Origin of the sequence: Flavobacterium sp. (genome assembly GCF_031422135.1) — a bacterium.
In the GTDB taxonomy this organism is placed as follows: domain Bacteria; phylum Bacteroidota; class Bacteroidia; order Flavobacteriales; family Flavobacteriaceae; genus Flavobacterium.
This window is the reverse complement of record NZ_JANOQD010000039.1, coordinates 1-44,402: the sequence shown is the minus strand read 5'-3', so window position 1 is coordinate 44,402 and position 44,402 is coordinate 1. Positions and strand designations below refer to the sequence as shown.

Genomic DNA, 44,402 nt, shown 5'->3' with positions numbered 1-44,402 from the left:
TACTGGCGCTATTTTGAGTCAAGATCGTTACGCTATTGAAGAAGCTACCGTTGCTTTACAAAATGCAGCCGGAAACTTTTATATTAACGACAAACCAACTGGAGCTGTAGTAGGAATGCAACCTTTTGGAGGCGCTAGAGCTTCTGGAACAAACGATAAAGCGGGTTCAGCACAAAATTTACTACGTTGGGTTTCACCACGAACAATCAAAGAAACTTTTGTAACACCAGAACATTACGCCTATCCTTTTTTGGGATAGATTAAACAATAAATACAAAGCCACGAATTGACAAATAATTGCTAATTCGTGGCTTTTTTATGGCTTAAACTTCAAGGGCAAATGCACGACTTTCTTAGTTTCAAAAAACGCAGCTTCAAAAAATTCTGAAATATTATATTCTGTGGCTTTAGGAAAATCTTTTAATTCTTCAGTCAAGTCTCCACCTTTTAAGTAAAGAATTCCATTTTGAAGTTCGTGCTTGTTGGTTTTCTTGATTTTATCTTTTATCCAAGATACAAAATCAGGCATATTGGTCACGGCTCGACTTACAATAAAATCAAAATCGCCTTTTACATTTTCGGCACGAAGCTGTTCCGCTTTTACATTTTTGAGTTCTAAAGCTTCTGCAACAGCCTTCACAACATTTATCTTTTTTAAAATAACATCAATCAAATAAAAACGAGTTTCAGGAAATAAAATCGCTAACGGAATTCCAGGAAAACCTCCACCAGTTCCCACATCAAGCACATAAGTCCCTGGTTCAAAGGCTTGAATTTTAGCGATGGCTAACGAGTGTAAAACGTGTTTGATATATAATTCATCAATATCTTTTCTAGAAATCACATTGATTTTGGCATTCCAATCTTGATATAAAGCTTCCAATTTTTGAAACTGATCGCGTTGAACGTCTGTTAAATTAGGAAAATTCTTTAAAATTTGTTCCATTTATACTATTTTTACACAAAAGTACATATTTATATACTAGATTTAAAAATGTGTTAATGTTTACTTTTCAAATCATTTAATATTTATCTTTGCAAATTATATCATATATTATGAATACAAACATCCCTACTTTCTCACGGAACGATTCTATGAAGTTTTTTAGAACTTTAAATTCTCGTGTAAACACCTACTTTAAAGACAACCGATTAGAAAAAACTGGAAACTGGAAATTGCACCTTAAAACTGCTGTTATGTTTGGTCTATTTTTCATCCCATTTTTTGCTATATTATTTGTGAATATGCCTTTCTGGGTTCACTTCCTATCATCAATTGTAATTGGAATTGGAATGGCTGGAGTTGGCATGAATGTTATGCATGATGGAAACCACGGTTCCTATTCTTCAAAACCTTGGCTGAACAAGATTATGGGCGGAAGCATTTATATTCTTGCTGGAAATGTATACAACTGGCAAGTACAACACAACGTGTTGCACCATACATATACCAATATCCCTGGACACGACGAAGATCTTGATGCAGGAAGAGTAATTCGTTTTACTAAGGAAGCTAAATGGGAGAAATTTCACGCATTTCAACATTATTATTCCATTTTCCTTTACGGATTATTAACTATAAACTGGTGTTTAACAACCGATTTTAAACAAATGGGGGGGTATTTAAAAAGAAAATTATCCTATGGAGACGCGCCAAATCCAACAAATTTATGGACAGGATTGGTTATTTCTAAAATAGTATATTTCAGTTTTTGGTTGGTTTTACCATTACTTATAGGAGTAACGTGGTGGAAAGTGCTTATTGGTTTCTTCGCAATGCATTATACAGCGGGTTTAATATTAAGCGTTGTTTTTCAATTAGCACATATTATTGATGACACAACAAACCCAAATCCAAACGAGGAAGGCGAAATAGAAAATACTTGGGCCATTCATCAATTGTTTACTACCGTTAACTTTGCACCAAAAAACTGGATCGTAAACTGGTATACTGGCGGATTAAACCACCAGGTAGAACATCATTTGTTTCCACACATAAGCCATATCCATTATGGAAAAATTGCTGAAATCGTAAAACAAACTGCTTCAGAATGTAATTTACCATATTACGAATACAAAACAATGCGAAGTGCAGTTATTGCTCACTTTCGTCACTTGAAAGATTTAGGGCAAAAGCCTCTAATTGCCGCTTAAAAAATTACAAAGACGTACCAAGTGTGCGTCTTTTTTTTTAATATATTTGTAATCTAACTATACTAAACCACCACAATTTAATGGACAATCTTCTTTCAGACAGAATTAATGCACTTTCTACATCACAAACCTTGGCAATGGCAGCATTAGCAAGAGAATTAAAATTACAAGGCAAAGATATTATCAGTTTAAGTTTAGGCGAACCAGATTTCAATACCCCAGATTTCATCAAAGAAGCAGCCAAAAAAGCCATCGACGAAAATTACTCGCAATACACACCTGTAGAAGGTTATTTGGAATTGAAAGAAGCCATTTGTAGAAAATTTAAAAGAGACAACAATCTCGATTACAAACCGTCACAAATTGTAGTTTCCACAGGCGCAAAACAGTCGCTTTACAATATTGCACAATGCATGATAAACGATGGTGACGAAATAATTCTTCCAGCACCATACTGGGTTTCGTATTATGAAATTGTCAAGATGGCTGGCGGAATTCCTATTGAAGTTCCAACAACTGTTGAAAGCGATTTCAAAATCACACCAGAACAATTAGAAAAAGCCATCACGCCAAAAACTAAAATGATTTGGTACAGCTCCCCTTGTAATCCGAGTGGATCCGTTTACAACCGTGAAGAGCTAACAGCACTAGCAAAAGTAATCAAAAAATACCCAAATATTTTTGTTGTTGCAGACGAAATTTACGAACACATCAACTTTTCAGGCACATTTTGCAGCATTGCCTCCATTCCAGAAATGTTCGACAGAACCATCACTGTCAACGGAGTTGCCAAAGCATTTGCAATGACAGGTTGGAGAATTGGATACATTGGCGCACCAGAATTCATTGCCAAAGCCTGTACCAAAATGCAAGGACAAGTAACCTCAGGAGCAAATTCCATAGCACAACGAGCCACAATTGCTGCTGTTGATGCAGATCCATCGGTTTTGAATGATATGGTCAAAGCATTTCACTCTCGCAGAGATTTAGTCGTAGCTTTAACCAAACAAATTCCAGGCGTAAAACTCAATGTTCCTGAAGGCGCATTCTATGTTTTTCCAGATGTTTCCTCCTATTTTGGAAAAACATTAAGAGGCAAAACCATCAACAATGCCGACGATTTTTCAATGTATTTGTTAGGCGAAGCCAACGTAGCTACCGTGACTGGCGATGCTTTCGGAAATCCAAATTGCATCCGAATTTCGTATGCCACAAGCGAAGAAATCCTAACTGAAGCACTCAAAAGAATCAAAGAAGCTTTAGCATAAACCGAATTCAGAATAATTAAAATTTGGGCGTGACCCGAAGAAAAATCGGGTCGGGCTTTCGGCTATATCTTTTTTTATTTTGTCATACTGAGCCTGTCGAAGTACAAAATAAAAAAAGGATACCGCCTCTATCCCTCACGCTAGAAAAAAAAGAAACCATTCCCCTTAAAAATTTATAATTATAAACTTTCTCCAATGAAAATATTACTTCTCGGTTCAGGCGAATTAGGCAAAGAATTTGCAATTGCCGCACAAAGAATCGGTCAAACCATCATTGCTGTTGACAGTTATGAAAACGCTCCAGCAATGCAAGTTGCTCACGGTTTTGAAGTGATTAATATGCTTGATGGTTCAGAATTAGACCGAATTGTTGCCAAACACCAACCTGATTTTATTGTTCCAGAGATTGAAGCCATTCGTACCGAACGTTTTTACGATTATGAAAAACAAGGAATAACAGTAGTCCCATCAGCAAAAGCAGCAAATTTCACAATGAATCGAAAGGCGATTCGTGATTTGGCTGCCAAAGAGTTGGGTCTGAAAACTGCAAATTATCGTTATGCAACCTCATCCGATGAATTGCAAAAAGCAGTTTTAGAAATCGGCATTCCGTGCGTTGTGAAACCATTGATGAGTTCATCTGGGAAAGGGCAATCGACCATAAAAACCGAATCTGACATTGAAAAAGCGTGGAATTATGCTGTGGAAGGTTCTCGTGGTGATGTCATAGAAGTCATTGTCGAGGCTTTTGTAAAATTCAATTCCGAAATAACTTTATTGACCGTTGTTCAAAATAATAATCCAACTTTATTTTGCGCACCAATTGGTCACCGTCAAGAGCGTGGCGATTACCAAGAAAGTTGGCAACCCGCTAGAATTTCCGACAAAGATTTGCACGAAGCACAAGATATGGCGAGAAAAGTTACTCAAGCGCTGGGTGGTGCAGGCTTATTTGGTGTCGAATTTTTCTTGACTGATGATGGCGTTTACTTTTCTGAATTATCTCCTCGCCCACACGATACAGGAATGGTGACTTTGGCAGGAACACAAAATTTTAACGAATTCGAATTGCATTTACGAGCAATCTTGAGTTTGCCTATTTTTGAAATCACATTAGAAAAAGCAGGAGCAAGTGCAGTAATTTTAGCTTCAGAACATTCTGAAAACCCAACCTATTCTGGTATCGAAAAAGTGGCAGCATTGCCAAAAACCGATTTTAGAATTTTCAACAAACCCACTTCACGACCTTATCGAAGAATGGGTGTGATTTTGACTAATGACACTCTAGACAAACCAATTGAAGAAATTGTAGAACGAGCCAAAAAAATTGCTACTTTAGTAATAGTAAATTCTTAATATGAAAAAAATTTGTTTAGGACTCATAATCGTTTCAATACTAATCTCATGCGGACCTCACAGAATGAAATGTGGCCCGAAAAGACGGTGTGTAGAGAATTATAAAAACATCAATTTAGTCCCTATTCATAAAAGCACATTAACTTCTTAATCTAAAAAAAATGAAAAATTTTATTCTTATTTTATTCTTATTTACAGCATTATTAAGCAATGCACAAGATAAAAAACAAACAGAGAAAACTAAAATTGTAGAAGCTTCTTGCGGACAATGCAAATTTGGAATGAAAGCAAGCGGTTGTGACCTAGCCGTTAGAATTGATGGAAAAGCCTATTTTGTAGAAGGTACAAAATTAGACGATCACGGTGATGCCCACGCTCACGATGGATTTTGTTCTACGATCAGAAAAGCAGAAATTGCTGGAGAAATTGTTGGAGATAGATTTAAAGCTACTTCGTTTAAATTATTGCCAACTACAAAGTAGAATATGTCGCTAATTTTAGATAATCTATCCAAATATGTTTCTTTAACTCCTCAGGAAAAAGAACTTTTTTTATCTAAAACCGAAACACATCATTACAAAGCAAAGACAATATTGCTAAATGCTGGTGAAGTTTGTAAGTATTCTTATTTTGTAAGTTCAGGAATTCTAAGAAGCTTTAGTATCAACGACAACATTGTGGAGTATGTGTTGCATTTTGCTTGCGAAGGATGGTGGATTGGCGATATGTATAGTTTACTTTCTCAAAAACAAGGTAATCTATTTATAGAGGTACTTGAAGATGCCGAAGTGGTTTTGCTATCAAAAGAAAATCAGGAAAAATTGTATTTCGAAATTCCAAAACTAGAACGCTTTTTTAGAATTTTGACTGAAAATTCTTTGGTCTCATATCAAGAACGGTTAATGGATAACTTAAGCTTACCCGCTGAAGAACGTTTTGAAAAATTCTGTAAAAAATATCCTTCTTTAATTCAAAAAATTTCTCAAAAAAATATTGCTTCTTATATTGGTGTTACTCCAGAGTTTTTTAGTAAAATGAAAAGTAGGTTATTGAGAGAAAAAGGAAATCGCCATTAATAGACGATTCCCTTTCGTATTTAATTAATTATTTGGTCGAACACATTGCGTCCCACGTAGTCCAAAACTTCGCATTAATACTTCCAATTGGAGGAGTAGTGCTATCTGCAACTATACCAACCATTGATGCACAATTAGAGTTGCACCCGATCTGATTGGTACTGCCTTGAACAGGTAGTAAACTTTGCCACATTCCGGTAGAACCACTTAAAACCTCAACATTTAAATTGAAATTGCCAGACAATCCGTTAGTTTGGATTTGTTTACTTGGGTTTTCGTTTGAAATCGAATCCGACCAATTTCCTTGAGAGATTGTTACTCTCCAACTTCTAATCATTTTTGAAGTTTCATTCTCCGGTGATAAATAAGCCCAAAATTGAGCTCCATTTCCTAGTTCTACAGTAGAACCAAAATTTGCAGTGCCTAAATTACTCATAAACTAAATGTTTTTTATTTTTTCTTACTCGTAAGGTTTTTCAGAATCCACCTTCACATTTTCTGTGCGAAACAGTTTATTTGACAAAATTTAAAAAGAGACGCTATTCGGAAACTTAACCCGTGACCTAGCATTAGAGTAATTAAGACTTTCGACTAAACTAGTTCCTTTTATAGTTTTTGACAACGGTGCTATTTTAGCAAAAATATGGCTTATGCTACTTGGTCGTAAACTTTTAGCATCGCTATGGCAACTAAAACAAGAACCATAAGGATTGTACTTTTCGCCGTTTTGCGCATACGTTTCCATTGTTGAGTTAGCCAGTTGACTAGTACCAATTGCTACACCAGATACTTTAAGAGAATCTATACTAGAATTGTAGCTATATCCATTAGGTGCTGAGCCATTTTCTGTCCAAGTTGCTCCAATAAAAACATAGTTTTTACGAATATCATTCCCTTTGAGCTTAGTGATTACAGAGTTATTAATAGAAATAATTTCACTATTCGAATCTGCTGGTGAAGTATTCTCTGCATTTGGTTTCACATCAGTACTACTTCCCCAAGGTTTTGTTCTTACTGTACAACTAGGTGAAATTGTAAAGTTTTTATTTGCTATAATAGAATCATTTTTAAAAGTCATATGTGAAACATTTGATGAATCATTTATGTTATTATTCAATAACCATTCATTGCCTTTATCTGATTGTACGGTTATTGTTTTTCCTTTATCATTTACATATTGATAACCTGCATTTGGAGTATTTTGTTTGTGTTCAAAAGTTGCCCAAATCATTTCAGGATGCCCATTTGCACTTCCTACAATATGCATTCCAATCAAAGCCAATTTTGCATTTCTCTCCCCAGTAATTACCCAGACTCCTTCACTACTTTTAGTATATACAGGTATTAAAGCATCAATAGTGATATATTCTTTATCGTTTTTAATTTTAGAAACCTCAGCCCAAGACGTTTTTATTTCAATTGCAAGCGTATTACTGTTTTTCAATTCAATACCATTTTCGTTTGCATAATTAAAAATACTATCTCTTTCTTCTTTTGTTGTCGGAAAAGTTTTTCCACTCATTTTTTTATTTTTAACAGCTGTTAAAAATTCCGCGTAGACGTCATTAACCATAGTAATATAATAAATTAAATTACCATTGGCATCCATTAAAACATCATCCGTTGCTTGCCCTTCTTCGCTAACAATTTTACCTGTTTTATCAACATTAGCCATTGCTCTTAATGTTTTTCCTGGTTGGTTTTTAATTAATACTCTTTGGTTGTTTACTAAAGGCATAACAGAGTAGAATTCTGGCGACTCAAAAACAGTTTCATTGTAACTTCCATTCGAAGTCATCCATAAAAACATTCGTTGTGACCATTTATAAAAATCACAGTTGGTTTTGTGAACAAAATTGACACTATTTGCAGGTGTTACAAAACCATTTTCTGTTACTTTCTCGTTTTTAAACCACGATGCAAATTCGGATTCAGAGACTTCACAAGATTTTTTTACATCTAGTGGTAGATAATTATTTTTATTGCACGCTATTAATATAGATCCCAATAAAAACAATTGAGCAATTAGTTTAAGGTTAAATTTTTTCATAATTTATACTTTTAATTTATTCTATTCTTTCTAGATTAATAAAAATGAGTTAATATATTATTTGATATAAAATTACCACAAGAAATAAGTTAAAAAACAGCTATTGACACCAAGAGCTTAATTTATGTCATAAGATGAGAAAATCCACTTACGAGAATTTAAAGCAAAAAAAATCTCCCAATAAAATTGGAAGATTTTAAGTTTATTTAATTAAAAATTAGTTTAATATTTTTATATCTATATATTAGAAGTCGTTTAACTTTTTTTCAATTGGCTGCAAAATTATCTATTTGCGCCCTATTTCTCCTTTTTGTTACACCTTAGTGGTGTTATGAAGTTCAAAAAAGTAAAAATCTGAAACAAAAATCTTAATTTTTCGCTTCAATCAAAAAAATTTAAACTACATCTATATATGCTCTTTAATATACTTGATTATTTCTTCTATTACAAATACTTTAGCATTAAAATAAGATCCATCAAAATATCGAGCTTTAGTTCCTTCTCCTGTTGGAGAACCGTGATGGGCATCTATGGAGTCTCTCCACTTTTTCGCATGATCTTTCCATTCTGGAATAGAAACTAATGTGGGTTCTACAAACCATAAATTCCATGACAATACATTCCCTTTTTGCAACATATTACCTGAACCTGTGTTAAAAACATCTAAAATAAATTGATTAAACTTATCTATTTTTGAATTATTTATAAGTCTTATACCTCCAATTTCAACATCTATATTGCCTTCAGTAAATGCTTCATTGTCATGCTTTGCAAAATCTGGATTGGTAAATCTTGGGGTAAGTCCTTTATTTACCTGAAAAATAGGTTGATTAGGATCATTCGGTAAATGCGTTAATACCCTTATTGCGTTTTCTTTATTTATAGGATAACCTTTAGGTAATAAGGGCAAAAGTCCTCTCAATTTTAAACCTTGGTGTTCTGCTGGAGTAAACCATATTTTACCTTCTACAGTCATATCTGCCGCAAGTTCTTTTGTGCTTTCATTCACCCAGCCTCTTTGCCCAGTTACAGTAATTTCAACATTTAAGCAAATTTCATCTTCTAACCAAATACCTTGTTGAGGACAAATTATAGAATATATTCTTCCTTCGTTGGTGTAACCTATCCTAGAAATATATGGCGAAAATTGCTGAAAACATCTTTTAGGGTCTTTTGCTCCTTTTTCAGTTTCCCAGCTAAATTCTGGCCATTTAACGCCTAATTGTCTTTGCAAAAAATTGATGTTATCCATATTGCCTAGCATTGGTAATGATGAAAGGTCTCTTTTAGGATATACCATATTAGGCATATTTGCGGGCGGAAATCCACCAACCCATCCAGCTGGAATGTTTAAATTAGTTTTTGACATAATTTTGTTTGCGTTTTTAGTATTAAGTATTCTATTTCAGATTATAAGTATAATATCAAAATTATGTAATGCAATTGTTCGCCTAGAGAATAGTTTTTTTAAAGTATATTCTATTAATTTAAAAACAAATTCATTTGGATATAATTGAAGATATTTTCTATTGATTTTAAGATAATTTCCTAAAAAATCTTCTTTGCAATACTGATATTAAATATACCCTTCATCAAATTCAATCATTACTTCTAAAGTATACCTAGATCTCTAATTATCATTACTTTTCCCAAGTTATGTATCATAGCAAAAAAGGGTTCTTATTGTTTTTTTTCAAATTAATCAAAGCAAGTTTAAACTTTGCTTTTTAGTTATACTTCGTAAAGAAATTCTACCAATACTTTTTTTATTTATAACTCTATTTGCTTAAAATCCAAAAAAACACTTTTTAACCACCATGTACATTCAACATCTATTTTATTTCTCTTTGTTATTTAAAGTACAATCTAAAAGCTTTTTGACTTTCAAAATTTGGACTAAAATTAAATAAGTTCATATCTTAAATTTTAACAAAATAAGAAACTATTATAGATGTTGAGTGCTTTGGGGCAATCGGAAATTTAATACAATTTTTATCAGAAAAATGTAATTTATTTATACACAAGGCTGAAAGCCATATGCCTGATCTGGAGCAATTAATTGCCAATAAACTGTATCACCACTATTGAGAGGATAATCTCTAAAACTCATTCCTTCTATGCCATTTTTCCCTTCATGGTTTGGCAAACCATTTATTGAATAAAACCAAAATGCGGCATCAGCTTTTGGATTTTTTGATAAATTATAACAAGGATTGCTTAAATCGGCAATTATTGAATTTCCGTCAATATCAATTTCAGAAACGTATGGTGATCCGTTAGCTCCGTTAACTGTTTGGTACGAAATGTTATTTGGAAAAGCTTGAGAAGCTCCTAAAAGTAATCTTTCAACTGTGGTAGCTCCTTCGCCAAAAACTATTTGAAAATAGCGATAGTTGGAATAAGGACCTCCATAATTATTAACATCTGAATTAGCTTTACAGGTAAAATCATTACTACCTCCATTAGGATAATACACGTACATGAAAAATGTGCCCCCATTTTGACTTACTGCACTAGGTACTAAAGCAGCTTCCACATTAGAGATTGCGCTTAATACATTCGCATGCACAGTTGTTGAAGAATTATGCAGTACATTTTGAATAAGACGAAGTGATCTGCGAAAAGATGCATAAGATCTCGCACCTGAAAACCCACTTTTTGCTGTTGCTGGAAGATGTATAAGAACTCTTCTTAATACAGACCTTTCAGCTTTTGTTAGTCCATAGGCGGACTCTGAAACCAAAGGATTTTGAATAAATTGTGATAAAGTTTCATCATCAATTAATAATTTCTGAATGTAGGAATCTAAATTTGACATAGTTATATAATTTAAAGGATTTAAAAGCTTGTTAATTAATGGGTTAAATATTTGATTCTTGATAAAATAATAAGCTATTTACAAAATTTATCTTGAGTCTATTTTATACTACAAGTCTACGAAAAAGATCTAAAACATCATTTTTTTTTGATACAAGAAGCAATATTTACGTCACGAAAGAAGAAATATAATTGCAAATCACTATTAAATATAAAAATTTGTGATTTTTTAATATTTTTATCGTTTTCATAGTTTTTAGAAAAAGCAAGGCTACTCTGTTTTCACAAATCAACACAAATTCTAATTTAATCACTAATATTTGTTGATTACTCACCAATGAGTTTTGTAATTTAGCTTCTGATATAAGGTAACAATTTAACCTTAATTTTAACTTATAGAACTACAATAAGAAATAAGGTAAAATTTATTTTTTTGCATAATCAGAAGAATTTCTGTTATGAGAAAAGAGAATCATCTTAACAGGATTTAAAGCAAAAAAAATCTCCCAATAAAATTGGAAGATTTTAAATATCTTTTTACTTAAAAATTATTTCAATATTTTAAACTTGCGTATAAAATCTTTGTATTTGTCGCTTAAATTTATTTTATGATTTCCTTCTAATATTATTAAGTTGTCAGCAAGTATTATCTCAGTAATTCTATTAGTATTTACAATATAATTACGATGTGTTCTTGCAAACTTATCAGCATCTAAAAGAGAAATGATTTTAGTTAAAGAAAGAGCTACTAGAAATTTTTCTTTTTGTGTAATTATATTGCAATATCTTTCTTCAACTTCAATATAAATAATGTCTTCAATTGCCACTTTCTTTAAAGCAGTGTTCTTTTTTATAAATAAATAATTGTTACCAATAACAGTATCTTCATCTTCACCTACAAATACATTAGTTTGCTCATAAAACTTTTCGACAGCCATTTCAATGGCATACAAAACTTCTAATTCGTTAAAAGGTTTAAGTAGAAAGCTAAATGGCTTGGTAAGTTTAGCTCTTTCAAAAATTTGACGGTCTTTAGAGCTGGTTAAGAAAACGAATGGTTTCGCTGCATTAGGAGTTATTGTTATAGTTTCTGCAAAAGTAATTCCTTCAGGCTGACCGTTTAAGAAAACATCAATAATCACTAAATCGACTTTATTCTGATAAAACAAGGTCAATGCTTCAGTGTAATTAGTAGCTATTCCCACAATATTATAGTCACTATTGATAAGCACATTTGCCAATTCATCACTCTCCACTTTTGTGTCTTCTATTATGAGAATATTTATCTTATCCATTCGCCTTATCTTTTGGTAAAAATAATATAATTTTTGTTCCAAGACCTTCTTTACTTTCAATATCTAGTTTTCCTTCGTTTTTGGCAATCATAGATTTACAAAGTTGCATTCCAAGTCCAGTTCCAATAATTTCTTTGTTATTTTTTTTAGATAATTGCATATTTTTTTGCAGTAATTCTTGTATCACATTAGCACTCATTCCAATACCAGAATCTTCAATAACTAATTGTATAAAATCAGTTTCAGAATTTTGAGTATAAATAGAGATCGTTCCTTTTTCTTTTGAAAATTTTAATGCATTGTCTAGAATATTTCGCATTATTATTTTCAAAGAATCTAAATCCATAAAGACAAAAACATTTTTTTCAACTTTATTTATGAGCTCAATATTTTTATTGGATGCTAATGGTTTGTAGTTGTATTCTACTTGTTGTACAATAGAGTGCAAGTGCAAAGATTCTTTCTGGAAAAACAATTGGTTTGTTTGTTGTTGCGCCCAGTTGAGTAAATTATCTAACAGATTATAAGAACTGTTAGCAATTGCATTATTTTTGTGTAACAGCACATCTAATTCTGCATAATTTTTGGTTTCTAAATTACTTAATAGTTTGGTATTACTAGTTTTTAAAGCATTCACAGAGGAACGTAAATCGTGACTAACTATTGAAAATAGTTTATCTTTCGTGGCATTTAATTCGTCAAGATTATCTTTTTGTGCAAGAATAATTTTGTTGGTTTTAATTTTTTGTCTGTAAAAATAAAACCCAATGCCAAACATACTCAATAATAAAAGAGCGACAAGAAACAGTCCATTTCGTTGCGTGTTTTTAATCTCATTCTCCACTTCAAGAACTCGAATTTCCTTTTCTTTTTGGGTAATAGCAAATTTCTTTTCCACATCTGCAACTGCCCAAATTTTATTTTGATCCGTTAATGAATCATTCCACTTCTCCGCTTCTTTTCTAAAAATAAGTGCTTTTTCAAAGTTTTTTCTGTTTTCTTCAACTACAGCCATATTATTAGCCGCCGATTTTTTTTTTGAATAATTTTTAGACTCTTTTGAAATTAAATAGGCTTTTTCAAAATAAAAAATAGCTTCTTTGTCTTTATATTGTTCGTAATATAAATTAGCAAGGTTGGTAGAGTTGTAATATAATTTGTCCTCCTCTTTTTCTAAATTCAAAATTTCAGAAGACTTAAGCAAATACTTTTCAGAATCGTTATAATTCTTTAAATGAAGATAACATACTCCAATATTTTCATTTAAATCTGCTAGATCAAGAAGGTTTTGCGACTGGCTTTTTTCAACCTTTAAAAAATAACTTAATGCTTTTTTAAATTGGTACAATTCTAAATACAGTTGACCTATAGCTATCTGAAGATCATTATAATATTTAAATTTTTCTGAAACAATATTGGATTCTTTTAATGCTTCCTTATACAGTTTTTTATTCTTAAAGCTTTTCATTCTAAAATAATGACAATAATCATTTACTTCAGGAATTTTATTATTCTCTACAAGTTGTCTATTGCAATAGATTAGTGTTGAATCATTATTTTTTTCAATAAAATATTTTATTGCTTTATTAAAATTGATTTGATTTTGATATTTTGATTTCGCTAATTCTTCTATGCTAGTATAAAATAATTGCTCGTTCTCCTTTTGTTGACCAAAAGAAGAAGGAGTAATTATTGATAATAGAAGATAAAATATATATTTTACTCTAAACATTAATTTACAATGAAATTACAGTGGTGGAACTTCAGTTGTTGTTCCTCTACTCGTTTTAGGATCTTCGTTATTTAAGAATGTTATAACCGATGTAATTTGTCCTGGTGTTGCTGGGTAACCTAATTCTATATAAAAACAAGAAAAAGTTGAAGGCGTTTCTTCCTCAAAAGTATAATCTAATGTTAATGTAAGAACACCTTTGTTTTCTGAAGAAACAAAACTAAGCTCCTCTGGATTAATTCCTGCTGCGCTATCCACAAAAACTACCGTTTTGATAATAAGCATATTTGAATCAGATACATAGTAAACTGATGTCATTGGCGCCATTGGATATTCTAAATTGACGGTGTTGTCAATTGTAAAAGGAGACGAATTAATAATTGAACATTGCAAAGGCTTTAAATTTTGTGACATAGTTTTTTGTTTTTGTTAGTTTTTTTTTTGGTTAATAAATCAAGAATAAAAGTACTACAATTATTTGTAGCAAAACTATTTTTTTTTATAAAAAATAGCATCTTGCTCTTTGGAGATAGTTCAAATTAATTCAATATACTTTTCTTAATCTACATTAAGTACAAGTCACTTTTCCTTATTGTAAATTTGTATCATAAAAATCATTAAATTTATAGCTATGGAAAATATTTTTCTACACAAAGCCAACACAAGAGGAAACGCCAATCACGGTTGGTTGAATGCCTATCATAGTTTTAGTTTTGCAAGTTATTTTAATCCTGATAGAGTTCAGTTTGGCGTTCTTCGTGTTTTGAACGATGACACTATTGCGGCTGGAATGGGTTTTGGCACTCATCCGCACGATAATATGGAAATTATTACGATTCCTCTTGAAGGTGATTTAGCTCATAAAGATAGTATGGGAAATACCGAAGTAATCAAAAATGGCGACATTCAAGTAATGAGTGCAGGAACTGGAATTCAACATAGTGAATTCAATCCAAACGAAGACAAACAAACTAAATTACTTCAAATTTGGCTATTCCCAAACAAAAGAAATGTAGAACCGCGTTACCAACAAATTACTCTAAATCCAGAAGACAGAAATAATAAGTTACAACAAATTCTATCCCCAAATCCTGATGATGCTGGGGTTTGGATACATCAAGATGCGTGGTTCCATTTAGGAAAATTTGAAGCAGGAAAAACTACACGTTATGAATTAAAAAAAGAAGGTAATGGCTTGTACTTTTTTAATCTAAATGGAGAAGTAACAGTGAATGGTCAAGAATTAGCTACTCGTGATGCTTTGGGAATTACTGATTTTAAATCATTAGAAATTAAAGCTAATACTGATGCTGAGTTTTTGTTAATGGAAATTCCAATGGAATAATATATATTGATAAAAGATGAACGAAGAAGCGCAATTAAAAATCGATGGAGAAAAAGGCTTTTTTTACATTGATGTAAATGGAAAACATGAAGCAATGATGACCTTTGTTTTTGCAGGAAAAGACAAAATCATCATTGATCATACCGAAGTAAATTCCGCATTTAACGGAAAAGGTTTTGGTAAAAAAATGGTAACCAAAGCCGTTGAATATGCTAGAGAGGAAAACATAAAAATCATTCCGCTCTGTCCTTTTGCAAAAAGTGTTTTTAATAAAGTACCTGAATTTCAAGACGTTTTATAATGAAAGATCTATTTGAAAAAGACATAACAGGAAGTATTGGTTTACAAAAATACTTGTGCACCATCACTTGGCGAAACGGTCAAATTTTGATGGATGAACCAGAAAATGTAGGTGGAAAAGATTTAGGTCCCGATCCATTTACTGCTTTGTTAGCATCGTTAGCGAGTTGCACGCTTTCTACTTTGCGAATGTATATTGATAGAAAACAATGGATCATTCCTGAAATATATATCTCATTAAATTTACAGCAAGAAACTGGAGGCGAATTATCAACAACTATCAAACGAAATATTTCTTTTTCGTCTGAAATAACATTGGAACAAAAAGAAAGATTATTGGTAATTGCAGAAAAATGCCCCATTTCTAAATTATTAAAAGGGAAAATAAGTATTAACACAACACTATAATTATGGATCCAAAAGACACTAAAAAAGAATATACTAATGGCGAAATCACTGTAGTATGGCAATCGGGCAAATGTATTCATTCAGGAAATTGTGTTCGGGCGAATCCTGATGTTTTTCAACCCAAAGACAAACCTTGGATAAAAATAGATGCTTCCACTTCCGAAAAAATTATGGAAGCAGTAAACAAATGTCCTTCTGGAGCTTTGAGTTTTTATAAAAACGAATAGTTTTTCAATTTATTTTTCTAATCACTTTAGCAGGATTTCCAACAGCCAGCGAATGGTCTGGAATGTCTTTGGTCACAACCGAACCAGCTCCAATCACACAATCATTCCCTATCGAAATACCAGGAAGAATAATTGAATTTCCACCTATCCAACAATCGTTCCCAATAGAAACTGGCTTAGAACTTTCAACAGTTCTTCTTTCTATAGTATTTAGGGGGTGTGTAGCGGTATAAATATGAGTATTTGGACCAAAAAACACATTGTTTCCAATGGTTACTTTCATTGTATCTAGTACCACACAATTCACATTGAAATACACATTTTCGCCAGAATGAATATTATAACCATAATCGCAATGAAAAGGAGGTTCGATATACAAACGCTTGTGTGCATTTGGCAGTAATTGTTTTAGAATACCTCTTGCATTACCATTCATTAAATATTCGGTTACATTCAATTTGTGAAGTAGTTTTTTAGCGTTTTGCCTTTCAATAGTTAATTCTTTGTCATTACTGAAATAAGTTTCGCCAGCCAGCATTTTTTCTTTTTCGGATTTCATTGTACCATTTTCAATATTTCAAATATACCGATTCTAAAAATCAACTATATCTTAAAAAACAGTATTTTTGTTTGAAATTTAAAATTAATTTTTAATCGTTTTAATTAAATTTATGAAAGCATATATATTTCCAGGTCAAGGCGCTCAATTTTCAGGAATGGGAAAAGAATTGTACGAAACCTCAGCATTAGCCAAAGAATTATTCGAAAAAGCCAACGAAATTTTGGGCTTTAAAATTACAGATATTATGTTCGAAGGCACTGCCGAAGAACTCAAAGAAACCAAAGTAACCCAACCCGCCGTTTTTTTGCATTCTGTAATATTAGCCAAAACATTAGAAAATTTTAAACCAGAAATGGTTGCTGGACATTCGTTAGGTGAGTTTTCAGCACTCGTTGCCAATGGCACTTTATCCTTTGAAGACGGATTAAAACTGGTTTCCAAAAGAGCTTTGGCAATGCAAAAAGCCTGTGAAATAAAACCATCCACTATGGCAGCAGTTTTGAATTTGGAAGATAAAATTGTAGAAGACATTTGCGCTTCTATTGATGGCGTTGTGGTGGCTGCCAATTATAATTGTCCAGGTCAATTGGTTATCTCAGGGGAATATAAAGCAGTAGAAGAAGCATGCGAAAAAATGAAAGAAGCTGGAGCAAAACGTGCTTTGATTTTGCCTGTTGGTGGAGCATTTCATTCCCCAATGATGGAGCCAGCTCGTGAGGAATTAGCAGCAGCTATTGAAGCAACAACATTCTCTACTCCTATTTGTCCTGTATATCAAAATGTAACTGCGAGTGCCGTTTCTGATTCAAACGAAATCAAGAAAAATTTAATTACCCAATTGACAGCTCCTGTAAAATGGACACAATCCATACAACAAATGATTAAAGACGGTGCGACTTCATTTACTGAAGTTGGTCCAGGGAAAGTATTGGTTGGACTGGTTGGAAAAATTGATAATAGTGTGGAGACGATTTCGGGATAATTTAAAAATAAATCATTATGAAAAAAATAATTCTAATTCTAAGTGTTGCTTTACTAATGGCATCCTGCAAAGACGATACTACAAACAAGGTAAAAGAAGCTACCAAAGCCGTTTCTGCCGATATGAAGCTGGCTTTAGATTCTGCTAAAGTGAAAGCTAAAAAAGCAATGGATTCTGCCAAAGTCAAAGAGAAAGTAAAATTAGCCATTGAAAAAGGTGCTGAAAAAGTAGAAGAAGGTGCTAAAAAATTGAAAGAATCGGTTAAGAAATAATAGCAAAAATCATCTAGCTTTTACGGCCGTATCGGTAAAGTCTGAAAATAATCCATCAATCCCTAATTTGTAAAATGCTTGATATTCTAGAATTGGGTTGTTTTTGTATGTTTTTAATAATCTTCGGCTTTCATTTCTAAAAGTATAACAATGCACTTGCAATCCTCGTTTATGCGCCTCAGCAATTAAATGAGTTGGCTGCAGTGCTTCTTTGTCTGCATCATTGACTTTTCCATCTTTGCTTACATCATCAGCAACACCATCATTGTTTGTATCTGTTGCTTTGTACGGAATTATAAATGGTTTCCAAACTGCAATTCAAGTTGCATACGTTTTTACAAAATCTAATCCTTTCGAAGTTCTAAAAAAACTAAAATCTCTAGTATCGCCTTTTAAATACCAATCGTACGGTTTTCCTTCAGAGACTGTTTCGCCTTTTGGAACATTAAAAATCAAATCCCCATTTAAAGCCACATCATAACATCCTAACAACTGTATGATTTTAACAGAAGACTTACTTCTGATGTATTGCAAATTTGAAACTTCAAACGATTGTATAAAAACTGGTGCAGAAACAGTATTCCAATTGGCAATTTCTAACTCTTCCAATAATTTATCTGTGATTTTCAAATTCAAATTCTCGTGAAAAGAGGGATGTTTTGTTTCTGGATAAATCCCAATTGTACGACCTAGCTGTTTTGATTTTTGTTTTGCCAAAGCAATAACTTCCGCAAAAGTAGGAATCGAATATAAGTTATTGAAGTCTTGAGATCTTTCTTCAAATGCTTGTTTGGCTTTTAATTGTTTCATTTCCGTTAAAGTAAAATCTGAAACAAACCAATCTGTTAGCACTGCGCCATCTATGTTTTTTGTTGTTTTTTTATGTGCAAATTCTAAAATTTCAGCCACATTTGTTGTTCCAGAAAGCATTGGTTCGTGGCGCACAACGAGTTGCCCGTCTTTTGTCATTACTAAATCTGGCTCAATATAATCAGCTCCCATTTCAATGGCTTTGGCATAGCTTTCTATCGTGTGTTCTGGCAAATAACCCGAAGCACCACGATGGGCAACAACTATAGGTTTTTTTCCATTTAAAGTAGTGTGTTTTTGAGCTATCCCAAATTGATTCTTAGTGCTTCCACAAGCCATAAAAAGAAGAACACTTGCTATAAAAACTACTTTTTGCATCAATTTTACAATCTAACTTTCTGTTCCCATTTCCAAGCACTTTCTAGCGCTTCTTCTAAACTTGAATTGGCTTTCCAACCCAAAACCCTATTGGCTTTATCGGTATTGGCATAGGCAGAGACCACATCTCCTTCACGACGAGCTACTATTTTATAAGGCAGTTTTTGATGAGAAACTTTTTCGAAAGCAGTAATCACTTCTAGAACGGAACTTCCTGTTCCTGTGCCTAGATTGAATGTCTCTACTTTTTCTACATTTTTTTTCTGCAACAAGCGTTGCAAAGCGATAACGTGAGCTTTCGCCAAATCAACAACGTGAATGTAATCGCGAATACAAGTGCCATCTGGAGTTGGATAATCGTTTCCATAGACTGACAATTCTTGACGCAATCCTATTGCGGTTTGAGAGATAAATGGAACTAGATTTTGTGGCACACCAATCGGTAATTCGCCAATTTCAGCACTGGAATGCGCACCAATTGGATTGAAATACCGCAACAAAATCGAGTTAATATTGCTTACTTTGCAAACTTCGATAATGATTTCTTCGCCAATTTGTTTGGTATTGCCATAGGGAGACATTGCTGGTTGAATGGGTGCGTTTTCAGTAATTGGCATCGCTTCGGCTTGACCATAAACCGTACAAGAAGAACTAAAAATAAAGTTTGCTTCGTTTTTTTGTTGTAATTCTTGTAAAATATAAACCAACGAATGAATATTGTTTTCGTAGTACAACAATGGGTTTTCGACACTTTCTCCAACCGCTTTTGAGGCTGCAAAATGAATTACTCCTGAAATATCAGAATGTTTTTGGAAAAATTTTTGAACAGCTCGTTTTTCTCGTAAATCTATTTGTTCAAAAATGGGTTTTTTGCATGTAATGTTTTCTATTCCAGTTAAAACTGTTTCAGAAGAATTGGAAAGGTTATCAATAACAACTACATCAAAACCTTCGTTTTGTAATTCAACAACAGTGTGAGAGCCTATAAAACCTAAGCCACCTGTAACTAGTATTTTCATAAATTGTTGATTTGGTAATCTGTTAATTTGGTTATTCGATTAAATGAATAACCAAATCAACAATAAACCTATTTAAGATATTCTAAAACAGAATCCGTTATAAATTTGATTTGTTCGTCATCAAGTTCTGTGTGCATTGGCAACGACAAAACTTCTTTGACCAACTGATTGGTTACTGGAAAATGGTCTTCTTTGTAACGAGCATCTAAATATGCTTTTTGTGAATGCAACGGAATTGGGTAATAAATCGCACAAGGAATGCCTTTGTCGAGCAAATGTTGCATTAATCCATTACGATCTGCATCGACAATTCGCAAAGTATATTGGTGAAAAACGTGGCAATCGCAAATATCACAAATGCTTGGAGCTACAATATTCTGATGTCCTTCAAATGCAGCTGAGTATTTTCTGGCCGCATCTTGTCGCGCTTTTCCGTAAGTGTCAAGAAGTGGCAGTTTAGCATTTAAAACCGCAGCTTGAATGCTGTCTAAACGAGAATTTACTCCTACCACATCGTGATGGTAACGCTCATACATTCCGTGATTTACAATACCACGAAGTATGTGTGCCAAATCATCATCATTCGTAAAAATAGCACCGCCATCACCATAACAGCCTAGATTTTTAGAAGGAAAAAACGAAGTTGCACCAACGTGACCTATCGTTCCTGCTTTCTTTTTGGAACCGTCAGAGAATTTGCAATTGGCGCCAATGGCTTGTGCATTGTCTTCGATTACGTATAAATTATGCTCTTTTGCAATGTGCATAATAACTTCCATATTAGCAGCACGACCGAACAAATGCACTGGAATAATGGCTTTTGTTTTTGGCGTTATGGCCTTGCGAAGCGCATCAATATCGATATTCATATTGTACATATCAACATCGACCAAAACTGGGGTTAGTTGCAATAGAGCAATAGTTTCTACAGTAGCTGCAAAGGTAAAATCGGCAGTAATTACTTCGTCACCAGGTTTTAATCCCAATCCCATCATTGCAATTTGTAAAGCATCGGTTCCGTTGGCACATGGAATTACGTGTTTTACATCAAGATACGTTTCGAGGTTTTTCTGAAATTTTTGAACTTCAGGGCCGTTGATATAAGTATTAGTGTCTAAAACTTCCTGAATAGAAGCGTTTACAGTATCTTTTATTTTTTCGTATTGACTTTTTAGGTCAACCATTTGAATTTTTTTCATTTTAGGAAATTTGAACAACAAAAATAGCAATTTTACTATAATCATTTATACTTAGTTAAAAGAAAACGTATTTTAGCCTCAGAAATTTATTGATATGCTTTTTCTATATAATTTAGTAGTTCATTTTGCAGGTTTTTTATTAAACATTGTAGCCCTTTTTAGTCCTAAAATCAAGTTATTTGTTGCTGGACGAAATACTGTTTTTGAAACTTTATCCAAAAAAATAAACCCGACAGACAAAACCATTTGGTTTCACGCGGCTTCGCTTGGTGAGTATGAACAAGGATTGCCTGTGATGGAAAAAATAAAAGAAAAATTTCCAAATCATAAAATTGTAGTTACTTTTTTCTCGCCATCAGGTTTTGAGGTTCGAAAAAACAATACGGTTGCTGATGTTACCGTTTATTTGCCTTTAGACACCAAATCGAATGCTAAAAAATTCTTGCACTTGGTGCATCCCGAACTGGTTTTCTTTATCAAATATGAATATTGGCCTAACTATTTGAACGTGTTACACAAAAACAATACTAAAACCTATCTCATTTCAGGAATTTTCAGAAAGAAACAAGCTTTTTTCAAATGGTATGGCGGTTTTTATAGAAATGCGCTACAAACATTTGATTATTTTTTTGTGCAAAACGAAAGTTCTAAAATTTTGTTACAAAGCATCGGTTTTACTAATGTAAAAATATCAGGGGACACTCGTTTTGATCGTGTAGTTTCTATTTTAGAACGAGATAATTCGTTAGATTTTATAGATTCCTTCACTTCGTTTGGAAAGACAAAAAGGACAACAATTGTGGTAGGAAGCTCGTGGCCAAAAGACGAAAGTTTACTAATAAATTACATCAACCAATCCAAAAAAGTAAAATTCATAATTGCGCCACACAATATCAAAGCAGAACAAATACAAGAATTGAACAACAAAATTTCCAAAAAAGTAGTTTTATTTTCTGAAAAAGACGCTAAAAATTTAGCCGATTTTGATGTTTTTATCATCGATACTATCGGGATTTTGACAAAAATTTATAGCTATGCTGATATTGCCTATGTTGGAGGCGGTTTTGGAAATCCTGGTGTGCACAACATTCTCGAACCAGCTACTTTTGGTATTCCAATCATTATTGGGCCAAATTACTCCCATTTTGCCGAAGCCACAGCATTGGTGAATTCGGAAGGGTGCATTTCGATTTCAAATGAAAAAGAATTAAATGAAGCATTCCATTTATTGCTTCAAAATGAAGATATTCGATATGAAAAAGGGCATATTTGCAGTACTTTCGTGGAAATGAATAAAGGCGCGACAGAAGTAATATTAAATCATTTGAAATGACAAGCTTCAAGCCTCTTCAAATTACCGAAATAGAAATCATCACCACAATGATGCAAGATTTCTATGCTATTGATAATTATCCGATTGACATTCAAGTTTCCAAAAAATTATTTGAAGAATTTATTCCCAATGAAAATTTAGGTAAAGCCTATCTTATATATAATGATTCGGAAATTATTGGCTACGCAATTCTAACTTTTGTTTTTAGTTTTGAATACAAAGGAAAAATTGCTTTTTTAGACGAACTATATATTAAGGAAGCCTTTCGTGGTAAAGGCATTGGAAAACAAACTATGGATTTCATAAAAACCGAGAGTCATAAATTATCGTTAAAACTACTCTTACTCGAAGTTGAAAACCACAACCAAAACGCTCAAAAATTGTATCTTGCCAACGATTTTGAAGTACACAACCGAAAATTAATGAAATACAAACTATAACACTATTACCAAATGAAATTTTTAAAACTATTACTCTTATTATTTATCGTTCAAACCCAAGCCCAACAAGGCGGAATGTGGATTCCATCGTTACTAAAAGGGATGAACGAAACCGAAATGAAAAACTTGGGTATGAAAATTTCTGCCGAAGACATTTATTCCGTAAACAAATCGAGCTTAAAAGATGCCGTTCCACAATTTGATGGTGGTTGTACAGCCGAAGTCATTTCGCCAAAAGGATTGATTTTGACAAACCATCATTGTGGTTACGATAATATTCAAAGCCATTCAACTGTCGAAAACGACTATCTAACCAATGGTTTTTGGGCATACAAAATGGAAGACGAACTGATGAACAAAGATTTAGAAGTGACTTTTATTGTAAGCATCAACGATGTGACTTCACAGGTTCTTGATGGCGTTACTTCCATTATGTCGGAAGTCGAAAAGCAAAAGAAAATTCAAGAAAACATTTCAAAGACAAATGCCAGTTTCAAAAAAGAAGCGTGGCAAGAAAACCGAATCAGAACTTTTTTTGAAGGCAATCAGTACATTTTATTTATAATTGAATCTTATAAAGACGTTCGTTTAGTAGGTGCTCCACCAAGTTCGATTGGAAAATTTGGTTCTGATACTGACAACTGGGTTTGGCCAAGACATACTGGTGATTTTTCATTATTCCGAATTTATGCCGACAAAAACAATCGTCCAGCAGCCTATTCTAAGGAAAATGTTCCCTACACGCCTAAACATTTTTTACCAATTTCGCTGGACGGAATCCAAGAAAACGATTTCACAATGGTTTTAGGTTTTCCTGGAAGAACCCAAGAGTATTTACCATCGTTTGCAGTAGCACAAATTCAAAACGAATTGAATCCAGCCAAAATCGAAGTTCGTGATGCAGCTTTGAAAGTGCAAGACGGATTTATGCGAAAAGACAACGCCATCAAAATTCAATATGCCTCAAAATATGCAGGCGTGGCGAATTATTGGAAAAAATGGATTGGCGAAACTATGGGTTTAAAAAAATCTAATGCTATTGCCAAAAAACAAAAAGAAGAACTTGCTTTTCAACAAAATGTAATCAAAGCAGGAAAACAAGTCGAATACGGAAACTTATTATCCGATTTTCAAAAAAACTACATCGACATTAAGGAGTATGCCATTGCCAGAGACTATTTTACCGAAGTTTTTTTACGCAATACCGAATTGCTAAGCACCGCATACAAAGTATATCAATTAGAGCAAGTTTTCAATACCAAAGGCGAACAAGCATTTAATGACCGAAAAAATAATTTGCTTGCTAGTCTGAAAGACTTTTACAAAGATTTTAACCCAACTGTCGATGAAAAAGTTTTCGAAAAACTAATTCAGATTTATGCTACAAAATCGCCAAAACAATTTTTACCTAACAATTTGACCGCTATAAATTCCGCAACATTAGCTTCTGACATTTATAAAAATTCAAAATTGGTAAATTATGAAGCATTAACCAAACTTTTTTCAGGCGATAGCAAAACCATTTTAGCAAATCTAAACCAAGATGTAGGCTACATTTTCGTGAAAGAAATAGCAGACAAATATATGAAAGAGGTTTTGCCTAAATTTGATGAAATCAATCTCAAAAACATCGCATTGCAACGCAGCTATATGAAAGCGCAATTAGAACTGAATAAAAACGCTCGAATTTTCCCAGATGCCAACAGCACTTTGCGAATTACTTATGGAAAAGTAAAAGGATACGAGCCTAAAGACGCTACTATATATAATTGTACAACCTATCTTGATGGTGTAATGGAAAAATATGTACCTGGAGATTATGAGTTTGATGTTCCAAAAAAGCTAATCGATTTATACAACACCAAAGATTATGGGCAGTATGCAGAAAATGGCAAAATGCCTGTTTGCTTTATTGGAACCAATCATACTACTGGAGGAAATTCTGGAAGTCCAGCCATCGATGCTTACGGAAATTTAATAGGATTAAATTTCGACAGAGTTTGGGAAGGCACAATGAGTGACATCAACTACGACCCTTCGATTTGCAGAAATATTATGGTTGATGCACGGTATGTATTGTTTATTATCGACAAGTTTGCTGGAGCAAAAAACATTATTGAAGAGCTAAAACTAGTACATCCGAAGAAAAAATCAAAAAAAAGAAAAAGTATAAATAACTAGTTTTCTTTAAGCCTGAAAAATATTATTTATGAGCAATAATATTTGGCATACATATTGTGAATGAATAAATACCTGTGGGAAAATATTTTTTTAAAAAAAAGCAAAAAAAAGTTTTGCGTATTAAAAAATTTATATCTTTGCAGAGAATTAATAATTAACCTTTTATATTAAGTAAGATGAAAAAAATTGTTTTAAGTTTAGCTTTAGTAGCTATGATGAGTGTTTCTTTTGTATCATGTAAAGATGCTGCTGCTACTGAAGCTCCAGTTGAAGAAGCTGCTCCAGTAATGGAAGAAGCTGTTGAAGCTGCTGCTGCTGCTGTTGATACTGCTGCTGCTGCTGCAACAGAAGCTGTTGAAGGTGCTGCTGTTGAAGCTGCTGACGCTGCTGCTGCTGCTGTTAAAGAAGAAGTAAAAAAATAATTAGATTTTTAATCTAGTTTTTTTAAGCCATCCTTTTGGGTGGCTTTTCTTTTGCATTCAACTCTCAAAAAATGAAAAAAATTATTGTAGTTCGATTATTTCAGGAAAAACAAAATCATTACTTGAAAAATCCAAAGTCTCTGACTTAAAAGCATACCTATTAATTTCGTTGATTCCTTTTTCAAGCATCAATTGAGTTGAATACTTCCTACTTATAGCAATTTCCTTTTTATCAATAATTAATTTAAAGAAAAACTTACCGCTTGAAGATTTAAACTTCATAAAAGTACTATTTTCAAGATTTGTTTTTAGATACTCTATAGCCTCCTCACATTCAAATCGCAATTCAAAGTTGTTACTAATAAATATAGCTTTTCCTTTTCTAGAAGTAAATTCAAATTTATATTCTCCGCTAAGTCGTTTAGTAATTACAAAAGCACTCATTTTCTAATATATCAAAAAGCGAAAATACAAATTCCTAATGGATAAAAATACAAAAAGCAACAAACTAGTTTAAAGCTTTTTGCAAGCCTCCAGCAATTAATCACAAACCAAATAATGTTTGATTTTTAAGAAACGCTACGATTTAAACCAGTATCAGAAGGTTCTGGCCTCTACCCCATTTATAACACCTATCAAGTCAGCGTATAATCGCATTATTCCAGTTGAGTTATGCAAATACACAATGCGAGAATAAACTATTCCAAAATCAAACCTCTGGGAATTCTATCGATTAATCCTGATAATTACCGTTGTAAAACTAACTTTTGTGACTTTGTTATAGCGTCATTCGTAATATTTATAATATAAATTCCAGTATATAATCCGCTTAAGTCTAATCTAACTTTCTCTGAAGCTAAGTATTTATTACGCAATACTATCTTCCCCATTAAATCAAACACTTTAATCTCTGCATTCTCTGGAATATTGCAAATTACTGTTTCAGTACTTGCTGGATTTGGATACATCAAAAAATTACTATTTGAATTGTCGAATTCACCCATTCCAAGTGTTGTATTTGATGCCCACACAATGGCTTTACCTATCATTTGCCCAAAATTTGAATTGGCTACATAATCGGAACCATTATGACCTAAAGCGGTATAAAAGGAACGTCCTCCATCATACTGCTTATACCAAGTTGCAGGTCGGGCTTCATCATAAGAATTATTTCCAGTTGATCTCACTTGTAGTAAATTTATATTGCCGCTATAGAGGTATCCTCCATTTAATCTCCAGTAATACCATTCTTCATTTTTCGACCACGTATTTCCTAAATGATTAACAATAATGTTATTTGTATCTAAAACATCCATTATACCAGGAAAATTATTTGAGGTGTGATTAGGCGATGTTTGAACAATAGCACCTACTAAATCATTATACCAAGACCAACTGCCGTTTCTGTAAGTATCAGTAGCAGCGTGAATACCGATGAAACCTCCACCATTTCTAATAAAAGCTTCAAAAGCGGCTCTTTCACTAGTGGATAATAAATTATCTCCAGAAGTATTTGCCCAGATTACAACTTTGTATTGTGCCAAATTTGTAGCATTAAAATCGGTAGAGTTTTGGGTGTTATCAGTAGTCCATCCATTTGAAACACCAAGATCCGTAATCATTTGTATACCGCTAATAATGGCATCTGTATGTCGGAATCCATTGGTTTTATGAAAAATCAATACCTTAAAATCTACAGCAGTAGTTGTTTTTGTTACATGGTTTTTTGCCTGAATACTAATTCCATTACAGACAAAAAACAAAATAATAAACTTAAAAGTAAATACCTTCATAATATATTTATTTAATACAATATCAACGCATTAATTTAATTAATAGTGTTTATTATATAAAAATATTTTTGTATCGCTATTTCAGGACAAGACAACTTTAAAACAAAAAAAGCTCCAAACATAGTTTGAAGCTTTTTGTACTCTGAGCGGCTCCGAGGCTTCAGAGTTGAACCCGCATAATTATATCTTATTTTTATAGATATGATCTAATATGGTTAAATCTAAAATAATTCTTTCAATAAAACTTCTTGATTTCATTCGTTTAATAAACGCTTCTAATTTATAAGCTTTTATACTAGACTCGGTTTTGTAACTTAAAACTAACTCCCAAGGTAACTCCTCTTGTAGTAAATGATTCTTTATAAAATCCTGAATTATGTTCACAAACCCTTCTATAAACATTATCTGTTGTACCAATATAAAATCTATCTAACTTAGAAGAATATAGAATATAAACAAAAAACATAGTAATCTGATAAAATAAAACGCAGTAATTTTGACACTAAAATAACTCTTAAACTATAACGTTGAATACATAAACAGTATCGTTGCTTTTTATAAAAAAAAAGCTCCAAACATAGTTTGAAGCTTTTTGTACTCAGAGCGGGACTTGAACCCGCACGAACATTGCTGTTCACTGGATTTTAAGTCCAGCGTGTCTACCAATTTCACCATCCGAGCATTTTACTTTTAAATGTTACCTCTAATTTTTATAAAAAATTAATTAAATATAACACCATCCGAGCATTTTATTTGATTTTTGAAATATAAATAGTTCAATCTTCAAATTATTGTATGGTTTTGAGCGAAAAACGGGGCTCGAACCCGCGACCTCGACCTTGGCAAGGTCGCGCTCTACCAGCTGAGCTATTTTCGCATTTTGTATTTAAAAGAACTACAATACGCTTATTGTATTGCGAGGGCAAATTTAATACATTAATTTAATAATACAAGTGTTTTTTATTAAAAAATTTATACTTTTTTATAACTTCCTGAAAACCCTAATTTTAACAGTGTTTATTTTTTGCTTAACATTCGTTTTATTTCATTTAGCTTCATCAAAGCTTCTACTGGCGTTAGTGTATTGATGTCTAAATTCAATATCTCCTCTTTTATTTCTTCCAAAAGTGGATCATCGAGATTAAAAAAACTCATTTGCATATCGTCTTTATTCGATTTTAATCCGTTTAAAGCATCAGCGGAATGATTTTTCTCTAATTTCTTCAATATTTTTTCTGCTTTTTGAATCACTATTTGTGGCATTCCAGCCATTTTAGCCACGTGAATTCCAAAACTGTGAGCGCTTCCGCCTTTGACTAATTTTCTAATAAAAAGAACTGTATCTTTTAGTTCTTTCACAGAAACATTATAATTTTGAATTCTTACCAGTGATTGACTCATTTCATTCAACTCGTGATAATGTGTGGCAAACAAGGTTTTAGGTTGTGCTGGATTTTCGTGCAAAAATTCGGCAATAGCCCAAGCTATCGAAACCCCATCATACGTACTCGTTCCACGTCCTATTTCGTCCAACAAAACCAAACTTCTATCGGAAATATTATTCAAAATGGAGGCCGTTTCGTTCATCTCAACCATAAAAGTAGACTCTCCCATCGAAATATTATCACTCGCTCCTACTCTAGTAAATATTTTATCTACAATTCCCATTTGCACACTATCGGCTGGCACAAAGCTTCCCATTTGGGCTAAAAGTACAATTAGAGCTGTTTGTCTCAAAATAGCTGATTTTCCAGACATATTTGGTCCAGTTATCATTATCAATTGTTGGGTTTCTCTATCTAAAAAAACATCGTTGGCAATATATGGAACACCAATTGGCAATTGTTTTTCGATAACAGGATGACGACCATTTTTTATATCTAAAGCAAACGAATCGTTAATTTCTGGACAATTATATTTGTTATCAATAGCCAATTGCGCAAACGAAATTAAACAATCCAGCTGCGCTACCAAATTTGCATTTAATTGCACTGGCTTGATATACGTTGCAATCCAACTCACCAACTGTTCAAACAGCTGGCTTTCTATTTGCTGAATTTTTTCTTCGGCTCCCAGAATTTTGGTTTCGTATTCTTTTAGTTCTTCCGTAATATAACGCTCGGCACTAACAAGTGTTTGTTTGCGAATCCACTCTGGCGGCACTTTGTCTTTGTGCGTATTTCGAACTTCTATATAATATCCGAAAACATTATTAAAGGATATTTTTAACGATGAAATACCTGTTCGTTCCGATTCGCGCTTTTCTATTCCTTCGAGATATTCTTTTCCGAGTGAAGAAATACCACGCAATTCGTCTAATTCGGCATTAATTCCTGAAGCAATTGCATTTCCTTTACTTATGGCAACCGGAGCATCTTGGTTTAAGGTAGTTTTTATTTTTTCTCGCAATAAATCGCAACTGTGTAAACTATCGCCAATCACTTTTACCGCTTCTTGAGAACTTTGCAAAGCGATTTTTTTTATTGGAATTATAGCATCTAGCGATTCTTTAAGATGAATAATTTCTCTAGGACTAATTCTCCCAGCAGCTACTTTAGAAATCAATCTTTCCAAATCGGAAATTTGCTTGATTTGATATTGTACTTTTTGAAGAATATCTATATTTTCTTTAAAATAAGCGACCACTTCGTGACGAGATTTTATTTTATTAGCATCTTTTAGTGGAAGTGCCAACCAGCGTTTGAGCATTCTTCCTCCCATTGGCGAAAGCGTTTTGTCAATTACATCAAGTAAAGTTACCGCATTTGGGTTATAACTATGGTACAATTCTAAATTACGAATCGTAAATCGATCCATCCAAACGTAAGCATCTTCGGCAATGCGATGAATCGAAGTAATATGCTGATTTTTATTGTGTTGTGTTTCAGATAAATAAAATAAAATGGCTCCTGAAGCAATTATTCCGTTAGTCAATTCTTCAATTCCAAAACCTTTTAACGAATTGGTTTGAAAATGATTGATTAAAGTTTCGGTGGCATAATCTTCTTTATAAACCCAATCTTCAAGATAAAAAGCGTGAAAATTGTCACCGAATTTTTCTTTGAAATCACCTTTATTTTGTTTGGAAACCAAAATCTCACTTGGACTGAAATTTTGCAACAACTTGTCTATGTATTCCTCATTGCCTTCCGATGTCAAAAATTCTCCAGTAGACACATCAAGAAACGAAACGCCTATTATTTTTTTACCAAAATAAATTGATGCTAAAAAGTTGTTTGTTTTAGAATTTAAAACTTCGTCGTTCATTGAAACGCCTGGAGTAACGAGTTCAGTCACACCACGTTTTACAATAGTTTTCGTCATTTTTGGGTCTTCCAATTGGTCACAAATAGCCACTCGAAGCCCTGCTTTAACTAATTTAGGTAAATAGGTATTGATAGAATGATGCGGAAAACCTGCCAAAGCCGTTTCTGTTGCAGAACCAGCGCCTCGTTTTGTAAGTGTTATTCCCAGAATTTTAGAAGCACGAACAGCATCCTCACCAAAAGTTTCATAAAAATCGCCCACGCGAAAAAGCAAACAAGCATCGGGATATTTTCTTTTTATCTCGTTGTATTGCTTCATTAACGGGGTTTCCTTGACTTCTTTTTCTTTTGATGACAAAACGTAATTTTTTTATTGGCAACGAAATTACTTATTTTGAATTAAAAATATATGATTTAACAACAATTTTAGCATAAAAAAGTTAGTGAAATTCAATTTTATTTTTACATTTGCTATTCAAAATTAAAAATGTATAAAATGAAAAAGATAGTATTATTTATTGCTGTTGCATTATTAGGAACAACAGTAACTTTTGCACAAACAAAAACGAAAGCAAAAAAAGTTAAAACTACTAAAACTGTAGTAGCTAAATCTGAGGTAGAAGGTGCTGGAATGAAATTTGAAGCTGAAACTATTGATTATGGGACAATTCAGCAAAATGCAGACGGAAAAAGAGAATTTGTATTTGTAAACAACGGAAACAAACCTTTGATAATTACGAATGCTACTGGATCTTGTGGTTGCACCGTTCCATCGTTCCCTAAAGAGCCTATTATGCCTGGAGCAAAAGCGGTTATTGGAGTGAAATATGATACATCAAGAGTTGGCGGAATTTCTAAAACGGTTACTGTAACTTCTAACGCAGAAGGCGCTCCTTCTAAAGTTTTGAACATCAAAGGAACTGTAAATGCCCTTCCTGCTGTAGTCGCTCCAACAAAAAGCTAATTACATAAAATACAATAATAGCTAAGCTTCCTAAAATTTTAGGAAGCTTTTTTTATAAAAAACAAATGAGAAAATTAGAAAATAGCGAACTCGATAGAAAATCGATCACTGACTTTAAAGAAGCTAAAAAAACGCCCATTATTATTGTATTAGACGACATAAGAAGTTTGCATAATATTGGTTCGGTTTTTAGAACTGCCGATGCTTTTTTGATTGAAAAAATATATTTATGCGGCATCACTGCAATTCCACCTAATAAGGAAATTCACAAAACAGCACTCGGAGCAACAGAAACAGTAGCATGGGAATATGCTAAAAATGTGTTAGACGTAATCGAGAATTTGAAAAAAGAAAAAATCTCCGTTTATGCTATTGAGCAAGTTGAAAACGCCATCTTTCTAAATGATTTTAAAGTCGAAAACGATAAAAAATACGCTTTGGTTTTTGGAAATGAAGTTTTTGGAGTCAATCAAGATGCAATAAAACTTTGTGATGGTACTATTGAAATTCCACAATTAGGCACCAAACATTCTTTGAATATTTCTGTAAGTGCAGGAATTGTGGTTTGGGATTTGTTCTGCAAGTTTGATGATTCGATTGTTCGATGATTCGAATTATCGAACAATCTAATTATCTAATTTTCCTTGAATTGCATCCAAAATTTTCAAATAATCATTTTGATTTTTTACAAAATCAAATTCTGAAACATCAATAATTAAGCAATTCAAATCCGTTTGCGATTTGATATAATCCAAATAGCCTTTATTTATTTTATCCAAATACTCAGCAGGAATATCTTGTTCGTAACTTCTACCTCGCTTTTTGATGTTTTTGAGTAATCTGTCTGTATTTTGATACAAATACACATACAAATCTGGTTTTGGCATTTCTTTATATATGATGTCAAACAAGGTTTTATAAAGCCTAAACTCGTCTTCTTGCAAAGTAACTTTAGCAAAAATCAACGATTTGAAAATATGATAATCAGCCACAACAAAATCTTTAAACAAATCAAATTGAGATAAATCGTCTGACAATTGCTGATACCTATCGGCTAAAAAAGACATTTCGAGTGGAAAAGCATATCGGTTTTGGTCTTTGTAAAACTTAGGCAAAAACGGATTGTCTGCAAATCGTTCTAAAACCATCTTGGCATTAAAATCTTCTGCAATTCTTGAGGCAAATGTCGTTTTTCCTGCACCAATATTTCCTTCAATTGCTATATAATTTAACTTGTTTATAGTAAAATTTATTGGCAGCTTTAATGAACATATTACGCTACAATCACTCTTATCTTCAGTAACAGCAATTAATTCGTTTGTGCTTTTTTGCAAAACAGGATGTCTCCAATCTAGTTTTAAATCCTGCATGGGCAACAATACAAAAAGCCGATTTTGCATTTGTGGATGTGGAATCGAAAGTGAGTTTGTGTTTGTAATTTGCTCATCAATAGCAATAATATCAACATCAATAATTCGGGCTTCATAATTTGGAGATTGCTTGGGGAATCGCCCTATTTTTTTCTCAATTAAAGCAATTTTTTTTAATATTTTTTCTGGCGATAAAGAAGTGTGTAAAATCAAAGCACAATTATAAAAAGCTTCACTTTCAAAACCCCAAGAAGGCGATTCGTATAACTTAGAAACACGTAAAACCAATCCAATTTCTTTTTGAATTAATTGGATAGTATTCTCTATATTTTCTTGGCGATTCCCTTGATTACTACCAAGTGAAAGCACTACTTTTTGTTGCAAATTCATAACGAATGCAAATTAACTAAAAAGAATTTTAGAATCGTAGTATATTTGCAGATGTGTTAATAACTTGTTTTTGTAACAATTTGCTACAAAAACATACTTATAGTATAAATAGATTAATTATGAAGTTTTTAGGAAATGTAACATCAACCATAGTAGGAATATTTGTTTTCTTAATGTTGGCTTTTTTTGGGATTATGATAATTGGAGCCCTTTTTGGTGGTGATTCAAAATCAACTTATGTCGAAGATAATTCGGTTTTAGAATTAAATTTGGAAGAAGTAGTCAACGATTATGGCGGAAAGTTCAATTATGAAGAAATAGGCTATTTTGAAGCAAACCACAATGGTTTAATCGATGTTTTGAAAGCAATTGAAGCTGCTAAAACAGATGATAAAATTAAAGGGATCTCCATTTTAAACAATTCATTATTGCTAGGAGTTGCACAAACAAAAGCATTGCGAGACGCATTAGAAGATTTCAAGTCCTCCAAAAAATTTGTAATGTCGTATGCAAACACCTATTCACAAAAGGATTATTATTTGAATTCGGTAGCTGACAAGGTATACTTAAATCCAATAGGAGAACTCGATTTCAAAGGACTTTCAACCGAAATAATGTACTTTAAAGATTTCCAAGAAAAAACAGGTCTTAAAATGGAAGTCATTCGTCACGGAAAATACAAAAGTGCCGTAGAACCTTTTCTATTGAGCGAAATGAGTCCTGAAAACAGAGATCAAATTACTACTTTTTTAACCTCGATTTGGAATGCAATGGCACTAGATATTTCGAAATCCAGAAAAATTTCAGTCGCACAATTGAACAACATTGCAACTGGATTGTTAGGTAGAACACCAGAAATGGCATTACAAAACAAGCTTATTGACAAAATTGCTTATGAAGATGTGTATCACGATGACATAAAAGCAAAATTGAAATTGAAAACCGATGAAGAGTATTCTTTTGTAAATATTATGGATTATACAGAAAACAATGCCACTTCACTATCTGATTTCAGCACAAAAAATAAAATTGCAGTTATTTATGCGCAAGGCGAAATTGGATCTGGCGAAGGCGATTTGAATGTGGTTGGCGAAGGATCAATGCGTCGTTCGTTGCAAGAAGCTAGCAAAGATGAAAACATAAAAGCCATCGTTTTAAGGGTTGATAGCCCAGGAGGAAGCGCCTTAACTTCTGAATTAATTTGGAGAGAAATTGAAATTGCTAAAAAATCCAAACCTGTAATTGTTTCAATGGGTAATTTAGCCGCTTCTGGAGGCTATTATATTGCTTGTAATGCTAATAAAATTTTTGCCGAAGCAACTACAATTACGGGGTCGATTGGTGTTTTTGGGACATTACCCAACCTATCCGAAGTTACAAAAAAATATGGTATAAACACCGAATTAGTCGAAACACACGAAAACGCTTCTGGATACAGTTTATTCAAACCATTGGAAGACAGCTACAGAGTTTTTGCTCAACAAAGTGTCGAATCTATATACAAAACCTTTGTAACTCGAGTTGCTACTGGTCGAAAAATGACATTTGCTCAAGTTGATGCAATTGCCCAAGGTCGAGTTTGGGCAGGTTCTGACGCCTTAAAACTAGGATTAGTAGACCAAATTGGAGGGTTAGACCAAGCAATAGGTTATGCCTCAAAACTGGTTAAGACAACTGATTACACAACAGTCGATTACCCAAAATATGAAAAAGATTTTAGAGATTTTTTTGGCGGAAGTGGTTTCCCTTTAATGAAAACTCGTGAAAACTTAATCAAAGAAGAAATTGGCGAAGCCAATTATAAAATGATTGAGCAAATTCGTAGACTGAACAAGCAAAAAGGAGTTCAAGCTTTAATGCCTTTCGAAATAAATATAAAGTAAACTTGAAATATTTTTTAAATTAATCCGTTTTAGTAACTACTAAAACGGATTTTTTTATATTAATTTTGCATTGGAGCGGCAAAGTTATTGCTATAAGATTCAAACCAACAAATTCAAACAAAATGAAAAAGAAAATTTTTATAGGCATTGGTGTTTTTTTTGCAGTATTAATTGCCGCACTTTTTGCAATTCCCATCTTTTTTAAAGACCAAATTAAAGCTAAAATAGAACAATCTATAAACGAAAATGTAGATGCCAAAGTTACTTTTGCGGATGCCGATTTGAGTTTGTTTAAAAATTTTCCTCAAGCCAATGTTGGAATCGAGAAGTTAATCATCATTAACAAAGCACCTTTTGAAGGAGATACATTAGTAGCATTTGAAGAGCTTGATTTACAAATGTCAATCAAAGAACTATTTAAAGGCGATGGTGAAGCAATGACACTTCAAGCAATTTCTGTAAAAAACGGAAAAGCAAATATTCTTTTTGACAAAAACGGAGTAGGAAATTTTGATATTGCTTTGAAAGACAACTCAAAAATAGACCCAAAAGAAAGCAAACCATTTGCAATGAACATTCAAAACTATAGTCTTGAAAATTTTAAATTCAAATACTATGACGAACGTTCTAAAATAAAAATGGTTATCACGGAATTAAACCATAAAGGAACTGGAAATTTTGCGGCACAAAAACTAGATTTAAACACCAATACTACCGCAAAAATTTCATTGGATATGGATAAGATGAATTATATGAATAAGGTAGCCATCACACTTGATGCGATGTTAGGTATTGATTTAGAAAATCAAAAATATACCTTCAAAGAAAATAAAGCAAAAATTAATGAACTACCATTAGAATTTAATGGTTTTATTCAACTACTAGAAAAAGGTCAAGCTTACGATTTGACATTTAAAACTCCAACCTCATCATTTAAAAACTTCTTAGGATTGATTCCTGCCACTTATGCAGGAAACTTAAAAGAGGTTAAAACGACAGGTGATTTTTCTGTAAATGGTAAAGTAAATGGAACTTTGACAGACACGACAGTGCCAAAATTCAACATTGCTATTGCATCAAACAATAGTTCTTTTCAATATCCAGATTTACCGAAATCGGTTCAAAATATCATTATAGATACCAAAATTATTAATGAAACTGGCATAATGAATGATACGTATGTAAATTTAGACAAACTCTCTTTCAAAATAGATCAGGACGTTTTTAATGCCAAAGCTAATATAAAAAATATAGCAACGAATGCACTTGTAAATGCAGAACTCAAAGGAACTATCAATCTTTCAAATGTTACAAAAGCCTATCCTGTAAAACTAGACACACCCCTTTCAGGAGTATTAGTAGCGGATGTGACAACAAAATTTGATATGAAATCGGTGGAAACCAATCAGTATCAAAACATTCAAAATTCTGGCACAATGAATCTGTCAGGATTCAATTATACTGGAGATGGAATGGCAAAACCCGTAAAAATAAATCAAGCTGCAATTGCGTTTAACACCAGTCAAATAAAGTTAAATCAATTTAGTGCAACCACTGGAAAATCGGACTTTCAACTGACAGGAACATTAGATAATTTTTATGGTTTTATGTTTAGAAAACAAATTTTGAAAGGTAATTTCAATATGAATTCGAATCAATTTCTTGTGGCTGATTTTATGGCTCCCACAACTTCGACTTCGACAGAAGGCAAAACAACTAAAAAAGAGGAGGTTAAAATTCCTGCTTTTTTAGATTGTGCCATTACTGCAAAAGCCAATACAGTAGTGTATGATAATTTAACCTTAAAAGCTGTTTCTGGAAAAATGATAATTCGAGACGAAGCAGTAACCTTGCAAAACGTAAAAATGAATATTTTTGATGGTGTAATTGGAATGAACGGAGTGGTTTCGACCAAAGGCAAAACTCCTACTTTCAATATGGATCTTGATTTAAACAAAGTCGATATTGCTCAAAGTTTTACGCAATTAGAAATGTTAAAAAAAATTGCTCCAATTGCTGGTGTTGTTAACGGAAAATTAAGTTCAAAAATAAAACTGAACGGAAATCTCGATTCAAAGGAAATGACACCTGATTTAAAAACACTTTCAGGCGATTTGTTAGGACAATTACTAGAAACCAAAGTAAATCCTAACAACTCACAAATGCTAACCGCTTTGAGTCAAAATGTAAAGTTCCTCGATGCAAGTAAACTTAATTTAAACGACTTGAAAGCAGCTGTTTCATTTAATAACGGAAAAGTAAACGTAAAACCATTTCAAATTAAATACCAAGATATTGTTGCGGAAGTTGGAGGAACACACGGTTTTGACCAAAATATGAATTACAACATCAAGATGGACGTTCCAGCTAAATATTTAGGTTCAGATGTGACCAAATTAATAGCTAAACTATCACCTAGTGATGCAAATAAAGTTCAAAACATTCCAATCACTGCTTTAATGAGTGGTAATTTTAAAAGCCCAAAAATTTCCACTGATATGAAAAGTGCTGTTGGAAACCTGACTACACAACTTGTTAAAATTCAGAAAGAAAAATTACTAAATCAAGGTACAAGTGCACTTGGAAACATTTTAGGAGGCAAAAAAAATCCTGCTGATTCCACAAAAACGAAAAAGAATGAAGCTATAAAAAATACGGCAAACGATTTGTTGAATGGTATTTTTGGTAAGAAAAAATAGGCTTTAGAACACTTTATATATAAAAATACCAAAGTATTTATTGAAAACACATTATCTCGACGAGGGAAAAGTCTCATAATCTTACGACTGAATGAGACGTTTCCTTCGTTAATTACAAACGAATTTGTTATTTATTACAGTAATTCAAATATGGTTTTATCCATGATATACTCTGGAAGAAATTATTTTTCCGTCTCGTACTTCAAGGACTTCAGCTACTAGTATATCCTGCTCGTTTTCTACTTGACGGATGTATTCCATAAAAACCCTATCGCCATTGGCAGTCAATGATAAAACTTTATAGTGCAAGCTTGGAAGTCTTTCAAAAGCATCTTGCCACCAAGTTTTCAAGTCATTTTTACCTTGTATCAATCCATTCGTTTGTGGTTGATTTACTTTTAGTTTTGGACTGTAATGTTCTGCGTCGTCATCGTATAGGGATAGTAATTTTTCTAATTCTTTAGTATTGAAATTTTCGAACCAACGAAAGGCTATTGATTGTAATTGTTCTGGCGTCATATATATTGGTAAAAAAATCCCGATTGCTTCGGGATTTAAATTTTATGTATTTTTTAAATTGATGATTTCCTGTTCGGTTAGCAGTCGCCAATTTCCTCTTGGCAAATTCTTTTTGGTTAATCCTGCAAAGGCAACTCGGTCTATTTTGATGACATCGTATTTAAAACTTTCAAAAATAGCGCGAACTACTTTTACATTTGAGGTACGAAGTTTTAAGCCAATTTCTGTTTTTGGTTCGTTTTCGATATAACTTACTTCTTCTACAAAAAGTCGGTGACCATCTAGCGTAACTCCTTTTTCTATTTTTTCTAAATCTTCAAATTTTAAGTTTTTGTCTAACGAAACTTGATAAATTTTTGATGATTTTTGATTTGGCAAACCAAATTTTCTAATCATATCCGTATCATTCGTAAACAATAACAAACCTGTTGTATTTTTGTCCATACGACCAACAGGTTGTAAATTTGCTTTGGTAGCTCCGCGAACCAATTCGTTAACATTTCGCATCATATCGTTTTCGTCAAACGATGTGGTGAAATTTTTAGGCTTATTAAGCAATAGATATTCTTTGCGTTCCGGAGTTAACGTCATTCCGTCAAAATTAACCACATCACCTGGTTTTACCATATATCCCATTTCGACAACTGGTATTCCGTTTACTTTTACATTTCCAGATTGGATGTAAATATCAGCATCCCGACGAGAGCAAGCTCCTGAGTTTGAAATGTATTTATTCAAACGGATTTCGTCTGCGTTTTTAGGTCTTTTTGGTGCTTGATTGGGCTTTTTAGCTACTTTATCAGTAGGTATTTCTTCAACTTTTGTTGTTGGTTTTACTTTTTTAGGGCCTTGGGCACGCTTTGCCATTGCTGGTTTTGGCTTGTTAGAACTTGGTCTTGAGCTGCTTGGTCTTGGGCCTGTTCCTTTTTTACTGCCTCCTGAATTATTCATACTTCTGTAATTTACTTCGACTATTCGGTCTTATGACCTAAGATTTGCAAAGGTAATGATTTGAGATTAAGGATTTGAGGTTTGGGATTTAAAATTTCAGAATGGCTCTTCCATTCAATAAAACCGATGGATCTATCAGAACTATACAAAAAACTCCTGCAACTATTATGGATTTCAGAATATTATGGAGTTGAATGTATTGTTTTTGGCTTTCGGATTTCCAGAGTTTGAATAGAAAGAAAATCAAAATAATTAGACTGATGTAAAAGTACATATCCATATAACCCACATCGTAATTTTCTATCAAAACAAAAACTGGCATTGTGGTAAAAATAGTTAATATTGATATGACTTGCTTTGATGTTTGTTCTCCAAATCGTACAGGAATCGTTTGATAATTATTAGCAATATCTCCTTTTAGATTTTCTAAATCTTTAATCATTTCACGAATCAAAATTAATAGATATAGGAATGTTGCATGGGCAAAAATCTCGGGATAGAAATTTTTAAAATATAATAAAATACCAAAAAAAGGCAAAACAGCTAATAATGAAGCGGTTAAATTCCCAACAATTGGATACTTTTTAAGCTTGTGCGAATAAAACCAAATTAAGAAAATATAAACCGCAAAAAATAGTGAGGCACGCCAAGAAATTATAAAAGCCAATGCGGTTGCTAAAAAATTTAATCCAAAATATACTTTTAGTTTGGTTTGTTGACTTACCAAACGGTCTAGCATCGTTTTTTTAGGACGGTTGATTAAATCTTTTTCAGAATCGTAAAAATTATTGATTATATAACCCGATGAAATGGCTAATGTTGACACAAAAACGATGATAAATAGTCGCCAATCAAGAATTATATCAAGTGCTCTTTGCTCTTTATCTAAAATAAAAATAGCAGATAAATATTGCGCTAAAACTATAATTGGAATATTATAACCACGTACCACAGAAAACAAACTGAAGATTTTCATCAGAAACAGTTTTGATTTTCTTTTTAGCATTTAATTTTATTTTGATATTCTAAATTTGCTTTTATTAGGTTTATGGGGATTTTAAAACTGATATACCACCTCTAAACTATAACCTTTAAGCGAAGATTTTGCTTTTTCTAAATCTTGTGTGAAACCCAAAATATAACCTCCACCACCAGACCCGCAAAGCTTCAAGTAATAATCGTTAGAGTCAATTCCTTGTTGCCACAACTGATGAAATTGCTCTGGAATCATAGGTTTAAAATTATTCAACACCACTTTTGATAATTTTTTGGTATTGGCAAAAAGAGATTTCATATCGCCACCCAAGAAATTTTCTACGCAAGCATCGGTATATTTGATAAATTGGGATTTTAGCATTTTTCGAAAGCCTTCTTCTTTTAATTTTTCCATAAAAATAGTAACCATTGGAGCAGTTTCTCCAACAATTCCAGAATCTAACAAGAAAACCGCACCTTTTCCATTTAGGCTTTGTGTTGGAATTCCAGTAGCTTCAATATTGTCTTTAGAATTTATAAGAATAGGAATACTTAAATAACTATTTAATGGATCTAATCCTGAACTTTTACCGTGGAAAAAAGATTCCATATTGGAAAAAACATTCTTTAAGATTAATAGTTTTTCTCTAGTTAAATTCTCTAATACTGTAATTTTATTTTGAGCATATTTATCGTAAATTGCTGCTACCAATGCACCACTGCTTCCTACGCCATATCCTTGCGGAATACTAGAATCAAAATACATTCCAGCTTCTACATCAGATTTTAAAACATCAATATTGAAGGTAACTAGTTCGGGTTGATCATTCTGTAAAGTTTGCAAATAGGTTACAAAACGTTTTAAATTTCCGTTAGATTTTATAGCTTCATCTGAAGGATTTGCTTCGGTTTTTAAAGCTCCGTTATAAAAATTGTAAGGAATTGACAATCCTTTAGAATCTCGAATAATTCCGTATTCTCCGAAAAGTAGTATTTTTGAGTAAAATAGGGGTCCTTTCATATGGTTTTGAAAATTATTTTATTTTCTTAATTTTATTTGTGCTTTGTCTTGTGTCGAAAAGTGATAAAACTCTAACTTGATTTGAATTATAACGATAATATATAGTTGACTGTTTAGTAATTACACATTTGTTATACTTCGAATTAATTTCTGATTTGGGAAAGCTTTCAGGATTATTTCTAATCATTTTTATTGCACTATACAATTTTACTGCAAATTCTTTTCTTACTTTTTCAGACCATTTTACTTCTAAATATTCAAATAGATTAGTTATTTTTTTTTTGAGCGCGAGTAGAAATTATTATTTCTCTCATTAAATATACTTTTTAATAAAATCTTCAAAATTAACATATTCTCCTCTATCAATTTCTCTATCTGATTCCTCAATCTCAAACTTCTGCTGATTGTTCAACTCGTCCCACCAATCTTTTTTTTCTGTTTTAAAAATCTTTTTTATGGAAGCAATTATAGTAGAATCGTTCGTTTCTTCTATCATTTTGATTAAAGCTTTTTTTTCTAACTGAATGTCCATAAATTTCTATTTCAAAATATAAAGATACATAAAAATATTATTGCATTATCAATTGACTTCCACTTCCAATTTCGTCACAAATGTAATGACCATTTTGACAATAGACAACTAATTCATTTTTAATAAATTGCAAAACTTCATTTACAACGTTTTCGGGATACAAAACGTGAACATTTGCACCAGCATCTAGTGTGAAACAAACTGGAATTTTAGTTTCTGTTCTGAATTTCCAAATTTTATTAATAATTTTCAATGTATTGGGTTTCATTAAAATAAAATAGGGCATCGAAGTCATCATCATACTATGCAATGTCAAGGCTTCGCTTTCTACAATTTGGATAAATTCGTCGAGATTTCCGTTTTCTAAAACAGTTTTTATTTTTGATAAATTATCGTGAGCCTGTTCAAAACGTCTTTCTGCATACGGATGATTGTGCATCAAATCGTGACCGACTGTACTTGAAACTTGTTTTTCGCCTTTATCAACTAGTAAAATCGTATCTTGATAATTATTGAAATTCTCGTGGATTGTAGCTGAAAATTCAACCCCAAATAAATCGGAACTTTCAGAAATGGAATCATTTTTACCCCAAACCACAACGCTTCCTTTAACGCTTCGGCAAGCACTTCCGGAACCCAAACGAGCTAGAAAAGAGGCTTTTTGATAAAAATAGTCATCCGACATTGATGGGTTTAAAATTTTTTCCAAACTCATCACATTCATTGCCAGAGCTGCCATTCCTGATGCGGAAGAAGCTATTCCTGAACTATGCGGAAAGGTGTTATGTGTATCAATCGTAAAATGATAGTCTTTCAAATAAGGACAATATTCGAAAATTCGTTCAAAAAACTTTAGGATTTTTGGTTTAAAATCTTCTTTTGACTTTCCTTCAAATAATAAATCGAATGCAAAGTTGTTATTAGTTTCTTTTTTTACAAAAGTTAACTTTGTAACTGTTTTGCAATTATTTAAAGTAAAACTTATCGACGGATTTGCTGGAACTTGATTTTCTTTTTTGCCCCAATATTTAACCAAAGCAATGTTACTTGGAGAACTCCATTGAAAAATGCCGTTTTCTAATTCGTTTGAATTGTTTTTGAAAATAAAATCTTTTTCAGAAAGCATGTTATAAAAATTTCTTCAAAGATACTTTTTTTGTTTATTTGTAAGTAAATTTGTGATATGAATAAATCTACAAAAATTATTATTTCGATTTGCGTTTGTGTTTTAGTTGGATTTTTATCTGGTTTTGCAACTCAATCCTCGGTAAAAACCTGGTTTTTGACTATTGAAAAACCATTTTTTAATCCGCCAAGTTGGCTTTTTGGCCCAGTTTGGACATTATTGTATATTATGATGGGAATTGCTTTTGGACTGATTTGGTCAAGCGATTTTAAAGATAAAAAAGCTGTAAAAACAGCAATGATTGTTTTCGGAATTCAATTGGGATTAAATGCTTTGTGGTCGATTTTATTCTTCGGGCTTTGCAATCCTTTACTGGCTTTTATCGAAATTTTATTACTTTGGTTGTTTATTTTTGAAACCATAAAAGTTTTTAAACCTATAGATAATTTGGCTTCAAAACTATTATATCCGTATTTGGCTTGGGTAAGTTTTGCTACGATTTTAAATGGAAGTATTTGGTGGTTGAATAAGTAGTTATCAACATCAATTTTAAAAGTTAATTGCAATATCTATGAAAAAATTAAAAATTTTCTGCCACAATAAATCCACTTGTCCAAGCATTTTGAAAATTGAATCCACCTGTTATAGCATCAATATTTACAATTTCACCAGCAAAATATAGGTTTGGTAGTATTTTACTTTCCATTGTTTTGAAGTTTATTTCTTTTAAATCGATTCCGCCAGCGGTAACAAATTCTTCTTTGAAAGTACTTTTCCCGTTAACTTGAAATTCGGCATTTGTAAGTTGATTTGTTAAATTTGCCAACTGATTTTTGGTTAAATCTGCCCATTTCGTTTCCAATTCTATTTGCGAGGCTAAAACGATATTTTCCCAGAGTCTATTTGGAAAATCAAAAGGAGATTTTTTAGAAACTGCTTTTTTGGAATGTTCTAGTTTTAATTCTCTTAAAATCACAGAAGTTTCTTCAAAAGTTTTATCATTCAACCAATTAACTACAATAGCAAATTGGTATTTTTTTGCCGCTAATTCAATTGCACCCCAAGCAGAAAGTCTTAAAATTCCTGGTCCAGACATTCCCCAATGCGTAATCAATAATGGACCTGAAGCTTCCAGTTTAGCTCCTTTCTGTTCGGCTGCGCCACGGGTTGAATTTTTTACTTTGACTGTTGCCATTGCGGAAAGTCCCATTAGATCTTTAATCCTATTGTCTTTGATGTTGAAAGTAAATAATGAAGGAACAGGTTCAATAACTTTATGTCCTAAAT

The 44,402-nt window shown here is 32.6% G+C and carries 46 protein-coding genes, 2 tRNA genes and 2 pseudogenes; 21 read left to right on the top strand and 29 right to left on the bottom strand.

Annotation, left to right across the window (positions count from 1 at the left end; genetic code table 11):
- On the top strand, window positions 1-259 hold a 259-nt coding region (locus RMO70_RS06520), incomplete at its 5' end, for an aldehyde dehydrogenase family protein (RefSeq protein WP_310555620.1).
- Between the two features lie 57 nt (window positions 260-316).
- On the opposite strand, the gene rsmG is transcribed toward RMO70_RS06520, so the two are convergent.
- Window positions 317-946 (bottom strand): 16S rRNA (guanine(527)-N(7))-methyltransferase RsmG, encoded by a 630-nt coding sequence (rsmG, locus tag RMO70_RS06515; RefSeq protein ID WP_310555619.1) that lies wholly within the window; start codon window positions 944-946, stop codon window positions 317-319.
- Between the two features lie 110 nt (window positions 947-1,056).
- On the opposite strand from rsmG, the gene RMO70_RS06510 reads away from it, so the two are divergent.
- The 5 genes from RMO70_RS06510 to RMO70_RS06490 all read left to right on the top strand — a co-directional run bounded on the left by RMO70_RS06510 (window position 1,057) and on the right by RMO70_RS06490 (window position 5,854).
- Window positions 1,057-2,154, top strand: a complete 1,098-nt coding sequence (locus RMO70_RS06510) for an acyl-CoA desaturase (protein WP_310555618.1) — start codon at window positions 1,057-1,059, stop codon at window positions 2,152-2,154.
- Between the two features lie 80 nt (window positions 2,155-2,234).
- Window positions 2,235-3,422, top strand: a complete 1,188-nt coding sequence (locus tag RMO70_RS06505; protein ID WP_310555617.1) for a pyridoxal phosphate-dependent aminotransferase — start codon at window positions 2,235-2,237, stop codon at window positions 3,420-3,422.
- 195 nt (window positions 3,423-3,617) lie between these two features.
- Window positions 3,618-4,778 carry a formate-dependent phosphoribosylglycinamide formyltransferase gene (gene purT / locus RMO70_RS06500; protein ID WP_310555616.1) on the top strand — a complete coding sequence of 387 codons (1,161 nt, stop codon included), beginning with the start codon at window positions 3,618-3,620 and terminating at the stop codon, window positions 4,776-4,778.
- A 161-nt stretch (window positions 4,779-4,939) separates the two neighbouring features.
- Window positions 4,940-5,260, top strand: coding sequence for a DUF6370 family protein (locus RMO70_RS06495; RefSeq protein ID WP_310555615.1), 321 nt, complete (start codon window positions 4,940-4,942; stop codon window positions 5,258-5,260).
- Window positions 5,261-5,263: 3 nt separating this feature from the next.
- On the top strand, window positions 5,264-5,854 hold the full coding sequence (locus tag RMO70_RS06490; RefSeq protein WP_310555614.1) for a Crp/Fnr family transcriptional regulator: 591 nt from the start codon (window positions 5,264-5,266) through the stop codon (window positions 5,852-5,854).
- Between the two features lie 28 nt (window positions 5,855-5,882).
- Here the strand turns inward: RMO70_RS06490 and RMO70_RS06485 are convergent, their stop codons facing one another.
- The 8 genes and pseudogenes from RMO70_RS06485 to RMO70_RS06455 form a co-directional block, all read right to left on the bottom strand.
- A complete protein-coding gene (locus RMO70_RS06485) occupies window positions 5,883-6,290 on the bottom strand; it encodes a hypothetical protein (RefSeq protein ID WP_310555613.1) in 408 nt (135 codons plus the stop codon).
- A 90-nt stretch (window positions 6,291-6,380) separates the two neighbouring features.
- Window positions 6,381-7,904, bottom strand: a complete 1,524-nt coding sequence (locus RMO70_RS06480) for a hypothetical protein (protein WP_310555612.1) — start codon at window positions 7,902-7,904, stop codon at window positions 6,381-6,383.
- Window positions 7,905-8,310: 406 nt separating this feature from the next.
- Entirely contained in the window at window positions 8,311-9,273 is a 963-nt protein-coding gene (locus RMO70_RS06475) for a hypothetical protein (RefSeq protein ID WP_310555611.1), read from the bottom strand.
- A 213-nt stretch (window positions 9,274-9,486) separates the two neighbouring features.
- Window positions 9,487-9,584: pseudogene (locus RMO70_RS16910) on the bottom strand (IS1595 family transposase); the annotation flags it as partial.
- Between the two features lie 334 nt (window positions 9,585-9,918).
- On the bottom strand, window positions 9,919-10,722 hold the full coding sequence (locus RMO70_RS06470) for a hypothetical protein (RefSeq protein ID WP_310555610.1): 804 nt from the start codon (window positions 10,720-10,722) through the stop codon (window positions 9,919-9,921).
- Window positions 10,723-11,269: 547 nt separating this feature from the next.
- Window positions 11,270-12,016, bottom strand: a complete 747-nt coding sequence (locus RMO70_RS06465; protein ID WP_310555609.1) for a response regulator transcription factor — start codon at window positions 12,014-12,016, stop codon at window positions 11,270-11,272.
- Entirely contained in the window at window positions 12,009-13,748 is a 1,740-nt protein-coding gene (locus RMO70_RS06460; RefSeq protein ID WP_310555608.1) for a tetratricopeptide repeat-containing sensor histidine kinase, read from the bottom strand. The genes RMO70_RS06465 and RMO70_RS06460 overlap by 8 nt, the downstream gene beginning before the upstream one ends.
- Window positions 13,749-13,763: 15 nt before the next feature.
- Complete coding sequence (locus RMO70_RS06455) at window positions 13,764-14,162, bottom strand: hypothetical protein (RefSeq protein ID WP_310555607.1); 399 nt, start codon at window positions 14,160-14,162, stop codon at window positions 13,764-13,766.
- 217 nt (window positions 14,163-14,379) lie between these two features.
- On the opposite strand from RMO70_RS06455, the gene RMO70_RS06450 reads away from it, so the two are divergent.
- The 4 genes from RMO70_RS06450 to RMO70_RS06435 are packed head-to-tail and all read left to right on the top strand — an operon-like array spanning window position 14,380 to window position 16,028.
- Window positions 14,380-15,093 (top strand): pirin family protein, encoded by a 714-nt coding sequence (locus tag RMO70_RS06450; protein WP_310555606.1) that lies wholly within the window; start codon window positions 14,380-14,382, stop codon window positions 15,091-15,093.
- Between the two features lie 16 nt (window positions 15,094-15,109).
- Window positions 15,110-15,394, top strand: a complete 285-nt coding sequence (locus RMO70_RS06445) for a GNAT family N-acetyltransferase (protein ID WP_310555605.1) — start codon at window positions 15,110-15,112, stop codon at window positions 15,392-15,394.
- Window positions 15,394-15,801, top strand: a complete 408-nt coding sequence (locus RMO70_RS06440) for an OsmC family protein (protein WP_310555604.1) — start codon at window positions 15,394-15,396, stop codon at window positions 15,799-15,801. The genes RMO70_RS06445 and RMO70_RS06440 overlap by 1 nt, the downstream gene beginning before the upstream one ends.
- A gap of 2 nt (window positions 15,802-15,803) precedes the next feature.
- Complete coding sequence (locus RMO70_RS06435; RefSeq protein WP_310555603.1) at window positions 15,804-16,028, top strand: (4Fe-4S)-binding protein; 225 nt, start codon at window positions 15,804-15,806, stop codon at window positions 16,026-16,028.
- Between the two features lie 4 nt (window positions 16,029-16,032).
- Here the strand turns inward: RMO70_RS06435 and RMO70_RS06430 are convergent, their stop codons facing one another.
- Complete coding sequence (locus RMO70_RS06430; protein ID WP_310555602.1) at window positions 16,033-16,587, bottom strand: sugar O-acetyltransferase; 555 nt, start codon at window positions 16,585-16,587, stop codon at window positions 16,033-16,035.
- Window positions 16,588-16,699: 112 nt separating this feature from the next.
- On the opposite strand from RMO70_RS06430, the gene fabD reads away from it, so the two are divergent.
- Both fabD and RMO70_RS06420 read left to right on the top strand, forming a co-directional pair.
- Window positions 16,700-17,572: an ACP S-malonyltransferase gene (gene fabD / locus RMO70_RS06425; RefSeq protein ID WP_310555601.1), complete on the top strand. Its 873-nt coding sequence runs from the start codon at window positions 16,700-16,702 to the stop codon at window positions 17,570-17,572.
- Between the two features lie 17 nt (window positions 17,573-17,589).
- Window positions 17,590-17,844 carry a hypothetical protein gene (locus RMO70_RS06420; protein WP_310555600.1) on the top strand — a complete coding sequence of 85 codons (255 nt, stop codon included), beginning with the start codon at window positions 17,590-17,592 and terminating at the stop codon, window positions 17,842-17,844.
- Between the two features lie 9 nt (window positions 17,845-17,853).
- On the opposite strand, the gene RMO70_RS16905 is transcribed toward RMO70_RS06420, so the two are convergent.
- From RMO70_RS16905 to RMO70_RS06405, 4 genes are all read right to left on the bottom strand, one after another.
- A complete protein-coding gene (locus RMO70_RS16905) occupies window positions 17,854-18,048 on the bottom strand; it encodes a glycerophosphodiester phosphodiesterase family protein (RefSeq protein WP_409025072.1) in 195 nt (64 codons plus the stop codon).
- 114 nt (window positions 18,049-18,162) lie between these two features.
- Complete coding sequence (locus RMO70_RS06415; RefSeq protein ID WP_310555599.1) at window positions 18,163-19,032, bottom strand: glycerophosphodiester phosphodiesterase family protein; 870 nt, start codon at window positions 19,030-19,032, stop codon at window positions 18,163-18,165.
- Window positions 19,033-19,037: 5 nt separating this feature from the next.
- A complete protein-coding gene (gene galE / locus RMO70_RS06410) occupies window positions 19,038-20,051 on the bottom strand; it encodes a UDP-glucose 4-epimerase GalE (protein WP_310555598.1) in 1,014 nt (337 codons plus the stop codon).
- Between the two features lie 68 nt (window positions 20,052-20,119).
- The gene (locus RMO70_RS06405; protein WP_310555597.1) at window positions 20,120-21,250 is read right to left on the bottom strand and encodes a DegT/DnrJ/EryC1/StrS family aminotransferase; all 1,131 of its coding nucleotides are present in this window, start codon (window positions 21,248-21,250) and stop codon (window positions 20,120-20,122) included.
- 94 nt (window positions 21,251-21,344) lie between these two features.
- On the opposite strand from RMO70_RS06405, the gene RMO70_RS06400 reads away from it, so the two are divergent.
- The 4 genes from RMO70_RS06400 to RMO70_RS06385 all read left to right on the top strand — a co-directional run bounded on the left by RMO70_RS06400 (window position 21,345) and on the right by RMO70_RS06385 (window position 25,626).
- On the top strand, window positions 21,345-22,583 hold the full coding sequence (locus RMO70_RS06400; protein ID WP_310555596.1) for a glycosyltransferase N-terminal domain-containing protein: 1,239 nt from the start codon (window positions 21,345-21,347) through the stop codon (window positions 22,581-22,583).
- Window positions 22,580-23,023, top strand: a complete 444-nt coding sequence (locus RMO70_RS06395; RefSeq protein ID WP_310555595.1) for a GNAT family N-acetyltransferase — start codon at window positions 22,580-22,582, stop codon at window positions 23,021-23,023. The genes RMO70_RS06400 and RMO70_RS06395 overlap by 4 nt, the downstream gene beginning before the upstream one ends.
- 12 nt (window positions 23,024-23,035) lie before the next feature.
- Window positions 23,036-25,204 carry a S46 family peptidase gene (locus RMO70_RS06390; protein WP_310555594.1) on the top strand — a complete coding sequence of 723 codons (2,169 nt, stop codon included), beginning with the start codon at window positions 23,036-23,038 and terminating at the stop codon, window positions 25,202-25,204.
- Window positions 25,205-25,380: 176 nt separating this feature from the next.
- Window positions 25,381-25,626 (top strand): hypothetical protein, encoded by a 246-nt coding sequence (locus RMO70_RS06385; RefSeq protein WP_310555593.1) that lies wholly within the window; start codon window positions 25,381-25,383, stop codon window positions 25,624-25,626.
- 81 nt (window positions 25,627-25,707) lie between these two features.
- Here the strand turns inward: RMO70_RS06385 and RMO70_RS06380 are convergent, their stop codons facing one another.
- The 7 genes and pseudogenes from RMO70_RS06380 to mutS all read right to left on the bottom strand — a co-directional run bounded on the left by RMO70_RS06380 (window position 25,708) and on the right by mutS (window position 31,043).
- Complete coding sequence (locus tag RMO70_RS06380) at window positions 25,708-26,070, bottom strand: DUF1508 domain-containing protein (protein ID WP_310555592.1); 363 nt, start codon at window positions 26,068-26,070, stop codon at window positions 25,708-25,710.
- 302 nt (window positions 26,071-26,372) lie between these two features.
- Window positions 26,373-27,419 carry a ThuA domain-containing protein gene (locus RMO70_RS06375; protein WP_310555591.1) on the bottom strand — a complete coding sequence of 349 codons (1,047 nt, stop codon included), beginning with the start codon at window positions 27,417-27,419 and terminating at the stop codon, window positions 26,373-26,375.
- 180 nt (window positions 27,420-27,599) lie between these two features.
- A complete protein-coding gene (locus tag RMO70_RS06370; protein ID WP_310555590.1) occupies window positions 27,600-27,821 on the bottom strand; it encodes a hypothetical protein in 222 nt (73 codons plus the stop codon).
- Window positions 27,820-27,885 (bottom strand): annotated as a pseudogene (locus RMO70_RS16900) (GIY-YIG nuclease family protein); the annotation flags it as partial. The pseudogene RMO70_RS16900 and the gene RMO70_RS06370, both read right to left, overlap by 2 nt.
- Window positions 27,886-28,014: 129 nt before the next feature.
- Window positions 28,015-28,100: transfer RNA gene (locus RMO70_RS06365), tRNA-Leu, on the bottom strand.
- A 123-nt stretch (window positions 28,101-28,223) separates the two neighbouring features.
- A tRNA-Gly gene (locus RMO70_RS06360) sits at window positions 28,224-28,296 on the bottom strand.
- A 140-nt stretch (window positions 28,297-28,436) separates the two neighbouring features.
- Window positions 28,437-31,043 carry a DNA mismatch repair protein MutS gene (gene mutS, locus RMO70_RS06355; RefSeq protein ID WP_310555589.1) on the bottom strand — a complete coding sequence of 869 codons (2,607 nt, stop codon included), beginning with the start codon at window positions 31,041-31,043 and terminating at the stop codon, window positions 28,437-28,439.
- A 138-nt stretch (window positions 31,044-31,181) separates the two neighbouring features.
- Between mutS and RMO70_RS06350 the strand changes: the two genes are divergently transcribed.
- Together RMO70_RS06350 and RMO70_RS06345 are read left to right on the top strand one after the other, a co-directional pair.
- Window positions 31,182-31,649, top strand: coding sequence for a DUF1573 domain-containing protein (locus tag RMO70_RS06350; RefSeq protein WP_310555588.1), 468 nt, complete (start codon window positions 31,182-31,184; stop codon window positions 31,647-31,649).
- A 65-nt stretch (window positions 31,650-31,714) separates the two neighbouring features.
- Window positions 31,715-32,257 (top strand): RNA methyltransferase, encoded by a 543-nt coding sequence (locus RMO70_RS06345; RefSeq protein ID WP_310555587.1) that lies wholly within the window; start codon window positions 31,715-31,717, stop codon window positions 32,255-32,257.
- A gap of 18 nt (window positions 32,258-32,275) precedes the next feature.
- Here RMO70_RS06345 and folK read toward each other — a convergent pair whose 3' ends face one another.
- On the bottom strand, window positions 32,276-33,409 hold the full coding sequence (gene folK, locus RMO70_RS06340) for a 2-amino-4-hydroxy-6-hydroxymethyldihydropteridine diphosphokinase (RefSeq protein ID WP_310555586.1): 1,134 nt from the start codon (window positions 33,407-33,409) through the stop codon (window positions 32,276-32,278).
- Window positions 33,410-33,528: 119 nt separating this feature from the next.
- Here folK and sppA point away from each other — a divergent pair, with 119 nt between their 5' ends.
- Both sppA and RMO70_RS06330 read left to right on the top strand, forming a co-directional pair.
- Entirely contained in the window at window positions 33,529-35,292 is a 1,764-nt protein-coding gene (sppA, locus tag RMO70_RS06335; RefSeq protein WP_310555585.1) for a signal peptide peptidase SppA, read from the top strand.
- A gap of 122 nt (window positions 35,293-35,414) precedes the next feature.
- Window positions 35,415-37,991 (top strand): AsmA-like C-terminal region-containing protein, encoded by a 2,577-nt coding sequence (locus RMO70_RS06330; protein WP_310555584.1) that lies wholly within the window; start codon window positions 35,415-35,417, stop codon window positions 37,989-37,991.
- A 156-nt stretch (window positions 37,992-38,147) separates the two neighbouring features.
- Here the strand turns inward: RMO70_RS06330 and RMO70_RS06325 are convergent, their stop codons facing one another.
- From RMO70_RS06325 to RMO70_RS06300, 6 genes are all read right to left on the bottom strand, one after another.
- Entirely contained in the window at window positions 38,148-38,510 is a 363-nt protein-coding gene (locus tag RMO70_RS06325; RefSeq protein WP_310555583.1) for a nuclear transport factor 2 family protein, read from the bottom strand.
- Between the two features lie 42 nt (window positions 38,511-38,552).
- Complete coding sequence (locus tag RMO70_RS06320; RefSeq protein WP_310555582.1) at window positions 38,553-39,461, bottom strand: pseudouridine synthase; 909 nt, start codon at window positions 39,459-39,461, stop codon at window positions 38,553-38,555.
- Between the two features lie 88 nt (window positions 39,462-39,549).
- Window positions 39,550-40,467: a geranylgeranylglycerol-phosphate geranylgeranyltransferase gene (locus tag RMO70_RS06315; RefSeq protein WP_310555581.1), complete on the bottom strand. Its 918-nt coding sequence runs from the start codon at window positions 40,465-40,467 to the stop codon at window positions 39,550-39,552.
- Between the two features lie 51 nt (window positions 40,468-40,518).
- Window positions 40,519-41,457 carry a mevalonate kinase gene (locus RMO70_RS06310; protein WP_310555580.1) on the bottom strand — a complete coding sequence of 313 codons (939 nt, stop codon included), beginning with the start codon at window positions 41,455-41,457 and terminating at the stop codon, window positions 40,519-40,521.
- 313 nt (window positions 41,458-41,770) lie between these two features.
- Complete coding sequence (locus tag RMO70_RS06305) at window positions 41,771-41,989, bottom strand: hypothetical protein (RefSeq protein WP_310555579.1); 219 nt, start codon at window positions 41,987-41,989, stop codon at window positions 41,771-41,773.
- 37 nt (window positions 41,990-42,026) lie between these two features.
- Window positions 42,027-43,115 (bottom strand): diphosphomevalonate decarboxylase, encoded by a 1,089-nt coding sequence (locus tag RMO70_RS06300; protein ID WP_310555578.1) that lies wholly within the window; start codon window positions 43,113-43,115, stop codon window positions 42,027-42,029.
- A gap of 57 nt (window positions 43,116-43,172) precedes the next feature.
- Between RMO70_RS06300 and RMO70_RS06295 the strand changes: the two genes are divergently transcribed.
- Entirely contained in the window at window positions 43,173-43,649 is a 477-nt protein-coding gene (locus tag RMO70_RS06295; RefSeq protein WP_310555577.1) for a TspO/MBR family protein, read from the top strand.
- 46 nt (window positions 43,650-43,695) lie between these two features.
- Here the strand turns inward: RMO70_RS06295 and RMO70_RS06290 are convergent.
- Window positions 43,696-44,402 (bottom strand): aminoacetone oxidase family FAD-binding enzyme (locus RMO70_RS06290; RefSeq protein WP_310555576.1); only part of this gene is annotated, 707 nt, incomplete at its 5' end.

What these genes read in the sequence shown, in the direction of transcription:
- RMO70_RS06465 (WP_310555609.1), bottom strand. Translation starts at nt 12,016, where the DNA reads ATGGATAAGATAAATATTCTCATAATAGAAGACACAAAAGTGGAGAGT.
- RMO70_RS06475 (WP_310555611.1), bottom strand. Translation starts at nt 9,273, where the DNA reads ATGTCAAAAACTAATTTAAACATTCCAGCTGGATGGGTTGGTGGATTT.
- RMO70_RS06350 (WP_310555588.1), top strand. Translation starts at nt 31,182, where the DNA reads ATGAAAAAGATAGTATTATTTATTGCTGTTGCATTATTAGGAACAACA.
- RMO70_RS06435 (WP_310555603.1), top strand. Translation starts at nt 15,804, where the DNA reads ATGGATCCAAAAGACACTAAAAAAGAATATACTAATGGCGAAATCACT.
- folK (WP_310555586.1), bottom strand. Translation starts at nt 33,409, where the DNA reads ATGAATTTGCAACAAAAAGTAGTGCTTTCACTTGGTAGTAATCAAGGG.
- RMO70_RS06370 (WP_310555590.1), bottom strand. Translation starts at nt 27,821, where the DNA reads ATGTTTATAGAAGGGTTTGTGAACATAATTCAGGATTTTATAAAGAAT.
- RMO70_RS06390 (WP_310555594.1), top strand. Translation starts at nt 23,036, where the DNA reads ATGAAATTTTTAAAACTATTACTCTTATTATTTATCGTTCAAACCCAA.
- RMO70_RS06430 (WP_310555602.1), bottom strand. Translation starts at nt 16,587, where the DNA reads ATGAAATCCGAAAAAGAAAAAATGCTGGCTGGCGAAACTTATTTCAGT.
- RMO70_RS06295 (WP_310555577.1), top strand. Translation starts at nt 43,173, where the DNA reads ATGAATAAATCTACAAAAATTATTATTTCGATTTGCGTTTGTGTTTTA.
- RMO70_RS06310 (WP_310555580.1), bottom strand. Translation starts at nt 41,457, where the DNA reads ATGAAAGGACCCCTATTTTACTCAAAAATACTACTTTTCGGAGAATAC.
- RMO70_RS06315 (WP_310555581.1), bottom strand. Translation starts at nt 40,467, where the DNA reads ATGCTAAAAAGAAAATCAAAACTGTTTCTGATGAAAATCTTCAGTTTG.
- RMO70_RS06300 (WP_310555578.1), bottom strand. Translation starts at nt 43,115, where the DNA reads ATGCTTTCTGAAAAAGATTTTATTTTCAAAAACAATTCAAACGAATTA.
- RMO70_RS06470 (WP_310555610.1), bottom strand. Translation starts at nt 10,722, where the DNA reads ATGTCAAATTTAGATTCCTACATTCAGAAATTATTAATTGATGATGAA.
- RMO70_RS06415 (WP_310555599.1), bottom strand. Translation starts at nt 19,032, where the DNA reads ATGCAAAAAGTAGTTTTTATAGCAAGTGTTCTTCTTTTTATGGCTTGT.
- RMO70_RS06400 (WP_310555596.1), top strand. Translation starts at nt 21,345, where the DNA reads ATGCTTTTTCTATATAATTTAGTAGTTCATTTTGCAGGTTTTTTATTA.
- fabD (WP_310555601.1), top strand. Translation starts at nt 16,700, where the DNA reads ATGAAAGCATATATATTTCCAGGTCAAGGCGCTCAATTTTCAGGAATG.
- RMO70_RS06440 (WP_310555604.1), top strand. Translation starts at nt 15,394, where the DNA reads ATGAAAGATCTATTTGAAAAAGACATAACAGGAAGTATTGGTTTACAA.
- sppA (WP_310555585.1), top strand. Translation starts at nt 33,529, where the DNA reads ATGAAGTTTTTAGGAAATGTAACATCAACCATAGTAGGAATATTTGTT.
- RMO70_RS06305 (WP_310555579.1), bottom strand. Translation starts at nt 41,989, where the DNA reads ATGGACATTCAGTTAGAAAAAAAAGCTTTAATCAAAATGATAGAAGAA.
- RMO70_RS06490 (WP_310555614.1), top strand. Translation starts at nt 5,264, where the DNA reads ATGTCGCTAATTTTAGATAATCTATCCAAATATGTTTCTTTAACTCCT.
- RMO70_RS06480 (WP_310555612.1), bottom strand. Translation starts at nt 7,904, where the DNA reads ATGAAAAAATTTAACCTTAAACTAATTGCTCAATTGTTTTTATTGGGA.
- rsmG (WP_310555619.1), bottom strand. Translation starts at nt 946, where the DNA reads ATGGAACAAATTTTAAAGAATTTTCCTAATTTAACAGACGTTCAACGC.
- RMO70_RS06510 (WP_310555618.1), top strand. Translation starts at nt 1,057, where the DNA reads ATGAATACAAACATCCCTACTTTCTCACGGAACGATTCTATGAAGTTT.
- RMO70_RS06485 (WP_310555613.1), bottom strand. Translation starts at nt 6,290, where the DNA reads ATGAGTAATTTAGGCACTGCAAATTTTGGTTCTACTGTAGAACTAGGA.
- RMO70_RS06455 (WP_310555607.1), bottom strand. Translation starts at nt 14,162, where the DNA reads ATGTCACAAAATTTAAAGCCTTTGCAATGTTCAATTATTAATTCGTCT.
- RMO70_RS06380 (WP_310555592.1), bottom strand. Translation starts at nt 26,070, where the DNA reads ATGAGTGCTTTTGTAATTACTAAACGACTTAGCGGAGAATATAAATTT.
- RMO70_RS06345 (WP_310555587.1), top strand. Translation starts at nt 31,715, where the DNA reads ATGAGAAAATTAGAAAATAGCGAACTCGATAGAAAATCGATCACTGAC.
- RMO70_RS06450 (WP_310555606.1), top strand. Translation starts at nt 14,380, where the DNA reads ATGGAAAATATTTTTCTACACAAAGCCAACACAAGAGGAAACGCCAAT.
- galE (WP_310555598.1), bottom strand. Translation starts at nt 20,051, where the DNA reads ATGAAAATACTAGTTACAGGTGGCTTAGGTTTTATAGGCTCTCACACT.
- RMO70_RS06385 (WP_310555593.1), top strand. Translation starts at nt 25,381, where the DNA reads ATGAAAAAAATTGTTTTAAGTTTAGCTTTAGTAGCTATGATGAGTGTT.
- RMO70_RS06460 (WP_310555608.1), bottom strand. Translation starts at nt 13,748, where the DNA reads ATGTTTAGAGTAAAATATATATTTTATCTTCTATTATCAATAATTACT.
- RMO70_RS06320 (WP_310555582.1), bottom strand. Translation starts at nt 39,461, where the DNA reads ATGAATAATTCAGGAGGCAGTAAAAAAGGAACAGGCCCAAGACCAAGC.
- RMO70_RS06405 (WP_310555597.1), bottom strand. Translation starts at nt 21,250, where the DNA reads ATGAAAAAAATTCAAATGGTTGACCTAAAAAGTCAATACGAAAAAATA.
- RMO70_RS06505 (WP_310555617.1), top strand. Translation starts at nt 2,235, where the DNA reads ATGGACAATCTTCTTTCAGACAGAATTAATGCACTTTCTACATCACAA.
- RMO70_RS06495 (WP_310555615.1), top strand. Translation starts at nt 4,940, where the DNA reads ATGAAAAATTTTATTCTTATTTTATTCTTATTTACAGCATTATTAAGC.
- RMO70_RS06395 (WP_310555595.1), top strand. Translation starts at nt 22,580, where the DNA reads ATGACAAGCTTCAAGCCTCTTCAAATTACCGAAATAGAAATCATCACC.
- RMO70_RS06325 (WP_310555583.1), bottom strand. Translation starts at nt 38,510, where the DNA reads ATGACGCCAGAACAATTACAATCAATAGCCTTTCGTTGGTTCGAAAAT.
- RMO70_RS06375 (WP_310555591.1), bottom strand. Translation starts at nt 27,419, where the DNA reads ATGAAGGTATTTACTTTTAAGTTTATTATTTTGTTTTTTGTCTGTAAT.
- RMO70_RS06445 (WP_310555605.1), top strand. Translation starts at nt 15,110, where the DNA reads ATGAACGAAGAAGCGCAATTAAAAATCGATGGAGAAAAAGGCTTTTTT.
- purT (WP_310555616.1), top strand. Translation starts at nt 3,618, where the DNA reads ATGAAAATATTACTTCTCGGTTCAGGCGAATTAGGCAAAGAATTTGCA.
- RMO70_RS06420 (WP_310555600.1), top strand. Translation starts at nt 17,590, where the DNA reads ATGAAAAAAATAATTCTAATTCTAAGTGTTGCTTTACTAATGGCATCC.
- RMO70_RS06330 (WP_310555584.1), top strand. Translation starts at nt 35,415, where the DNA reads ATGAAAAAGAAAATTTTTATAGGCATTGGTGTTTTTTTTGCAGTATTA.